At 49.1% G+C, this 57,671-nt stretch carries 44 protein-coding genes and 1 pseudogene (1 of these 45 running past the window's edge); 4 read left to right on the top strand and 41 right to left on the bottom strand.

Annotated features, from left to right (window positions below; genetic code table 11):
- The 9 genes from ACFPYJ_RS12555 to ACFPYJ_RS12515 form a co-directional block, all read right to left on the bottom strand.
- On the bottom strand, positions 1 to 2,014 hold the 5' portion of the coding sequence (locus ACFPYJ_RS12555; protein WP_379188492.1) for a DUF6259 domain-containing protein. The gene continues 218 nt to the left of window position 1, outside the view; the window shows 2,014 of its 2,232 coding nt (coding positions 1-2,014); the start codon lies at positions 2,012 to 2,014; its stop codon lies beyond the left edge, outside the window.
- A gap of 53 nt (positions 2,015 to 2,067) precedes the next feature.
- Entirely contained in the window at positions 2,068 to 2,892 is an 825-nt protein-coding gene (locus ACFPYJ_RS12550; RefSeq protein ID WP_379188491.1) for a carbohydrate ABC transporter permease, read from the bottom strand.
- A gap of 25 nt (positions 2,893 to 2,917) precedes the next feature.
- Complete coding sequence (locus ACFPYJ_RS12545; RefSeq protein ID WP_379188490.1) at positions 2,918 to 3,805, bottom strand: carbohydrate ABC transporter permease; 888 nt, start codon at positions 3,803 to 3,805, stop codon at positions 2,918 to 2,920.
- An 83-nt stretch (positions 3,806 to 3,888) separates the two neighbouring features.
- Positions 3,889 to 5,313, bottom strand: coding sequence for an ABC transporter substrate-binding protein (locus tag ACFPYJ_RS12540; protein WP_379188489.1), 1,425 nt, complete (start codon positions 5,311 to 5,313; stop codon positions 3,889 to 3,891).
- A 108-nt stretch (positions 5,314 to 5,421) separates the two neighbouring features.
- Positions 5,422 to 6,558, bottom strand: coding sequence for a DUF4185 domain-containing protein (locus ACFPYJ_RS12535; protein ID WP_379188488.1), 1,137 nt, complete (start codon positions 6,556 to 6,558; stop codon positions 5,422 to 5,424).
- Positions 6,559 to 6,861: 303 nt separating this feature from the next.
- Entirely contained in the window at positions 6,862 to 8,529 is a 1,668-nt protein-coding gene (locus ACFPYJ_RS12530; RefSeq protein WP_379188487.1) for a ribulokinase, read from the bottom strand.
- A 19-nt stretch (positions 8,530 to 8,548) separates the two neighbouring features.
- A complete protein-coding gene (locus ACFPYJ_RS12525) occupies positions 8,549 to 10,342 on the bottom strand; it encodes an L-fucose isomerase (RefSeq protein WP_379188486.1) in 1,794 nt (597 codons plus the stop codon).
- A 49-nt stretch (positions 10,343 to 10,391) separates the two neighbouring features.
- Complete coding sequence (locus ACFPYJ_RS12520) at positions 10,392 to 11,399, bottom strand: LacI family DNA-binding transcriptional regulator (protein WP_379188485.1); 1,008 nt, start codon at positions 11,397 to 11,399, stop codon at positions 10,392 to 10,394.
- A gap of 48 nt (positions 11,400 to 11,447) precedes the next feature.
- Complete coding sequence (locus tag ACFPYJ_RS12515) at positions 11,448 to 12,530, bottom strand: glycoside hydrolase family 172 protein (protein WP_379188484.1); 1,083 nt, start codon at positions 12,528 to 12,530, stop codon at positions 11,448 to 11,450.
- 222 nt (positions 12,531 to 12,752) lie between these two features.
- Here ACFPYJ_RS12515 and ACFPYJ_RS12510 point away from each other — a divergent pair, with 222 nt between their 5' ends.
- On the top strand, positions 12,753 to 13,658 hold the full coding sequence (locus ACFPYJ_RS12510; RefSeq protein ID WP_379188483.1) for a helix-turn-helix transcriptional regulator: 906 nt from the start codon (positions 12,753 to 12,755) through the stop codon (positions 13,656 to 13,658).
- Between the two features lie 233 nt (positions 13,659 to 13,891).
- Here ACFPYJ_RS12510 and ACFPYJ_RS12505 read toward each other — a convergent pair whose 3' ends face one another.
- The 14 genes and pseudogenes from ACFPYJ_RS12505 to ACFPYJ_RS12440 all read right to left on the bottom strand — a co-directional run bounded on the left by ACFPYJ_RS12505 (position 13,892) and on the right by ACFPYJ_RS12440 (position 27,241).
- Entirely contained in the window at positions 13,892 to 15,904 is a 2,013-nt protein-coding gene (locus ACFPYJ_RS12505; protein ID WP_379188482.1) for an ABC transporter ATP-binding protein, read from the bottom strand.
- 51 nt (positions 15,905 to 15,955) lie between these two features.
- On the bottom strand, positions 15,956 to 17,707 hold the full coding sequence (locus ACFPYJ_RS12500) for an ABC transporter ATP-binding protein (protein ID WP_379188481.1): 1,752 nt from the start codon (positions 17,705 to 17,707) through the stop codon (positions 15,956 to 15,958).
- Between the two features lie 71 nt (positions 17,708 to 17,778).
- Complete coding sequence (locus ACFPYJ_RS12495; protein WP_379188480.1) at positions 17,779 to 17,982, bottom strand: hypothetical protein; 204 nt, start codon at positions 17,980 to 17,982, stop codon at positions 17,779 to 17,781.
- 162 nt (positions 17,983 to 18,144) lie between these two features.
- A pseudogene (locus ACFPYJ_RS12490) lies at positions 18,145 to 18,459 on the bottom strand (DUF1905 domain-containing protein); the annotation flags it as partial.
- A gap of 347 nt (positions 18,460 to 18,806) precedes the next feature.
- Positions 18,807 to 19,595, bottom strand: a complete 789-nt coding sequence (locus ACFPYJ_RS12485) for an SDR family oxidoreductase (RefSeq protein ID WP_379188479.1) — start codon at positions 19,593 to 19,595, stop codon at positions 18,807 to 18,809.
- 14 nt (positions 19,596 to 19,609) lie between these two features.
- A complete protein-coding gene (locus ACFPYJ_RS12480) occupies positions 19,610 to 20,428 on the bottom strand; it encodes a sugar phosphate isomerase/epimerase family protein (protein WP_379188478.1) in 819 nt (272 codons plus the stop codon).
- Positions 20,412 to 21,353 carry a polysaccharide deacetylase family protein gene (locus ACFPYJ_RS12475; RefSeq protein WP_379188477.1) on the bottom strand — a complete coding sequence of 314 codons (942 nt, stop codon included), beginning with the start codon at positions 21,351 to 21,353 and terminating at the stop codon, positions 20,412 to 20,414. The genes ACFPYJ_RS12480 and ACFPYJ_RS12475 overlap by 17 nt, the downstream gene beginning before the upstream one ends.
- 22 nt (positions 21,354 to 21,375) lie before the next feature.
- On the bottom strand, positions 21,376 to 21,927 hold the full coding sequence (locus ACFPYJ_RS12470; protein ID WP_379188476.1) for a DUF5698 domain-containing protein: 552 nt from the start codon (positions 21,925 to 21,927) through the stop codon (positions 21,376 to 21,378).
- Complete coding sequence (locus ACFPYJ_RS12465; protein WP_379188475.1) at positions 21,924 to 22,820, bottom strand: ABC transporter substrate-binding protein; 897 nt, start codon at positions 22,818 to 22,820, stop codon at positions 21,924 to 21,926. The genes ACFPYJ_RS12470 and ACFPYJ_RS12465 overlap by 4 nt, the downstream gene beginning before the upstream one ends.
- A gap of 26 nt (positions 22,821 to 22,846) precedes the next feature.
- Positions 22,847 to 23,488: an ABC transporter permease gene (locus ACFPYJ_RS12460; RefSeq protein WP_379188474.1), complete on the bottom strand. Its 642-nt coding sequence runs from the start codon at positions 23,486 to 23,488 to the stop codon at positions 22,847 to 22,849.
- Complete coding sequence (locus ACFPYJ_RS12455) at positions 23,485 to 24,144, bottom strand: ABC transporter permease (RefSeq protein WP_379188472.1); 660 nt, start codon at positions 24,142 to 24,144, stop codon at positions 23,485 to 23,487. Before ACFPYJ_RS12455 ends, ACFPYJ_RS12460 begins: the two co-directional genes overlap by 4 nt.
- Before the next feature lie 18 nt (positions 24,145 to 24,162).
- A complete protein-coding gene (locus ACFPYJ_RS12450) occupies positions 24,163 to 25,125 on the bottom strand; it encodes an ABC transporter ATP-binding protein (protein ID WP_379188470.1) in 963 nt (320 codons plus the stop codon).
- On the bottom strand, positions 25,122 to 26,552 hold the full coding sequence (gene hydA / locus ACFPYJ_RS12445; RefSeq protein ID WP_379188469.1) for a dihydropyrimidinase: 1,431 nt from the start codon (positions 26,550 to 26,552) through the stop codon (positions 25,122 to 25,124). The genes ACFPYJ_RS12450 and hydA overlap by 4 nt, the downstream gene beginning before the upstream one ends.
- Before the next feature lie 20 nt (positions 26,553 to 26,572).
- Positions 26,573 to 27,241 carry a GntR family transcriptional regulator gene (locus tag ACFPYJ_RS12440; protein ID WP_379188467.1) on the bottom strand — a complete coding sequence of 223 codons (669 nt, stop codon included), beginning with the start codon at positions 27,239 to 27,241 and terminating at the stop codon, positions 26,573 to 26,575.
- Positions 27,242 to 27,728: 487 nt separating this feature from the next.
- On the opposite strand from ACFPYJ_RS12440, the gene ACFPYJ_RS12435 reads away from it, so the two are divergent.
- On the top strand, positions 27,729 to 27,932 hold the full coding sequence (locus ACFPYJ_RS12435) for an amidase family protein (protein WP_379188466.1): 204 nt from the start codon (positions 27,729 to 27,731) through the stop codon (positions 27,930 to 27,932).
- A 309-nt stretch (positions 27,933 to 28,241) separates the two neighbouring features.
- On the opposite strand, the gene ACFPYJ_RS12430 is transcribed toward ACFPYJ_RS12435, so the two are convergent.
- The 17 genes from ACFPYJ_RS12430 to ACFPYJ_RS12350 all read right to left on the bottom strand — a co-directional run bounded on the left by ACFPYJ_RS12430 (position 28,242) and on the right by ACFPYJ_RS12350 (position 53,130).
- Positions 28,242 to 29,984, bottom strand: coding sequence for a DUF5107 domain-containing protein (locus ACFPYJ_RS12430; RefSeq protein ID WP_379188464.1), 1,743 nt, complete (start codon positions 29,982 to 29,984; stop codon positions 28,242 to 28,244).
- Entirely contained in the window at positions 29,978 to 31,651 is a 1,674-nt protein-coding gene (locus ACFPYJ_RS12425) for a DUF4091 domain-containing protein (protein ID WP_379188462.1), read from the bottom strand. Before ACFPYJ_RS12425 ends, ACFPYJ_RS12430 begins: the two co-directional genes overlap by 7 nt.
- Before the next feature lie 33 nt (positions 31,652 to 31,684).
- Positions 31,685 to 33,277 carry a DUF4091 domain-containing protein gene (locus tag ACFPYJ_RS12420; protein ID WP_379188461.1) on the bottom strand — a complete coding sequence of 531 codons (1,593 nt, stop codon included), beginning with the start codon at positions 33,275 to 33,277 and terminating at the stop codon, positions 31,685 to 31,687.
- Positions 33,278 to 33,349: 72 nt separating this feature from the next.
- Positions 33,350 to 34,792 carry an ABC transporter substrate-binding protein gene (locus tag ACFPYJ_RS12415; RefSeq protein ID WP_379188460.1) on the bottom strand — a complete coding sequence of 481 codons (1,443 nt, stop codon included), beginning with the start codon at positions 34,790 to 34,792 and terminating at the stop codon, positions 33,350 to 33,352.
- 84 nt (positions 34,793 to 34,876) lie between these two features.
- The gene (locus ACFPYJ_RS12410; RefSeq protein ID WP_379188459.1) at positions 34,877 to 35,374 is read right to left on the bottom strand and encodes a hypothetical protein; all 498 of its coding nucleotides are present in this window, start codon (positions 35,372 to 35,374) and stop codon (positions 34,877 to 34,879) included.
- Between the two features lie 12 nt (positions 35,375 to 35,386).
- The gene (locus ACFPYJ_RS12405) at positions 35,387 to 36,877 is read right to left on the bottom strand and encodes a glycoside hydrolase family 2 protein (RefSeq protein ID WP_379188458.1); all 1,491 of its coding nucleotides are present in this window, start codon (positions 36,875 to 36,877) and stop codon (positions 35,387 to 35,389) included.
- 49 nt (positions 36,878 to 36,926) lie between these two features.
- Positions 36,927 to 37,730 (bottom strand): glycoside hydrolase family 16 protein, encoded by an 804-nt coding sequence (locus ACFPYJ_RS12400; RefSeq protein ID WP_379188457.1) that lies wholly within the window; start codon positions 37,728 to 37,730, stop codon positions 36,927 to 36,929.
- Between the two features lie 274 nt (positions 37,731 to 38,004).
- The gene (locus tag ACFPYJ_RS12395) at positions 38,005 to 38,985 is read right to left on the bottom strand and encodes a carbohydrate ABC transporter permease (RefSeq protein WP_379188456.1); all 981 of its coding nucleotides are present in this window, start codon (positions 38,983 to 38,985) and stop codon (positions 38,005 to 38,007) included.
- A gap of 6 nt (positions 38,986 to 38,991) precedes the next feature.
- Complete coding sequence (locus ACFPYJ_RS12390) at positions 38,992 to 39,864, bottom strand: carbohydrate ABC transporter permease (RefSeq protein ID WP_379188455.1); 873 nt, start codon at positions 39,862 to 39,864, stop codon at positions 38,992 to 38,994.
- Positions 39,864 to 42,143, bottom strand: a complete 2,280-nt coding sequence (locus ACFPYJ_RS12385) for a DUF5696 domain-containing protein (RefSeq protein ID WP_379188454.1) — start codon at positions 42,141 to 42,143, stop codon at positions 39,864 to 39,866. The genes ACFPYJ_RS12390 and ACFPYJ_RS12385 overlap by 1 nt, the downstream gene beginning before the upstream one ends.
- Entirely contained in the window at positions 42,127 to 44,172 is a 2,046-nt protein-coding gene (locus ACFPYJ_RS12380; protein ID WP_379188453.1) for a YIP1 family protein, read from the bottom strand. The genes ACFPYJ_RS12385 and ACFPYJ_RS12380 overlap by 17 nt, the downstream gene beginning before the upstream one ends.
- A 12-nt stretch (positions 44,173 to 44,184) precedes the next feature.
- Complete coding sequence (locus ACFPYJ_RS12375; protein ID WP_379188452.1) at positions 44,185 to 45,057, bottom strand: carbohydrate ABC transporter permease; 873 nt, start codon at positions 45,055 to 45,057, stop codon at positions 44,185 to 44,187.
- A gap of 16 nt (positions 45,058 to 45,073) precedes the next feature.
- The gene (locus ACFPYJ_RS12370; RefSeq protein WP_379188451.1) at positions 45,074 to 45,964 is read right to left on the bottom strand and encodes a carbohydrate ABC transporter permease; all 891 of its coding nucleotides are present in this window, start codon (positions 45,962 to 45,964) and stop codon (positions 45,074 to 45,076) included.
- Positions 45,961 to 48,927 (bottom strand): extracellular solute-binding protein, encoded by a 2,967-nt coding sequence (locus ACFPYJ_RS12365; RefSeq protein ID WP_379188449.1) that lies wholly within the window; start codon positions 48,925 to 48,927, stop codon positions 45,961 to 45,963. Before ACFPYJ_RS12365 ends, ACFPYJ_RS12370 begins: the two co-directional genes overlap by 4 nt.
- A gap of 71 nt (positions 48,928 to 48,998) precedes the next feature.
- On the bottom strand, positions 48,999 to 50,444 hold the full coding sequence (locus ACFPYJ_RS12360) for an extracellular solute-binding protein (RefSeq protein ID WP_379188448.1): 1,446 nt from the start codon (positions 50,442 to 50,444) through the stop codon (positions 48,999 to 49,001).
- Positions 50,445 to 50,644: 200 nt separating this feature from the next.
- On the bottom strand, positions 50,645 to 51,670 hold the full coding sequence (locus tag ACFPYJ_RS12355) for a LacI family DNA-binding transcriptional regulator (protein WP_379188447.1): 1,026 nt from the start codon (positions 51,668 to 51,670) through the stop codon (positions 50,645 to 50,647).
- Positions 51,671 to 52,110: 440 nt separating this feature from the next.
- Positions 52,111 to 53,130, bottom strand: coding sequence for a methyltransferase domain-containing protein (locus ACFPYJ_RS12350; protein ID WP_379188446.1), 1,020 nt, complete (start codon positions 53,128 to 53,130; stop codon positions 52,111 to 52,113).
- Positions 53,131 to 53,594: 464 nt separating this feature from the next.
- Between ACFPYJ_RS12350 and ACFPYJ_RS12345 the strand changes: the two genes are divergently transcribed.
- Together ACFPYJ_RS12345 and ACFPYJ_RS12340 are read left to right on the top strand one after the other, a co-directional pair.
- Positions 53,595 to 53,957, top strand: coding sequence for a hypothetical protein (locus ACFPYJ_RS12345; protein ID WP_379188445.1), 363 nt, complete (start codon positions 53,595 to 53,597; stop codon positions 53,955 to 53,957).
- A 161-nt stretch (positions 53,958 to 54,118) separates the two neighbouring features.
- Positions 54,119 to 55,366 (top strand): ATP-binding protein, encoded by a 1,248-nt coding sequence (locus ACFPYJ_RS12340; protein ID WP_379188444.1) that lies wholly within the window; start codon positions 54,119 to 54,121, stop codon positions 55,364 to 55,366.
- An 85-nt stretch (positions 55,367 to 55,451) separates the two neighbouring features.
- Here the strand turns inward: ACFPYJ_RS12340 and ACFPYJ_RS12335 are convergent, their stop codons facing one another.
- On the bottom strand, positions 55,452 to 57,464 hold the full coding sequence (locus tag ACFPYJ_RS12335; protein WP_379188443.1) for a glutaminase family protein: 2,013 nt from the start codon (positions 57,462 to 57,464) through the stop codon (positions 55,452 to 55,454).
- Positions 57,465 to 57,671 lie beyond the last annotated feature (207 nt).

Raw genomic sequence — 57,671 nt, 5'->3', positions numbered from 1 at the left:
TCTCATCCTTATAACGCCAGGCAGCATGAACGACCGAGTCGACGGTCAGTTCGCCGGAATCGTTATACTCCTTTGTTTCCTTGCCATGGTTATAATGAAACCAATTCATTCGGAGTTTGCCGCATTCAAAATCAAGCGGATGCAGCATTCGCCCGTAAGCCAAATATTTGCTGCCGATGCCTGTGCGCAGTTCGGCGAACATGGCCAAATAACGGGCCCGGTCCGCTGAAAACTTATAGCCGCGCGGCTCAAACGGATAATAATGCTCATCCGGCGGATTTTCGGTACCGTCATCGAGCGCTTCAAGCGGGCTGTATTCGTAATTCAATTCATAGAGGCCGCCCCATAAGTAGGTTCGCGCGACGGTGAAATAATAGAGGGTTCCGATTTCTTCGACCAGCTTGCCCCAGCCGTCCATTCTTAAAGCGCCGTATTCATGATAAACATATGTGAACATCGGGATTAATTCCGCATCTCCCGTCTTGAGAAGCCCTCGCAGCAAGTAACCTTCCAAAGGCGCGGCAGGCTGGGCGCCGGCGCGTGCCTGATAATAATCAAGAACGTCCAGATACAGCTCGTTCATCATCTCTGTGCCCATCGGCACGTACTTTCCGGCTTCCTTGATCATTGCTTCCTTGGTTCGGATGTAGTTGTCCTTATAGGCATCGGCGATTTCCCTCCCGGCACCCACGGGATGGCCGTGCGAATCATCCAGGCAAACCTTCAAAATGTTATTGGCGGAGATGTCATAATAAATAGAGTCCACCTGATCGCTCCGCTGAAGCGTCTCATCCCGCCTTATATGCAAGTCCTGCGTATAGGAATGAGCCGGGCAAATAAACGGGAAACGATAGCCGTCGATGCTCTTTTTGTGCTCGGGAAAACGCTGCGCCGCCTCTTTCCCCCGATTCCCGTCGGCACCATCGAAATGGAACAGGTAATCGAATTCGAAGGGGGCGAACTTGTCGCCGTAATCTCTCATGCAGTCGATGTTGTCCCGGTTGAACCGCGTCGGGAACCAGTCGTCAAACCCGCCGGGAACCCCTTTGTAAAAGGTTTGGGGTGCATTCGTCCAGTCCGGTCCGAGAATATGGAACATTGGCGTACGGATATATTCGTGATACTTGTGCAGCCATTTCGTACGATCGGAGCCTGCGTTGATGCCGAATGTAGCGACGCCTATTTCCTCATGAAGCCAGCGGCAGGCTTCTTCCTCAGCCCTCTCCGTCAGCTTTCCTTTGGCGCACCAGTCCTGCCGCTCCGCCCAGCTTCGATAAAGATCCGCCGCTTCGTACCAATCCTTGCCCTCAAGCGGCCGTACAATGACGGAATAGGGAATTTGCAATCCTTTGCCGGGACCAATATCTTCACAGCCATGAATGAAGGACGCCTCCAGCAGTCCGCCGCGGTTCTTGTAGAAGTTCAGCCATTTGGCATACCCTTCCCCGTCCAGCGCAGCAAAGTACAGTCCGCCCCGGCCCATGCCATAGTAGCTGAAAAACTGCATCGACGCGCCGGAGAAGCTTTCCGGATAAGGCATGAAGCGCAGCCCCGGACCTTCATGCTCAAAATTTGCCATCGGATTGCGAACCTTGAAGCCCGTCGCGAAGCTGTGCGCCACATAGTCGTCTTTACCTTCGTCCGTTATCGTCCGCAGATCCGGAATGATCGGATATTCCAGACTGATCATACCCGCCCCAGGCTCATTGTCCGCTTCACAGCTGAATTCGATTTCGTCCTTGCCCGCCGCAACGGTTATCCGGGCATTCACCTTTACACCGTTTATCGCCATCCACGTAAGTTCCGCTTCCTGTTTATCCGCCGTACTGCTCTTCTTGCAGGAAAAATTCAGAAATGCGCCGCTCGTTTCCCTGTCCGTTTCCAGTCGGAACGAATCGCCGCCGGTTCCGGCGGCGATATACTCCATCCCGCTCCTCTCGTCCCGTATGCTCCGGATCGAACCGTCGGTTTCGCTGATGCCGACCCGAATTACGCCATTTGTCAATTCAATCATGCGTCAGAGGCCTCCTCTCAATGAAAATTTCTTGTGCAAACTTTGAGCAGCTGTCACTTCAACCCCGATATTTTGATACCCTGGATGAGATACTTCTGGAAGATGAGGAACAGGAGAATCGTCGGGATGGCCGCCAGCGTAGAACCCGCCATCAGCAGCCCCATCTCCGTGGACCGTTCGGAACGGAACGTTGCCAAGTACTGCGCGATTTGAAACAGTTCCGGGTTTGTGATGGTCATCGTCGGCCATACGAAGGAGTTCCAATAGCCTAAATACGCACCGACCCCGACAATAACGAATACCGGAAAGGACATAGGCATGAAGACATGCAGGAAAATTTTGATCCGGTTCGCCCCGTCGATCAATGCGGCTTCTTCCAGGGCGATCGGAATATTCAGATAATACTGCCGGATAAAGAACATGCCGCCGGCTGATGCCACCCCTGGCAGAATGAGAACGGCCATCGTATCGAGCATGTTCAATTTCGTTACCACGATGAAAGAAGTCAGCATGATGGCCATTCCCGGAATAAACATCGTCGTGATGACATACAGCCACATGATTCGCTTGAAGCGGAATTCGAGCCTTGCGAACACATACGCAGCCATCGAGTTGACAATCAGGCTGAGAACGGTAAACACAATGGCGCCGATAAACGTAACCGCCATCGAGCGGGTGAATGTGATGTCCTTCAAAATATCCGCGTAATTCTCAACCAGCCACTTATCCGGAAAAAACTTGAACGGCGTCGAAAGCACTTCGGTCTTCCCCTTGAAGCCGGCGATCGTCATCCATAGGAGAGGAAACAACGCCGTCAGGGCCACAAGAAAACCGATTACGCTCAATACTGTTTTCATCACTTGATCTTTCGTTTTCATTGCGATATCCTCCCTTTGCTTCTTGTTAGCCGTCCACCGCTTTTTCCGAGTTTAATATTCTGAAAATAATGGCCGAAATCGTGCCAAGCACGACGAAGAGCAGCAGTGCGCCGGCGATGGAGTTTCCGACCATGACGTCATTTCGGAAATGATTGTAAAGATACAGGTTTGGCGTCGCCGTCTCATCGAGCGGACCGCCGCCCGTCATGACCAATGAAAGCTCAAACTGCGAGATGGCGCCCGTGAAACCGGTCACTAGAAGAAACAGTGAAATGTTACGCATCAGAGGGATGGTTATATATCTCATTTTGGCAGCAGTTCCTGCGCCCTCCAGCTCGGCCGCTTCATAATAGCTTTCCGGAATATCGTTCAATCCGGCCAGCATCATCAGCGTGGTAAGACCGAACCCGAGCCAAACTGCAGGTATCGCGATGCTAGGGAGCGCTGTCTTCACGTCGGCAAGCCATGCCTGCTGTTCTATGCCGAACAATCCGACGATATAATTAGCCAATCCGGCGTCATAATCGAAAATAAACACGAAAATAATAGAGGCGACAACACCCGAAATGATGGTCGGAATGTAAATAGCCGTCTTGACGAATCCGGAAAATACGGAGCCCAGCCCTTTGATCACATGCGCGAAGAGGAACGCCAGAATCAATCCGGCAGGAACAACCATCAGCGCAAATTTGATACCGACCCATACGGATTTAATAAACAGCGCATCGGTCATGACATTATAGAAGTTGCGGAACCCGACATAAGCGGAGTCCTGATAGAAGCTCCAGTCATAGAAGCTGACGCGGATTGCGTAAACAAAGGGAATGACTACGAAAATGGTCAGCAGCACCACGATCGGCGCCAGCATTGAATAGGCGGTCATGTTATCGTAGCGGTAATTTTTTTTCATCATTCGTGCGATTCACCACCGTCGATATGGAATACGGAAATCAGCTCTCCGGGAACCCGCGTCCCCGGAGGCTGAGGAGCTTCCGTCTATTGATTAATCGGATTCGTGCCTGCCAATTTATTTTTGGCGATGAAATCGTTTATCGTCTTCTCCGCCTTCTCCAGCGCTTTGTCCACGCTTTCGCCTTTCATGGCCGATTCGATCGCGGTGGAGAATGCCATACTGATATCCCATGGATAGATAGGTTCAGCCTTCGCATACGGAATTACTTTTTCTGCAATCAGCTTGCGCCATGGGTCGTTTTTCGCTGCTTCGTCCTGGTTCATCGCTTCGTCGACGGATTTGCGCGGCGAGAATTTCGAGAACTGGCTTGTTTTGAAGAAGTCGATCATAATGTTGGTGTCGCCGGCAAGCAGATAAGAGATAAAGTCGGCTGCTTCCTGCTCATGTTTGGATTTACCGTCGATGACAAGGGTCCAGCCGCCAAGCGTCGAGGTTGGCTTCGTTTGGTCGCCGTCTATGGAAGGCATCGGCGCGACGCCGATTTTATCCAGCATGCTCTTGTAATCGTTGCGGAACAAACCGATTGCCCAAGAGCCGCTGATCTCCATCGCGACTTTCCCTTTGCCAAATGGAGCGGCGTCCGCGTAAGCAGATAACCCCTGCTTCGGCATGATGCCTGATTCATAAGCGGTTTTGTAGTAGTCAAGCAGCTTCTTGTAGCCGTCGTTCATCACATCAGCCTTGGACCAGTCGTCCGCAATCGGAAGATGGCCGGCAGCATTATATTGGAGCCCCCAGCTGGACCAGCCCAAATCCGGCGCAGTCTGCGCAGTTGCCAGACCGTAAATGCCTTTTTGGGTCAGCTTTTTACCGTAGTCAATCAGCTCATCCCACGTCACCGGCGGTTTCTCAGGGTCTAATCCCGCAGCTGTGAACAAGTCTTTCCGGTAGTAAAGGACAGCGGACGGTTCGACAAGTTTCGGATAAGCATAATAAGTGCCCTTGATTGACACGAACTCTTTGACATTGTCATACAAATCGTTAAATACGCTCGGATCCATCAAATCGTTAAGCGGCTTGATTTGGCCGAGTTTCGCTGCATTAGCGATGCCGCCATAGTTCATCGTATACAGATCCGGAGCTTTACCGGCAGCTTGTGCGGCTTTCATTTTCTGCGCCCATGCGTCTCCCGGCACAATCGTCAGCTTGATTTGGATATTCTCATGGGTTTTGTTGAACTCGTCGGTCCATTTTTTAAACCAGGCATCCGTTGTCGGTTCGAATTTGTTCGCCCAGAACTCCAATGTTGATTTCTCAGCCGGTTTCGTATCTTCTTCTTTCGGCTCGTTAACCGTACCGCCGGTATTCCCCGCATTTCCGGTATTTGCTCCATTGTCCGATCCGTTCGTGGAATTGCCGCCCGAGTTGCCGCAGGCGGTGAGCGCCAGCGTAAGTACGAGCATGACTGCGAGCGCAGCTGCCAAGACCTTTCCGCGTTTCATTTTCATTGATGAATCCTCCCTTTTATTTGGTCTATCTATTTAAACGCGGGTAACGCGCCTAAACCGTGAGTAAGGATAAGACGAATCTCTAAACGTCCATCAATGTATTCGCTTTCATTTTATTAAGGAAGCTTTGAACCAGAATACGTTATAAGGATCCCAGAGCGATAATCCGAAATAAATCGTTTTCCCGTCTTCTTCCAAATACCGGGTGTTCATGAAAGGGCCGTATAAGCCCGGATAATCTGCAGCTTTAACCAGATCGATCGCTTCGTTCCATGGTCCCCAAGGCGTCAATCCTTCACGGATGACAATACCGCGTCCTTCTTTCAAGTAAGTCATCAACCATCGTTTCAAATACGGGTTCCACACGACGGAAAGCTCGCCTACGGAATCGTCTACAACCAGCCCGGCATCAGACATCTTGGTGCTCCATGCCGGCGCGTCATTTCCGTCCAGGCCCGTGAAATATTCATACTGAGCCGGATCCTCAATGGAGCTCTCTTTCACTTTCATCAGCTTCACGCCTCCGAACCGGCCGGATGGGATGCACCAGTAATAAATCTCCGCCTCTTGTCCGTCAGTTTTGATTCTGTAAGGGCTTACTTGGATAAAGTTGCTGTCGCCCGGCCATTTCAGGTTGTCCTGCAGCGTCCACGTTTTCCCTTCATCCGCCGATTTAGCGATACTTGCGTAATTAGCATCCCACTGACCGGGATCTCCCCAGTGATTGACCGACATATAATAGAGATACATCGCGCCGTTTGCGTAGAGGCCGTGAGTCGGAATTACGGTCATTTCGTCAAAATCGATTTTCTTGGAAGGCAGCAGTTCTTTCGCCAGATTCAATTCATCCTTTATCATGCCGTCGAATGTAATGCCGTCTGTGGGATCTTGATCGGTTGTATAAGCCATCGTATTGGATCGCCAGTAACCGCCTCCCGCGCCGGTCATCCCCTCCGGCCTTTCGCCGAACGAATCGCCAAAGACGAAATAGGTCTTGTCGCCTGAGTTGAACATAGAGCCCAAATCGGTGCCGTAGAGCCCATACCGATCGGTCTTATTGATGCTGTCTTTTCCCGTCAGCTGAGCCACTTGCTTCAAATCCGCGATCTCTTTGAGCAGAAACGTTTTGCCTCCCGCTTCCAGCATGTCATTCCCTGAATTTTCTCCACTTGCGCAGGCCGTCATTCCGGCAAACAGGACAGAGGCGGCCAAAGCGAGCCATTTTCTAGTTTTCAGCGTTACCACCTCCCTGTCTGCATCGTTATCCGTTACTTGAAAGCGCTGACAAGAATACATGGTACGATTGGCATCAGATTCGCGTAAAAGCAGCTGGCTTCAGCAGCTTTCTCCCTCCTACCAATACGGCTTGCCTTCCCGTGTCCGCCTTCTAGGTAGGGGGATGTTGTCGAAATGTGAGATCGATTGCACATTGTATCAAATAAAGCAGCGTGCGCCGCCACGATAACCTTGGGATGGGATGAAAATCCCCCATCCGGTCATCTATTGCCAGCTCTCTATCATCGCTTATCTCAACTTAAGCAGCCTTCTTTATTCAGTACTGCGCTTCATCGCTTTCAATGTTTTCATAACGTCATTGCCGCCCCGTCCGAAATAATCATGCAGCCTCAGGTAGGCTTGATAAAGCTCCTCGTATACCGCAGCGTGCTCCGGAATCGGATTGAATGTTTCCTCGCGAACCCGCGCCATGTTCTGCGCCGCTTCGACGATGGAATCGTAGCCGCCCGCCCCGGAACCGGCTGCTACCGAACCGAACATCGCTGCGCCGAGCGCCGCCGTTTGCGTCGAATCGGCGATTTTGATTTCCCGCCCTGTAACGTCCGCATAAATTTGCATCAAGAGCCGGTTACGCTGCGGCAGTCCTCCGCAGGCATACAATTCCTTGACCTCGACACCGTTCAGATGAAATGCTTCAATGATCCTTCTTGTTCCGAATGCAGTGGATTCGAGAAGTGCTCTATATATTTCCTCCGGCTTCGTTTGAAGCGTAAAGCCGACGAGCAAGCCCGAGAGATCCGCGTCAACAAGGACGGAACGGTTGCCGTTCCACCAGTCCAATGCCAGCAGTCCGGTTTCGCCTGGACGATATTCCGCTGCCTTGCTCTCCAGCCATTGATGAACGCTGACGCCTTCCTCCTGCGCGGAATGCTGCACATATTGCGGCACCGCCTCATCGACATACCAGGCGAAAATATCACCTACCGCCGATTGCCCTGCTTCATAGCCATAATAACCTGCTACAATTCCATCTTCTACGACGCCGCACATGCCTTCGACGTTCACTTCCTTGTCGCTGAGCAGCAGATGACAAATCGAGGTTCCCATCGCCATGACCAGCTTGCCCGGCGTCACGACGCCTGCTGCCGGGACAGCCGCATGCGCATCGACATTGCCGACCGCAACCGCGATGCCCGGCCGCAGCCCCATGGCCTCTGCCATTGCGGCGTTCAATTCACCCGCTTTGGATCCAAGCGCCGCGATATGACCGCGGAGCTTCGTTTCGGTGAGCGATTCGAGCCGAGGATCCAGAGCCGCAAAAAAATCATTCGACGGATAGCCTTGCTCCTTATGCCATACCGCTTTGTAGCCGGCTGTGCAGCTATTCCGTATTAAGCTGCCGGTCATTTGCATGACGACCCAGTCCGCAGCTTCCATAAACAAGTCCGTCTGCTCGTAAATTTCGGGCGCTTCATTTAAAATTTGCCATACTTTGGCGATCATCCATTCCGAGGAAAGCTTGCCGCCATAGCGGGGCAGGAATGTCTCTTCCCGCTCCATGGCGATTTCATTCAACCTGCTTGCTTCCACCTGAGCCGCGTGATGCTTCCACAGCTTCACCCAACTGTGCGGGTTGCCGCTCCATTCCGGGCTCAGGCAAAGCGGCTTGCCCTGCTCATCCAGAGGCATCATCGTGCAGGCCGTAAAATCAATGCCGATCCCGATCACGTCGTCAGGATTTATTCCTGCTGCGCGCAGCACCTCCGGCACCGAGCATCTGAGCACCTCCATATAATCATCCGGATGCTGCAGTGCCCAGTCGGGACCAAGCGCGGTCCCGTCCGGCAGCTTGACGTCCATCACGCCGTGCGGATAAGGCGTAACATGCGTTGCGATTTCCGTTCCATCCGCGATATCAACGAGCAAAGCTCTTCCGGATTCCGTGCCGTAGTCGATTCCGATTGCATATTTGGCGTGCATAACATGGATCTCCTTTCCGTTATCGATAGAGCGGTCCGAATGTCTGGCAGGCGCGGTAATCGGCGCCGACCGGCTCCATTTCGCCAAATGCGGCCCAAGCGCTCGGTCTAAACACTTTTTCTTCCGGCACATTATGCATGGAAACCGGAATGCGAAGCATCGATGCCAGCGTAATCAGGTCGCCGCCAATATGACCATAGCTTATAGCTCCATGATTCGAGCCCCATTTGTTCATTACCGTATATACATCCTTGAACAGCCCTTCGCCCGTCAAATTCGGAGCGAACCAGGTTGTCGGCCAGGTCTGGTTGCTTCGCTTATCCAGCTTATCGTGCACGTCGCCCGGCAATTCGACCGTATATCCCTCCGCCAGCTGAAGCACTGGGCCGAGTCCGGCGATGAGATTAATGCGGGCCATTGTAACCGGCATGCCGGCGCGGGTCGTGAAATCGGTCGAGAAGCCGCCGCCGCGGAAGAAGTCTACCGCAGGGCACCACTGCGCAGCTTCCAGGCAGCTCTTCACCTCATTCTCGGTTATTTCCCAGAAAGGCTTCATGACAGGTTCGCCATTGAGGGTTTGACGTCCCGTACCGTCAAGCGCAGCCGGTCCGGAATTGATCAAATGGATGACGCCGTTCGCTGCTCTGCCGGTCAATTCATGACCTGTCACTCGTTTGACCGCTTCAGGACTCCAATAGGTACGGACATCGGCGAATATTTGCGCCGCATTCGTAAGCAAATGGCCAAACAGCATCGTAACTCCGTTAAGTGTATCGTTCTCCGTCGCCAGCATGAACGGCTCGCGGATACCGTTCCAATCGAACGAGGATGTCAGCATCGCCTCCATGAAGTCGCCGTTAGGGAAGTAATCGGTCCATGCCCGCTGCCCTTGGAAGCCGGCCGCAATGGCATTATGTCCAAGCGCTTCCTCCCCGTATCCGATCTCGTCCAGCTTCGGATTGCCGATCATCAGATCGCGTGCGATCAGCGTCATTTTGACGACCGTTTCCCAGTCCTTCTCCTTCTGTTGGGCGGTTCGTTTCAGATGCTCCGGATTCACGTCGACCCCTTCCTTGCAATTGTCCTTCGTCCAAGCCAAAGCAAGCTCATATTCCCCGCGATCGTAAATGCCGAGCTCCATGCGTCTTACAAACTCCGTCATATCGACATATTCATTGCGGATGCCGAGATATTTCTGGAAGAAAGATTCATCCACGATACAGCCCGCGATGCCCATCGAGACCGAGCCCATAGACAGATACGATTTGCCCCGCATCGTCGCGACGGCAAGACCCGCCCGGGCAAACTGAAGCAGCTTCTCCTGCACGTCGGACGTTATCTCCCTGTCCCCGATGTCCTGTACGTCATGCCCGTAAATACTGAAGGCAGGAAGCCCTTTCTGGTTATGCGCGGACAGTGCGGCAGCAAGATAAACAGCTCCCGGCCGCTCGGTTCCGTTGAAGCCCCAAATCGCTTTCGGTCTGGCGGGATCGGTATCCATCGTTTCCGTCGGATAACACCATGACGGCGTTACCGAGATTGTGACGCCAACTCCCTCCGTCGCGAATTTTTGCTCCGCTCGGGCCGCTTCGGCTACACCGCCGATACAGGTGTCGGCGATTACACATTCCACGGGTAAGCCGCAGCTGTGCTTCAGATTTTCGGTTAAGAAGGCGGCTGCCGCCTTCGCCATGTCCATCGTTACTTCTTCGAGTGATTCGCGGATGCCGCCCCGGCGTCCGTCAATAATGGGACGAATCCCGATCTTCGGCAAATTGCCCTGCAGCCGATTTGCAGCTTGTATTGCAGACATCTGGCTCACCTCTCCAAGTCATTCGTTCGTTTTAGACTGCAGCTATAGGTTATAGGATGCATTTAATTTGATGATGGAAGATTTCCACATGAGGATCGGCGCTGCGCTTTTCCTTACTCATCCGGCTGAGCAGCAGCTCACCGGTTCTCTTCCCCATGTCATAAGGCTGTTGATCGATATAATAGAGCTTCGGATTTTTCAGCAGCTGCCCCGATTCGACCTCGCCGAAGGAAGCAATTGCCACATCGCTCGGGATATGCAAACCTCTTCGGATCAGCTCGAGCAGAACACCGAACGTCATTCGGTTGTTAAGCGATACAATTGCCGTCGGCATGCTTCCTGTCTGCCCGAATTGCCGCACTGCCCGGATGCCCCCTTCGACGGAGAAATCACCGTTGTACAGATGGGAGGGCTCGTCGATTCCCCATTCCCGTATGGCCTGAAGCACGCCTTCATAGCGTTCCCGCCCCGTACTGACGCAGGATGGACCGTTGACAACACCAAGTGCACTATGCCCATCCTGCAGCAGCCGTCTCGTTAGCATGTAAGCGCTCGCCTTATTATCCTCGGCAACCAGATCCAACTGATTCGAGCCATCCTGGCCATCCAGACTGCGGTCGATCAGCACCACCGGCAGACCGGAACGGGACATGCTCATGATCTTGTCTCCATTGCCTCCGGCAGTCGCAATTACGACTGCGGCGACCCGTTTCTCGTTCAGCAGCTGAAGAAGCCTGCCCTCTTTATCCGTATTCTCATCGGAGCTGCAGAACATGAGCTGGAATCCGCTTTGTCCAACCGTATCCTCAATTCCCTTCGATATTTCCATAAAATACGAATTCGTAATGTCAGGTACGATTATTCCGATCATGAACGTTCTATCCTGCTTCAAGCTTCTTGCGATAGCGCTGGGCTCGTAATTAAGCTTCGCGATTGCTGCGCTGACGCGCTGCCTTGCTTCTATGCTTACCTTCAAGCTGTTATTGAGGACACGGGATACCGTCGCTGTCGAAACTTCGGCTTCTGCAGCTACTTCTTTAATTGTTGCTTTAAGCAATGCCCGTTCACCTCAACACCCTTAACAAATATGGAGAGCCATCCGCGGTCAAATGACTTCCCGCTCATCGTTACCCGGTAATGGGGGATGTGCAGCGTGCGGCTCTAACTGGTACCAGAATGCGGTTGAAGCAATATCGCTTTGCTGCGGCAAATACCTTCCGCCTGATCGCCAGCCGAGATCTTGAATCGTTACATTCAAGTCGCTCTCGAAGCGGATCGGATCCATGATATGCCACCGGTACATGCCGAAGCGCTGTTGGCTGCGGTATAATCCGTCCGGCTTAATGAGCTGGTGCATCCCCAGATACGCGGTCGAATACGTGGAGTATTGTCCGATCGGCTGCTCCCAGTTCCAGGCCCCGCCAAAATAATCCTCCGTCCCTGTTCCGCAGATCGTCGGGAATTGATGATCGCCATCCATGAAGAACTTAATTTCACCCTCGCCCCACCAGCCTGTATTATTAACCTGCCATGCCAGGTAGGTTCCGATATAATGTCCTTTTCCGGTAACGCCGTCCAGTATCGTATGAACCTCACCATATGGAACGGGATTGGACCTTCTCCACTGGGCATGAAAGTATGCCATATCTGCCGGTACATCCGTCAGCGTATAGTCGACTTGATAATAAAGAACGACCTTGTCGGATTCTCTGTTCTCTACCGTTATTTTGGCATGCTTGCGGAACGGCATCAGCCAATAGCTGTTCATTCCTCCGGCAGGATTAACGGCGATCGGCTGGGAATTCACATTGCAGCGCTCCTGCCAGCCATTACAGAAGAAGTCCCCGAGCGGCACCTCCACCGATGGCAGCTCCTCATCATCCCAGTACATGCGTAGAATCATATTCCGCCAATGGGATGGAAAACATGTCAGCCATATATGTTGAATCGCTCCAGGTCCGTCTATATCAGCCATCGTGAAGGTAGCGCCCGCGGCAATTTCAACCGAAGGGGACACCTTCCAGCCCATGCCGAGATCACGCGCGCATTTAGCTCCGGTACCTTCGGTCGCCATGCCGCCCTTGCCCTTTTCCCCGTTAAAATTTTCTGCGCTTATCGAACGCGACTTCGCACTCGATACTCTCGCCAAGCTTCCGATTCCCATGTCTAATCCATTAAATAAACTCATTTGTGATTACTCCTTCAGCTTCAGTTGTAGTTTGACTAAGTGGCAGGTTCAGGTAAATAGTTGCTGCGTAGAAACTGTCATAATATAATAGATATTGCTATCCGGTATTAAACCTCAATACCGTGTTACCGATTACATTGCTTATATTATCATAGTTTTTTTTCAACTTCTTTATTGTAAATTGTGATTATTTATCCAATCTTGCTATCTTGGGGTGAATGTATGGAAGCGCTCTCCATTTCTAAAAAAACCTTGCTGCTAAAGTTATCGCCCAATGTTCGAAGAGCCTGGAATCATCGCGTGCCGGAGATGCGGTTACAATCACGCTTCATTTTCGACTACGAGCTTCTCTATCTGGAGAAAGGCGGCCTGACCATCCGGATCGATAATGAGATCCATATCATCAAACCTGGCGACATTGTCTTATTCAAGCCCGGCAAGGAGCATGAGTTCATTGAATCGAGCGGTGAATGCTGGATGCCGCATATTCATTTTGACGCTTTGAACGAAGAGAATTTCGAGGAGGTTCCCATCAACTTTAAAAACCGATCCGAATGCAGTGAACAGGAAGTGAGATGGATTCGCGAAGATGTGCTGGGGAACGTTCTGCAAATACCGGATGTCATTCAAATCGAGAATCACGGGGAAGTCCTAAAGACACTGCAGCAGCTCATTCATGCCTATGAGAGACGAGACCTTGATTTCTACATCCTGCAAAAATCATTAGTATTAAAGCTGCTCTATCTGATCGTTAAGGGGCTTGAGGCAAGCGAAAGCAATCATCTTCGGGTCCATCACAAATCGCTTGACACTGTCGCCACCCTTATCATGGATCGCTTCGACCAAACGGTTCTGCTGGAGGATTTATCTAAGACCGCGATGCTCAGCGTCTTTCATTTCTCCCGGCTGTTCAAGCAAAAGTACGGGCTCACACCGCATCAATTCCAAATGCGTTACCGCATCGAGAAGGCGAAGGATCTCATGATTTACAGTCCGCTGTCGGTCTCAGCCATTGCCGAGAAGGTCGGCTACGGCAGCGTATATGCATTCAGCAAAGCTTTCAAACAGATCGAAGGCATCTCCCCCCGTAAATTCATTCAAACCTATACCGGTGTTTTGGATAGCTAGCTGAAGCCAAGTGCAGAGCTTTACTTGTTGAGGCGCATGCCAGTTTAGGATGATGCACAGGGTAAAGAAGACATCGTTTTTGTACGCTCTCTGTTCAATGGAGCAGCCGGCAGCTGCTCCATGACAAGCGACTTGGCAAAGTGTTCAACCTTACCCTAGCTTATTAATAAGAAAGGGCTATCCCGCTCAAGTCAATATTGACCTGAGCGGAATAGCCCTTCCTCTGTTTATGCTTAAGCCACAGCACCCTGCTGCAGCTGGTACATGGCGAAGTATTTGCCGCCCTGCTGCATCAGTTCGGCGTGATTGCCGCGCTCCGTAATTTGGCCGCGGTCAAGCACGAGGATTTGATCGGCCTCTCGGATCGTCGATAGCCTATGGGCGATCACGAACGTCGTCCGACCCCTCTTCAGCACATCAAGCGCCTGCTGGATAACGGCTTCCGTCTCCGTATCAATGCTTGCCGTGGCTTCGTCCAAGATCAGGATTGCCGGATCGAATGCCAGCGCCCGCGCAAACGAGATCAGCTGCCGCTGTCCTGAGGAGAGCGTGCTTCCTTTCTCGATGACCGGCTCATCCAGTCCGCCCGGCAGCTGCATGAACATGTCATACGCGCCTACATCGCGAAGTGCCTGCTCCACTTTTTCCCGGGAAATGGACGAATCGTCCAAGCTGACGTTCGAGGCGATCGTTCCCGTGAACAGGAACGGATCCTGGAGCACGATGCCCATATGCTGACGAAGCTGCTGCTTCGGCATATCGCGTACGTCGATGCCATCCACGGCAATGACTCCCCGTTCAACGTCATAGAACCGGAACAACAGATTCAGAATCGAGCTTTTGCCCGAGCCCGTATGACCTACAAGCGCGACGGTCTCCCCTTGTTTGGCCCCGAACGTAATGTTCTTCAGCACATCCTCGCCGGGTTTGTAACCGAACGAAACTTCATGGAAGCTTACATTACCCTTGTAGCGCTGCATCCGGCTGTCCGACACTTCTATACCCGGTTCATCCAGCAGCGTGAACACCCGCTCCGCAGACACCCTTGCGACTTCCAGATTAGAAAGCTGGTTCACGATGCCGACGATTGGATGCATCATCCGGTTCATATAGTCAATGAACGCATAGAGGACGCCGACTGATACTGCTGCATTGAGAAATCCTCCCGCGAACATCCATATCACACCGATAAAGACAATATTACGCAGCACGTTGACCAAGTTATGGGATGTTATCGAATTCAAGCTGAGCAGCTTATTCTGATATTTGAAATACTCATCGTTCATTTCATGGAATTCGGCCATCATTTCCTTTTCCTTGCGGAAAGCCTGGATGATCGGCATCCCTTGGATCGATTCGTTGATCATTCCGTTAATGTCGCTCAGACGTGAACGAATCACGTGATTATATTTAGCCGCAAACTTCCGGTAAATAACGATCCACACGTACAAAATCGGAATAAACGGCAAAGCGATTAACGCAAGATTCGTATCCAGCACGAACAAGGCGCCGATAATGGCGGTTATATAGATGATTCCGGAGAAAAAGTTCGCCAATACCGCCACGTACAGTTCCCGGATGGCTTCGGTATCGTTCGTAACCCGCGCTACGACTTTACCGGCAGGCAAATTATCGAAGTACTGCACCGGAAGCCGCTGAATGTGCCGGAATACATCGTTTCGCATTTTCCTGACGATCCGGTTGGCGGATACTTGAAGCAATAATCGCTGTCCGTAAGCGAGTCCGGAACCAATTAACAGAAGTCCGACGTAGCTCGCAGCCATCAGGATCAAGCTTCGGAATTCCGGCTTATAGAAGCCGTAGGATTCGCCGGTTGTCAGCTTGGCTGCCGGAAATTGCACCGTGCTCCCGTCGTCCCTCAGAACCGTCAGCTTCCCACCCGCAAAATTTCGTTTACCGGTATTCGGAACACCCGCCGTATCGACAAAGTAGTAAGACCTGCCAGACTGCAGGATTCGGACTTCACGGCCTTTGTCTTCCCCTTCGGCCAAGTGATCCGCCCTTTTATAACGGCTCCCCTTATAGGGAACCGCGTAGCTGTCTTCCTGTTTTGTTTCATACCATGGCTTTTCGATGCCCATGATGTTCGTATCGATCATCCGCTTGGCCAGGAAAGGACCAACCAGCTCGACGCCTACCGCAAGTAACAGCAGCAGCAGCGCCAGTATAATCGGTTTTTTATAATTCAAAGCATATTGGAATAATCGTTTGCCGTTATTGCTCATTGGTTCATGTCACCTACATTTCTTATGTTACTGTTAATCTTCTAATTAATCTTATGCTCCCACGGCCGAAGCCAATTGCTGACGATCATACTGCTCCTTATACCAGCCATTGTTCTTCAAGAGCTGCTCATGCGTTCCCTCTTCGATGATCCGGCCTTCATCCAGTACGACAATCCAGTCGGCATGCTGCACCGCAGATAGCCTGTGAGTGGTAATAAGCGTTGTTTTACCTTGCCTCTCGCTGCGGATGCCCTCCAGAATTTCCATCTCCGTCTTCGCGTCCACTGCGGAAAGCGCATCATCCAAAATAAGAATCTCCGGATCGGCAATAACCGCCCTTGCAATACTGACCCGCTGCTTCTGACCACCTGATAACGCAACGCCTTTCTCTCCGACCAGCGTCTCCAAACCATCCGGGAGGAATACGACGTCTTTGCGGAACGATGCCAGCTCCAAGGCGCGATTTAACCGTTCCTCATCGAGATTTCCATCCGTGCTGCCGAACCAAATATTCTCACGGATCGTTTTGCTGAACAGGACCGGCTGCTGCGGAACATAACCAATCCAGCTTCGCAATCTGTCAAGCTCAAGCTCGGTAAGCTGAACGCCTCCTGCCTTTAAATTACCCTTGCCCATCGGATATTCGCGTAATAACTGCTTCAGCAAGGTCGTTTTGCCGCTGCCTGTTCGGCCAACGATACCGAGCGTATGACCGCGCCTGAGCGTGAATGAAATATCGACCAAATTGTCGATCGTCGAAGATGGATAACGGAATGTCACGGCATCGAATTCGATCGATTCCGGAACGTCCACCTTAATTGGGGCATCCGTTTCCAGCACATCAGGCTTTGCTCCAAGCGTCTCATTAATCCGATCCAAAGATGCGTTGCCGCGCTGCATAATATTAATCAGTTCCCCGATGGCGAACATCGGCCAGATGAGCATCCCCAGGAACATGTTAAACGACACCATCTCGCCTAACGATATTTCATTGCGGAATACGAGCACTGCACCATAACACAAACCGATTAAGTAGCTTATGCCAACTAAAATTTTGACTGTCGGCTCAAACAGCGCATCAATTTTGGCTACTGCGATGTTCTTGCCGAATACATCGTCTGTCGTTTTACTGAACCGCTCCCGATCCGCTTCTTCCTGTACGAATGCTCGAACGACCCGAACGCCGGACACCGACTCCAACACCTGATCGTTCAGCTTGCCGAAGGCATCCTGCGAACTCATGAATCGTTCATGAATCTTCTTGCCGAAATGCTGCATGAGCAGCGCCATCACCGGCAGCGGCAGCATAGCAGCGAGTGTAAGCTTCCAGCTGATCAAACCTGCCATGACGACTAAAATCGTCATCATGAACAGCGTAGAATCGATAAGAGTCAATATGCCAAAGCCGGCCGTGACCGACACTGCACCTAAATCATTCGTTGCCCTAGCCATCAAGTCACCGGTTCGGTTTCGTTCATAGAACGCAGGGCTCATCTTCAGCAGATGCCGCATGAGTCTTGAACGGAGCAACCGCTCCAGAACAAATGCTCCCCCGAATAGCTGGTATAACCAGACATACGTGAGTCCATATCCGACCACCGTCAGTGCTCCCCAGAAACCGAGCAGCTGCATCAGCTTTGTACCGGTCAGCGTCTCCTGCTGAATCCCATCGATCGCCATTCCGATGAGCTTCGGAGGAATAACATCCAGAATGCCCACGATTGTCAGCAGCACGATGGCAAGTGCGTACCGCTTCCAATGCATGCGGAAAAACCAGCTTAATTTCTTCAAAACGATAAACATATCTATATCCACACCCCTCAAAATGAAGAACAAAAAAAGGCATACCGCCGTAAGCGATACGCCTTATCGGATTATCCTACAATCCGAAACCGCACCGGTATTGGGGCTGCCACATAGGCTGCCGCAACCCGCCGGATGCGATAAAAAAGGCGCACGATTACGCTGCCGTAACCATGCGCCTTACTACGAACTGAAGAGAAATGAGAAGCATCTTTCTCTGATTCGTAATAATTAATTCGCGAGAGGGTTACGTCCATATCTGATAACAATTCCATTAATTACTCCACCAATTGGCGGAAATGCCATTAGACGGTGATATTCGCGCATGTCCGTAACCCTCCTTTCCGTTCATCAAAGTATATGTGTCACTTTACCATCGCCCCCCAAGAACTGTCAACGGGCAATTTGAAACATTAATATCCTTTTTACATGACCTCTTACTGATGGGAATAAGCGAGATTATTGAAATTTGCTATCGCTTGCGCATTTGTTCCCAGACTAGTAAGAACATCTTCCGGAACCTCTACCAAGCGCGGCTGCGTATCTCGTTCCATCACAACTTTAACTATATGGCCTGTTGTCGCCTTTGCAGCTTCCCGTAACGATTTATTGACTACCAAGTAATGCTTGCCGTCCCCATGCGGCATTAGAGACCCTTTATAGTTAATGCCGTTAATTGTTCCCATCACCTTAACTTGCGCCTTGCTTCCGAATACCTCATTCACGTTCAAGGGAACTGTTAGGTAGGTCCACGTTCCTGTCCCTTCCGGTCAGCTCCGCCTCAAATTCATGCATCATACTCGTCTCCTTTTTTATCCAATTAGTATGGCACATATGCCATCCCCCCACAAGAAAATCGTGTGGTTCCTGGAGAAGATGATAGGATAAATATAAAGCCGATTTTATGCTGATTTACGCATCGGGAAGGCAGTACGATCAACAACACCCATATCTCGGCAAGCCCGATTTATGGGTGTTGTTGTATGGCTCAACTTATAAACATACCAGAATCATAACGAATTGATACTCCCATAAGATTCACCACGATGGCAATATGCTCGATTTTCTGAATCATTTTACCCATCCTGGGTGGGTGAAGTTATATCCCCTTTACCATTCCGCCATCAATCAGCAGAGAGGATCCCGTGATGTAAGAGGCAGCTTCAGAAGCAATAAAAGCTACGGTTTTTCCGAATTCCTCCACTTCGCCGTAACGCCCGAGCGGGATCGTTTTTTTCGATTCCTCTCGAACCTGTTCGATGCTGATCCCCTGCTGCTTCGCCTTGATCGCGTCCAGCTCCTCAATTCGCTCCGTTCCGATTCTTCCCGGCGAAATGGTGTTGACCAATATATTGTAAGGGGCAAGCTCCGATGATAGTGTCTTGGCCAATCCAACAATACCGGATCTGAACGTATTGGATAATATGAGTCCGGGAATAGGCTGCTTTACGGAAGAAGAGGCCAGGTTAATGATCCTGCCGCTGCGCTGCTCCTTCATGTACGGAATCACTTCGCTTATGAATCGAACATAACTCAGCAGGTTTAATTCAAACGCCTTGTACCAGTCATCGTCGGTCAACTTTTCTATGCCGCCCGTCGGGGGACCGCCTGCATTGTTGATCAGAATATCGATCCGGCCAAAGCTTTCAAGCGTCGACTTAACGGCATTCGCAATATCCGCTTTTTGGGTTATGTCACATACCACATAGTTCACATTACCACCGCCCAAGGCTTGCAGCTCTAGTTTGGTTTTCTGAAGTTCGGTTTCGCAGCGGCCAGTCAGCATGACGTTAACGCCTTCACAGGCAAGCTCCTTTGCGCATGCTTTACCTAAGCCTCTGCTGGAAGCCGCCACGAGGGCGGCTTTCCCTTTTAATCCCAATTCCATCTGTCGGTTCCTCCTTATAGCTCCATAATTTCCCCGATATCATCGGATACATTGCGCATGTGGCGTTCAGGCGATCCGGACCGGGAAGGCGGTGTTGCTATCAAGAACCCTTCATAATTTACGCATCGCAACGCATCCATCACCGCTGCCCAATTCACATCCCCGTAGAAGAACGGAACAACCTGATGCCCTTTGCCTGCTTCCGGCCTAAAGTCCTTCATATGCACACCTGCCAATCGCGTTCCCAACAAGCGGATCCATTGCTCCGGGTACCCTGCGTTCATCGCATTCCCAACATCGAAATACGCGCGGATGGCAGGCTCGTTCAGTTCATCCAGGAATACTGCGAATTCAAGCGGGCTGAGGAGGAAGCCGTTCCAGACATTTTCAACGCCGATGGCGATGCCGGCAGAGGAGGCTTCCGGAGCAAGCAGCAGCAATGCCTCCTGAGCCGATGCATAAGCCCGATCATAAGGAATCTCGGCATCCACGTTACCCGGCACGACCAAGATCGTTTTGGCGCCAAGCGCCGAGGCGATCTCGATCATCCGTTTTCCGAGGTCTATTCCCTTCTGCCTGATTATCTTGTTGTTAGAGGTTAAAGAATACGCATTATGCAGACTGGTTGAGAGAGACGGCAATAACACTCCGCAATCCGTCGCCGCTTCGGCCAACTGCTTGAACTCGGCAAGCGACCTCTTCAGCGAGATCGGAGCATCTTCTTCATAAACGTTGAACTCAACGCCATCGAAGCCCATCCGGCTTGCCATGCGAATAATGGCTTCCCCGGAAGCCGCTTCCCTGAACGCCCAGTCGCTAATTCCTTTGAACATGTGCGAATTCCTTATGGTGCTCTATCCACCAGCTTGCTATATCGTTTCGACGCATGAACGCTACTCCCGGTATGGACTTGGCATAGGTAATAAAATCTTTCAACGCCGAAGTTCTCGCTGCTTGTCCCATCGTTCTCGCATGCAGGCCTATCGACATCATCTTGGGGGCGTACTCGCTTTCCTCCACATAGTAGTCCAGCGCTTTCTTGCAGGTCAGGACGAAATCATCCGGACTTCCGAATCCTTGGGCAATAATGAACCGGGTATCGTTGTAGGTCTTGGTATAGGGCAGAACGAGATGCGACTTGCCCTTAACGGACGTAAAATACGGGATATCGTCGTTATAGGCATCGGAGTCATAGAGGAATCCCCCCTCCTCCACCAGCAGCTCGCGAGTGTTTATGCTGGGTCCATAGCGGCTATTCCAGCCGACTGGGCGTGTACCCGTCAGCCGTTTTATTCCTTCCACCGCTTTGCGGATTTCTTCCCGTTCTTCATCTCTGGATAATAGCCAAAGCTCCGACCAACGCCAGCCGTGCGCCATCGTCTCATGCCCGCTTTGCTTAATCCATTCGGCAATCTCAGGATGCAATTCCAGTGCGGCGGCGCATGCTGACACGGTAACCGGAATTCGCTGCTGCTTGAACAGTCGCGCTAATCTCCATACTCCGGCCCGGCTTCCGTATTCGTAAACGGATTCCGCTGCCAAGTCCCTATAACGGGGATTCATCGCGGGGTAATCGTATTCCGTGAAGCCCTCCTGCCGATCGTCTCCTGCAGGCAAGGAGAATTCTGCGCCTTCCTCGTAGTTTAACACCAAATTAATAATAACCTTGGCTTCATTCGGCCATCTAACCTTTGGCGCAAACCGTCCGTAACCAATTAAATCCCGTCGTCCGCCTGGAAGGTCTGCCTTAAGCTCCATCCGTCCCACTCCCTTGATCCATTCATTTCGCGCTTCCAGAATCTTCAATGGCTACGCGGCTTGTCGTTTTTATCGCTTTCCTTAGAAATCCGCCCTTTAGCATCTGAGGCTCTGACGTTACGGTAAAAGCTTCACGATCTGTTTCTTTTATCAGCTTGAGAATTTGCGCGGTTAATCGACGGCGAATAACGATGTATAACATATTCCGGCCGCTTCCTCCGCCATCCGCTTTCCATGTCGTAACCCCGATTCCCGATGTTCTTAGCACTTCGGCTAAATTCGAGCCTGGTGACGTGACAACATGGAACATCGTGTAACCAAAAGCTAGTTTCTCTTCCGCCCAGCTTCCTGCTATGGAACCAACCGCGTACCCCAGCCCAAATGCGACAACCCTAGCCGGGCTGTCTAAATTCGAAACGACCAGTCCCAGCGCCATCACGTTAAGCATTTGCTCGAAAAAACTGGCGGAAGCCGCCAAGTAGCGGCTTCCTTTGACCAGAATTATCCAACGGCATGTCATGACTGTGACGAACGCAGCTTCCAATATAAAGATGAGGGCTAGTTGTCCGATCATTTTAGAAGACCTTTGCTTGTCAGGAAATCCTTAGCGACCTTCTCTTCCGTCTCTTTCTTATCATCAACCAAATAGTTCAGCTCCTGCATATCGGCATCCGTAAGAAGTCCTGCCAATTGATTGAGAACGCCCTCCAGCTCCGGATATTTCTCCAGCGTTTCCATTCTAACGATCGGTGCGGCGTTATATGGAGGAAAGAAATTCAGATCATCCTTTAACACGGTCATATTGAATGTTTTCAGTTGACCGTCGGTAGCAAACGCATTCGTGACCTGCATCTCATTGGCTTGGATGGACTTATAACGGAGTCCGCTATCCAGCGTAATTTCTTTCTTGAAGTTGAAGCCGTATTTTTCTTTAAGGCTATTCCAGCCATCCGGCTCGCGGTTCATGAATTCAGGATCAGCGCCGAAGACGAATTGATCCGACACCTTGGCCAAGTCGCTGTAAGTCACGAGATTATTCGCTTTAGCTATCTCGCTCGGCATAGCGATTGTGAATGTATTGTTGAATCCAAGCGGCTTCGTCAGCTTCAATTTCATTTCCTTCTGCAGCTTCTCGTTCACCATATCGAATACCGCCGGCGGATCCGTCACGGGATCCTGTATTTTTAAATAGCTGCTGTACACGGTCCCGTCATACTCCAAATACATATCAATGTCGCCTGATGTTATGGCTTTAAGCGTAATATCTGTGGCTCCTAGATTAGGCTTACGTTCAACCTTCAGATCCGTTTGGTTTTCAATCAGCTGCGCCACCATTTCCCCCAAAACAATATTCTCGGTGAAATTCTTCGATCCGACGACGATTGTGTTTTGCTTGCTCGAACAGCCCGCGAGCACCATGACTAGCGCCAGCGTAAATGCAAGTGCCGATAATGATGTCTTTTTCATGAGCATGATTCCTCCTAGTAGGTTGTCTATCTATTTTGAAGTCCCGGCGAGGACATACGCCCTTGAAGAAGCTGAAGCAGTCTGTCGACAACGAAAGCCAGCAATGCCGCCAATAACGATCCCGCGATGATCATGGAGTTATTAAGCCTGTTAATGCCGGTAAAGATTTCATAGCCTAAGCCGCCGGCACCGACCAATGACATGAGTGTCGCCGTGCTGATCGCTACTACTGCGGATATACGAATGCCCACAAAGATGACTTGAAGAGCCAGCGGAAGCTCGATTCTCCAGAAGATCTGGCTATCGCTCATTCCCATTCCCGACGCCGTCTCGATCAGCTTCGGATCGATAGAGACGAGACCCTTATAGGTGGATTGGACAATGGGCAATAAGGTATAGACGAATAGACCGAAAACGGCAGTCGTCTTGCCTAATCCGAATACGATCATGAGAAATCCAGCCAAGGCAAGCACCGGAATGGTCTGCAAAGCATTAACGACCCAAAGCACGGGTTTCACCCATTTCACCGATTTACTGATCCAAATGCCAAGCGGAACCGCAACCGCCACTCCCAAAAGCACCGCGAGCAATGCCATTGTCAGCTGCTCCACGCTGAGCATAATTAGATGATCGGCATGCGTCGATATATATTCGATGAGGTCGATCATGACGGAATCCCCCCCCTTTGCGATGGCACGGTCCATCTTTTTTCGAACATTCCCAGCAGGGTATCAGCTAACAAAGCGAGCAGAGTAACGGGTATGGCACCCGCTATAATGTAGCCGTTCGTCAAGGTCGCGAATCCCGCCATGATCAAATCTCCTAAGCCTCCGGCTCCGATATACGCGCCCAGGGTTGCCCATCCGATGATCATAACGGTCGAGATTCGAATTCCGTTCATCATGATGGGCAGGCTAAGCGGGATTTGCACCTTTAGCAAAAGCTGCATGGATGTCATTCCCATTCCTTTTCCGGATTCGATAAGTACCGGGTCGACGGACCGAATGCCCGTATAGGTGCTTCGCAGAATTGGCAATATTGCGTAGAGAAAGAGTGCGGCTAGCGTGGGAGTGGTTCCGATGCCCATTATCGGAATCATGAAGGCAAGTAAAGCCAGGCTTGGAATCGTCTGCAGCATGCCGACCACGTTCATGAGCCATTCCGCGACCCTTTTCGTCCGGCTGAGCAGAATGCCGGCGGGTACTGCGAAACCGATCGCTAATGCCATGGAAATCAGCGACAAGTATAGATGCTGCCATGTTTTTTCGACGATTTTCTGGATTACGTCCGGCTTGCTGAGCACCTCAAAAATGTCCATCCACATTTCTCTCACTCCTTCTAATTAAACAGCCGAATTGCCCTTAAGAAATTCAGCAACGGAATCCACGTTTAAACAGCCGACAGGCTTGCCCTCAATATCGACTACCCAATACTGATCTTCCTTGGTTACGAACATATGCTGAAAGGCTTGATGTACGGATGTGTCTGCCTTGATCGTGATATCAGGAGTCATGGCCGGCATCTGTCTTCCGTTAATTGCAGTCATGACTTTCTCAACCTTCGTCATATCCAACACGCTGAGGCGCTGACTTCCCATGAATTCTTCGACAAACGCGCTCGCCGGACGATAGAGCAAGTCATCAGGTGTTCCGTTCTGAATGATTTCCCCGTCCTTCATGAGAACGATGCGGTCGGCCAGCTTCAGCGCCTCATCCATATCGTGAGTAACGAATACGATCGTTTTGGACATCTTCGACTGCAGGCGTTTCAGTTCGTCCTGCAGTGACTCTCTGATTAGCGGATCAAGTGCCCCGAAAGGCTCGTCCATCAGCACAAGATCGGGCTCCGCAGCCAATGCGCGAAGCACGCCTACACGCTGCTGCTGTCCGCCGGATAGCTGCGCCGGATAACGGTTGCCATAAGATTCCGGATCAAGTCCCACCATTTGGAGCAGCTCCTTGCACCGCAGCTTTCGTTTCTCCTCCGGCCAGCCGAGCAGCTTGGGAACGACTGAGATATTTTCCTGGATCGTCATATGGGGAAAAAGTCCGATTTGCTGGACCACATAACCGATCCCGCGTCTGAGCTGCACGGGATCCTGCGATTTAATATTCTGACCGTTTACGAGGATGTTGCCCGACGTTGACTCCTGCAGACGATTAATCATCTTGAGCGTGCTTGTTTTGCCGCAGCCGCTTGGACCGATCAAACAAACGAACTCGCCTTGCTTCACATGAAAATTAAGATTAGAAACGGCTTTGCCGCCATTCGGATACGTTTTGGTCACATTCTCGAATTTGATCATCTCCATACCGCCTCCTTAGTCAGATTCGCTTGCTGCCTGCTGTCGAGCTTCCTTGCGACAAACCTTCCCGTGCCCGCCCTTCCGACGAAAGCCCCGTTAAGCGCGATGGTTTCGCCGCGGACGATCGTCCGCATAGGCGCCCCCTCTACCTCAACTCCCTCATAAATGCTGTAATCCACATTCATAGCATGCGATGCCGAAGAAATCGTTCTTTTCCGTTTTGGATCCCATATCACCAAATCCGCATCGCTGCCTTCTGCAATGACACCCTTCAGCGGATATAAACCGAAAATTTTCGCTGCATTCGTCGAGGTCATGTTCACGAATTGGCTGATTCCGATTTTGCCTTTAGCCACCCCAAAGTGATAAAGCATGGACATTCGATCTTCTATGGAAGGACCTCCGTTAGGAATCTTGGTGAAGTCCTCGAGCCCCAGCTCCTTCTGGCCTTTGAAATCATAAGAACTATGATCGGAACCGATGGTTAGCAGATCCCCGGAATTCAAGCCTTCCCATAAATGGGCCTGATGCCATTTCTCTCTAGGGGGCGGAGACCAGACATACTTGGCCCCTTCAAAATCCGGTTTATTCAGAAACCCGATATCTACGAACAAATATTGGGGACATGTTTCACCGAATACTTTCAATCCCTTCTGTCTGGCAGTCTGAATGGCCTGGAGGGATTGCAGGCAGCTCACATGGGGAATGTATAAGGCGGCGTCCGCGATCTCTGCAAAAGTAATCACTCTCCCCGTCGCTTCGCCTTCCAGCTCCGGAGGACGAGTCAAGGCATGGGCGATCGGCGCCAAATGTCCTTTCGCTACGCTTTGCTCGATCAACACTTCGATAACGTCGCCATTCTCGCAGTGCACCATCGCCAGCGCCTCTAATTCATGTATCCGCTGCAAGGCTCTGAATAGATCGCCGTCATTAATTTGCAAAGAATCTTTATAGGCCATGAACAGCTTGAAGGAGGGTATGCCTTCTTCCATGATTTCTTTCATCTCATTCAAGCTATTCTCATTCACCTCTCGAATAACCAAGTGAAAACCATAGTCAATGACGGCATGCTTATCAGCCCTGCGCTTCCACTCCCGCAGTCCCGTCATCATCGTGCTGTTGCTGTCCGGCCTGCAGAAATCAAGGATCGTCGTGGTGCCTCCTACCGCTGCGGCAACCGTTCCCGTATACCAATCGTCTGATGTCTCCAATCCTTCCCATTTGGATTGCAGGTGAGTATGAGGATCGATGCCCCCAGGGATAATATAGCTGCCCTCAGCTTCGATAATTTCCCAGCCGCTTTCCGGACTTATCGTGTTTGCTAATCGAGTTATCTTCTCCCCTTCAATAAGAATATCTAGTTTTGCAACCGATGTTTCGGTAACCACCATACCGCCGGTGATAAGGGTTGGATTGCGATGCATCATGTTGAATACCCCTTTCGTTTCTATTCGAATGCCGTCGTTTCTTGGAAATAAAGTTGGATGATTTGTTTCATGTTTTCTTTGTTCGAACGAATATGCTTCTCAATCAGCATTTCGGCTTGATCCACGTTCTTGTCCATAATCTGCTTCATGATTTCCACATGGTCTGTTACGATGCTGCTTGCCCAATCCTTCTGGTTATAATCGATTCGCCGGATAATGTGAATTCTTTCATTAATTTTCTTAATATGGGAAAATAGTTCCCCGTTTCCGCTCGCAAGAGCAATTTGCTCATGGAATTCTTCATCGTCCGTTATCATCTGCAAGCCGATCGTTTCTTCCCAGCTCACCGGCTTATTCACCCAAACTTCGTTCAGTACGGCAAGCTTTTCGTCATTCCCCTGCTCAATCGCCAGCCGAACCGCCATTTTCTCCAAGGTAATGAGCACCTCGTACAAATCCTCAACCTCTTTCGAGGTGTAGCTTCTGATGTAATAGCCTTGATGAGGGATCATCGTTACCCATCCCTCTTGCTCCAGCTTTCGAAGAGCCTCTCTGACAGGGGTTCGGCTGCAGCCGAACTCTTGCGATAGCTTGATCTCCGTTAATCTCTGATGAGGCCGATAGTTTAAATGAACGATTCTATGCTTAACTGTGTCGAAAATATGATTTTGATGAATATCGGTAGCCATATTGCATTCCTCCATTATCTTTTGTTATGTATTTCAACCACTTGCATACCTGATTGTATACAATAATATATGCAATGAAATTTGATGTCAATATATCTAACATTAATTGTTTGAAATTGCGAGAATATAAGAAATAAATCTATGTGCGTCATTTTATATAACACATTAAATTCTTGAAGAATTCTTCCTCGTTATTGACTTCTAAGGTATTTCATTAATCGGACTAATGCTTTCTAGTCATCGGCAAATACAAAATACATTTGAATATAAAAGGTTGTATTTCAGGGGGATTTAGAGGGGTTCATTCCGTTTTCTTTAAAACGAAGCTGCGTTAATCTTTTAGGGTTATTGGGAGATAATCTTCTAGATCGTGGCTTGCGGCTTTATCACTGATCTTGGGCAAACAGCCCTAATAAGATGAAATTTGAAGGTAAATAAATGTCAGATTAGCTGACGCAAATCTTATGGAAGATTAGGATACAGCTCTTTGGGCGGATTAACGATCAATCCCTATAATTTGAATCGGGACGCATCCGGTTCCAGCCGCGGAACAGCTGCTGCGGTGGCTTCTAATTTCGCAGTATTCGGTCTTGGTACCGCAATCGCTTTGAGCATCATGGCAGGTTCAAGGGCACAAATCCGAAGTGAAGGTTGTCCGCAGCATATTCCAACTATTCAATCAAATTTCTGACGTTAAATTTCGCAGGAAAAAGGCCATATGCAGCGGCAATATGACCTTTACAAATACAACTAGTTTATTATTTTGATTTTTTCTTTGCGGCGGATCTTCCTTGTTTTTTCGGATCGCTCGAAGGTTTCTCGGCATGCTGCGACCCGTTAGGTTTGATATGGTCGTCTCCCAAGTTTATGACTCCTTTCCTTTGGCTTCTTAATAAAGTATTTGCCAAGAAAGGTGAATTTATGTAAAATTGTTCGGCTGATAAATGCTAGATTCTGAATTTTAGCTCAGGCTTCCGAGCCTCTCAAATAAATCATCATCTCAGCTCTTCTTGGCCAATACTCTGTATGCGCCGTACGCCGCCAAATCATCCTCACCCAAATGACCGGGAATCGGAGCTTCCGCACAGTCAAGCGACTCCGTGATTTGATTCCACAAACGGGAGCGTTCATATCTCTGATGCACATTCTCGAAGTGATGATGATCCAATATTGTTTTGGCTTCATGAATGGCTCCTTTGTCAAACAAGAAGCTGGCTTTCCGTTCAACAAGCCCATCCTCTTGAAGTGATTCCACACGTTCAAACCACTGCTCCCGCTCGTCATAAGCAGCGGATCCATAATGCGCTAAGGTGATATCTCGCTCAATAAACACTTGGGGATGAAGGCTCCACGCCGTCGACGAGATCCTGTTGAAGGCTTCCCTTGATGCCTCAAAGTCCTGTTTGATCACACGCAGCAATCTTCCCAGCAGCGCATAACTGCCATCCAAGCCCGCTGTCTGTAAAATAGGGATTGACTCGTCAAATCGGCCTTTCCCCGCCAGCCAAACCCCCAGATAGTAGGACCACAGCGGTTTGTTCTTGTCCCCATGCTGCTCCGCCGCCCATTGCAGCGCCTCTCCCAATAATTCGATGCCTGATGGCGGCCAGCAGCAGTCTTCGGCATCCGGCGGAATCGGAACCCGATCTAACGTCCCTCGTTGAAATGCATCAACCAGCTGGATCCAAGATGCGCTATTGCTTCGCGGCACCCAATCAAACATTGGGATGAGTTCGATATCCACCAATTGCGGGTTAGGAAGCCCCAGCTCCCGAATGTTCAGCGGCTCTGTGCTAGGCAGCCAAAACTCCGTATGCACGTGGCGTGCTCCGGGCTGCAGCTTCTTATTATCCGCCTGCTCAAGCAAAGGCCCCGCCTGAATTTCCACGTAGCTCTCCTTTTGAGCAGCCGTCAGATGCGCCCACTTTTCATGCTCCCCGATACCGTATAACCACAGCTTAATTCCAGGGGTTTCTGCCTGATCCGCGATATGGTATAGGCCGCTGCCAAGGCTTGGCGTGAACATGCCAAAAGCATTGCAATCGGCTGACTTCCAGAAAAATCCCTGCATCCGGTCGAATTCCGACAGCCGATAATCGCGGTCCTCCCAATCGATTTCTTCGAGAACATCCGCATGCCTGAGTACATGACCCGCCGGAAAATGAAACTCTGAATCCGGGCGCGCCGGGAGTGCCGCATTGGACCAGGACATCCATGCATGAGCCTCTGAGGTGGGGTTGACGAAGGTCGTTCTTTGCGTCAAATACCGGTCATCATGCCCAAGGGAATACTCAACCGTCCAATGCATTCCGTAGCGGACCTCCCGCTCTCCGCACCAGATATAGAGACGATCTTCGACTTGCGAAGTAAGAGCATGTACGGACTCTATTTGGACTGGTGTATGCGCAATCGGAAAGCTGACTTCAATTCCGCCGCTGATAAAAGCCATTCGGGGCAATATGCGTACAGGGCGCACCGAACCCGAATGGAATAGAATTTCCCTGCCGCTTGCTTTATCAAGAATCGAATGAACTTTGCCTCCGAGATCCGGACAGACTGTGGCCTTGAGCCACTCGTTCTCAATTGCGATCATCCGAAAGTTTCTGAGATTCGGCCGCTTTGCCGTTTCGCAGAAGCTCTCGTACGGATAAATGCCTTCTTCATCGCAGACGGTAGGCAGCGGACCGCATGGCTGCACGGCGTGATAGAGCATCGTCTCCTGCCATTCCGATGTCTTTAGCATGGAGCTTCACGCTGCACTCGTTCTTTAATCTGCCGGTTGATACGTTCCCGCATTTCAAGAATCCAGGTGCTTCCCTTCTCGTACTGCCTGAACGTAATCGGCTGATCCATCCCTGCTTCCAACAGCGCTAGCGTTTCCTGCTTGCCCATCAAGCTTTCCAGTAACTGGAGCGCTCTTACATCCTGCATCGCTTCGCGCAGTACGGCCAGACGAATGGAGCTGATCGGACCTTCCTTGCCCGGATACACCAGGAAAGCGTCTCCTGAAGGGAAGCTGTGATCGGCGTCCGTCACTTGATAAGGATCGATTTCTTTCCGCGACCGCTGCGAATACCAGTGATTGTAGCCCCAATGCAGGAAGCCTTGAATATCGTATTTGTACAATTGAGCGCCGATAATGCGATTTCGCGCCGAAGGCATGTTGAAGAAGCGGTTTGATTCGTAATGCTTGTATTCGCAGCAGCAATAATAAGCCCACAAATGTTCGGCGTTGTTGGCAATATACGTATGAATATGTTCCGTAGAAACGACTGGATGCGTCAGCAGACCCGTTGCATAGAATTCATATTCCGACAACGCGTCAATAATCGGGAAAGCGTCGTTTAACAGCATTCGAACAAGGGTGCTTGCGCTCGTATACGACTCCAGGTCGTGCAAAGTGGGTTCGTCTGACAGATGAAAATAACAACGTTTCTCTAGCTGATGCGAAGAGATAAATTGAAGCAGCTCCGGAATAAACTGCGTGAGAAAATGACGATACTCTTCTCCGGCGGCATCGGTATCCCAGCCAAAAATTTTCTCTTCCTTGCCGTCCGCCTCGGCGATAATTTTCGGAGCATGCTTCGCCCCCCACTGCGTGAACAAATGGGAAAATTCAAAGTATTGAATTCCCTTCCTCAGGCACAGTTCAACCCATCTCTCAAGAAGTGAGAAATCAAACACATAGCGGCTGCCGGATCGTTTAACCCCAATAAACTGCACCGTCGGACGTTCTTTCCCAACATCCAATTCGAGCGGAGGAGAGAACAAAGGCGTTAGAATCATATTCATGCCATATTCGACATAATGGGCGACATACGTTTCGATGAGGGTCCAGTGGGCTTCCGAGAATACCTCCACCTTGTACCAGGAAGCAAGGCAATCCAGGTAAAACCATTCCGTATGAACAAGCTGCTGTTCAGGAAGCGCAGCCGCAACCACTTCTAATTCGAAGGATTCCGAGCCTAACTGCCCGCCGGCTTCATCCATGAACCGAATATCGATCAAATGGACGCCTGGTTCGATATTGCCAGTGAGATCCACAGTAATCCATATCGACCGCCATTGATTCGGAAGCGTCCGAACCGTACCTGCTTCAAGCGGATACAGCGGGTCCGGATATAAGCCCGGCGTCGTTCGAAGCAAATAATCGTCAGGATCGTTGTAATTCGTCAGCTCGGAAGGCACCAAGCCTACGCTTCGGATTGTAACAGTATCAGCCAAATCAGACTCGACGGCTGCACGGATCTGTTTCATCGGCAATGGTGAACGATAAGCGACCTGAAAAGAATAGTATTCGCCGATAAGCGCGGACCCTTGCTGATAAGCGTCCTCCAGAAGTTCTTCATCGGCAAATACTTTCACAAGCGAATGGATGCATCTCGTTTTGAAATTCGCATTTTGAGTCATGTTTAAAACCTCCTATAAGGCGATACATTAAGATTAGGCAATCACAAGCTCGGATACGGCTTGAAGCAGCTTGCGGTGTACGTGTTCAAAATGGACCGGATCTTCATTCGCCTTGTTAAAGCTGATCAAGCAGGAATCTGTGAGCTCATCGGCCAAAGCCTTGTCCTTCTTCGCCAGAAGCTTCAGCAGCTCATAATCTTCGATTCCGGCTCTCATCGATTCCAGGCGCATGCTGCCCCACGGACCGTCCGGCCCTGGGAAGGTGATATGGGTATCCCCCGGCGGGAAGAAGAGATCGGTTTGCTCGAACGGGTCTTTATCATCGTCGCAATGATTGAGACCCCAATGCAGAAATCCTTCAAGATCGTATTTGTAGTTGCCCCAATGCAAATATCGGGTTCGCAGCAGTGGCATATCCCATAACCTGTTCATCGAATATCCGCCCGGGAAGCAGCATGTATAGAACCACAGCTTGTCACCAAGCGATCTTAATTTCTCAAATTGTTCGCGGTGTTCCAAATAATAGACGTTTTTGGGAACCAATATATCAACCGAACCCGCCAAATCATAGGTTTCGACCGCTTCAAGCAGAGGCACGCCGGGCATAAACTTTCGGACGATGCCTGACAATATGCGGTACTCCTCCACGCTTTGTCCAATCGGTTCGTCGGCAACGTGCTGCACGAGGATGTTCAGCCAGCCGTTTTGCTCAAGAAACGTTCTCCAAGCCGGCAGGTATTGCGAAAGATAGGCATATCCTTCCGTAGAAAGCGCTTTGAGAGCTTCCCCGTTATTCCAGGTATTCCAAATGAAAAATTCCGAACCCCAGAAATCTTTCCGTCCTGCCACCAATCCGCCTTCAATATGGGTGAATCCGAGCTCCAGATAAAGCTTGATGAGACGCTCAGCTCTTTCAAAATTAAACTGGTACATGCCTTCGCTGATTTCCTGTATAACCACCGCGTCCATGGGCACCCAGAAGTGGGTTTGCCGCGCTCTGCGCATCAGCTTGCCGTACTTTAGAATCATCCCCCAGTGCTCTTCGGACCACAGCTCCACGTTATACCGCTTCGCCATATTCGGAAGACTGAACCAGTTGGTGACCGCAAGCGTTTCTTGCTCAGGAACAACCGCTTGGAACACCTCGATTTCAACCGGAATGCGGCACGTCTCTTCGCCCATCGTTACGTGTAATTCACCGGTAAACTTGCCAGGGGCAGTATCCGCAGGAATTTCCCAGCATACATATATGGCTTCCGTTGCAGCACGGGTTACAACGTCAGCGCTCAGCGGTTTCAGCGCTTCATATACGCGGAACGGCGCAAGCCGCGTCGTATAGCCTTCCGCCGATTCACCATCACCTGCGCAATGGTTAATAGGCCCTGTATTTTTTTCTACGAAAATATCGATTAATTGATAGATTTCTGGACCTCGCAAGCCGCTATTCGTCGACTCATTCTTATATTCACATACAATCTGCGATTCCGGTGCGATGGAATTGAATAGGATCTGACAAGCAGCATAGCTTCCTCTTGCAGCCGATAACTCGATGCGCCTCACTCCGCTCTCCTTTACAACGCTATCCGGGTAAATCCATTCATTCATACTGAATACTTGATAGTTCATAAGAGCATTCTCCTCCTGCTGCTGAATTCGTCTAATAGATTGGTGCAGCGCCCTACGCACTCATTCTTGTCGTTATTGGCTTAATTCTGCTTTAGCTTTGGCTATGAATTCGTTCGCTTTATCTTCGAGTTCCTTGGCCTTGTCGGCCGGCGTGAATTCACCCGCTTTGAACTTCTCAGGGAATTTATTATCTGCGAACCACTTCTCATATTCCGCCAAACCCAACAGCGTCTTGTTATAGCTCGGCACCGCGTCTTTCAAAAGCTTCATGACTGCTTTCTGTCCCGGCAGACGCAGCAGCGGTTCAATCTTCTCCCACACTTCCGGATAGTCTGCAATCGGGAATTGCACGAAGTCATTGTTATTTTGACCGTATAGTTCCAGACGCTTCAGCCAACCATCTCTGCCCCACGACATCCATTTCATCAGCGCATACGCCGCTTCCGGATGCTTGGTTGTGGAGGATACGCCGATATAGTCAAGCAAAGCCGGCATTTTTTGACCTGTTTTACCAGCAGGATATGGGTAGAAGTCAAGATCCCCGGCACCGGTTTTTTTCATTTCCGCCGGCAGCCAGCTGATCGTCCACGAGCCTTCGGTCGCCATAGCTACATGGCCTTCCTGGAAAGCCCATGCATCCTTATTTCCGAATTCTTTTCCTCTTTCCTCGGGGGTCATTGCATCTTCCGTTTTTACCCTTTGGAGCTCAAGCTTTTTGTTAAAGGCATCGATCCATTCTTGATTCGTAAAATGGAACTTCTCCCCATCAAACGTGTTGTAACCTAGCGAAGGGTCGTTTGCCATCGGCCAATACTCTTCAAAATGAAGATCATAACCGGCCCCGCTGATTCCATAGTAATGCTTATCCGGATTAGACAGCTTCTTCGCCAGCTCTAACATCTCATCAATCGTCCAGTCATATGAAGGAAGTGCGACGTTATTTTTCTCAAACAATGTCTTGTTCAGGTATACGCCGTAAAGAACCTGCCATCCTGCGGCAGCGAATCTTTTCCCGTTATACTTGGCTTGCGCCGCAATATTCGGATACACCGCCTCCGTCTCCGGGTCATCATTCCAATATGGCGATAAGTCGAGCAGCCAATCATTCTCTACGCCGACACTCACGGTATCGAGCCAAAATACATCCGGCATATCGTTTGCGCTCGCTGCAGTCGCTAAAGACTCATTCCACGGCCAGTTTATTTTCTCATCCCTCACGACTGTAATGTTCGGGTATTTCTCCATAAAGCCCTTTATCATACCGTCCATTATTTTTGCATCTTCATACCCGGCGAACTTCAACGTGATTTTTTCATTTTGCCATGAAGGCTTCTCTTCCGGCTTGTCCGCATCCTGCTCGCCTTTCGCATTCCCATTGGCATTCGCTCCGGTATCAGGCGGCGTATTCGCTGCTTCACTGCCCGGATCATTCGCCGCATTGTTCGAACACCCTGTAAACACCGTAATGAATAAGGCCATAACCAGCAATAATGCCATCGACTTGCTGTGCTTCATTTCCATACCCTCCATATCATCTATTTTGATACCAAAGTCATGTATCCTGGAACTAAAGCTGCATGCTGCCGCCCGGATGTTCATTCAGATGTTCGGCTTCTTGACGAATCCACCTTCGTAAGCAGTGAATTTCCGATAATCTTCACGAATCATTTCGCCTACAGGCTTGATCGTTTTGCGGTCCATGTGATAAATGCCGAACGTATCGATCCAATTGTTGTGGTTCACGTACCAATCGTACATAATCCAGTAATCGATGCCGGCTAAAAATCCATGTTCATTGTAACTTCCGTCTGCATGAATGACGGCCCGCTCCATTAAGGACTTCAACGTTTCTGTGTACGTCATCACCTGAGCCTCGGATTCTACCTCATTCTCACCGGACCAGTGCCCGAATTCCGTGTTCACGATCGGTTTATCCGGCCAAAGCCTATGGGCATTCTCCAAAAACTGACGAGTTCCCTCGTAATAGGTGCTTCCGTGAAAAATGCCGAAGTACATGGTCCAGCTCGCTACATCCAGCGGTTCCATCGAGGGGTCATGCGCGCCCGGTTGATCCGCCGCCGCGCTTTGCGTCGTCAAACGCCCGTCAGGCTAACGGGTCTTCAAGTCTTCCACAAGCCGCTTGTTATATACGGTCCGCAGCTCTACTTCGACCGACTCGTTCTGCGTGCTCCACATAAGCACGGAAGGACGATTATATTGGGAGAAAATCATTTCCCGCCACATCTGATCGCTCAGCCGCTTCTCTTCTTGAACTTCAAATTGCTCCCGCACAAACTGCCATAACGGAATTTCGCTGGCTGCAGCAAGGCCAAGCCGGTCGAGCAGCACAGCGGTGAACACATGGTTCGGATAATGCGCCGTCCGTACATAATTCACATGCAGGTCATCCCGCATTTGCAGCAAATCATCGCGAATTTTGTCCCAAGAGGCAGTCCGGCCTGAATCCGGCCATTCTTCATGACGCGCAATACCGGCGAGAAATATAGGACGGCCGTTAAGCAGTAGATTCGTTCCTTCCGTCTCGATCGTACGAATACCGAATTGGGTATGAAAGGTGTCGCTCGCGCCTTCTCCGCCAGCATGAAGCGAGAATTCCGCAACGTACAAATTCGGCTGCCAAAATGCCCAAAGATGGGGATTTTCGACGCAAATGTTGAAAACGGCAGCTTTTGTCTCACCCGCCCCAAGTGTGAGCTCTGCGGACAATTCTCCATTCCATGACGCCTGCTCCCCCTTGATTTGGGAAGCATAAGGCGAACCGAGAAAAGCGTCGGAATTTTGATCCGCCTCGTATATCGATCCGTGAAGCCCCGCCTGAACAGCTGAACCGGAGCGGTTCTCAACAATCGCCGTCACACGAAGGTTGCCCCTCAAATCCACAGGCACAATGTCGACACGTGACAGATGACAAGGTGCGCTGCCGCTTATGTATAGATCATGAATGATGCCCGTATAGTTAAAAAAGTCCGTTCCAGCCGCTGCCGGAATGATGTCATTCCGGCTGCCCCATGGCGGGTTATCTACACGAATCGCGATCGTGTTTGAATCATCGATGCGAATATGCGGCGTAAGATCCAATGCAAATGGCGTAAAACCTCCTTCGTGATAGCCGATCCACTTCCCGTTGATCCATACATCTGCGACATAGCTGATCGATAGCGCATGCAGTGTGACGGCTTTGCCGGACCATTCCATTCCGAGTTCAAAATGACGGCGATACCAGACACCATCTTCATACGTTTCTGAAGAACCAGCCGCCTCTTTGCCTTGAATCTGATTCTCCGGAAAAGGCAGCTGTATCGTCTCCCATCCGGAATCGTCGAATCCGATTTCAGTACGTCCTTCTGCTTCCGCCACCGCCTGCACGAACCAATGCTCGTCACGCTCCGATAAAGAGAAGTCATGATCCGCCTTAAACCGCTGCTTGCGCCAAGCTCCGCCCAAATCCAGCTTTAATCGGTCCTGGCAATCAAAGGACGGAACGGGAATACCGTTTTGAAACGGAATATGAACCCCGTCAGCCTGCTGCAATGAAAATGTAGTTCGTATCCTCGTGAACGCCTGGATTTGCTCCGTCATGGTTGCGGCCCCCTCTTCTTCGTGTAAGCTGCCTTCGCAATCTTTCGAGCTATTCTGCTGCCCCATATTGACCGTCTTCCGGCTGATAAACCCGTATATAATCGACTTCCAATGTCTGCGGAAATACAGTTGTCTCGTCTGGATAGCCCGGCCAATTGCCGCCGACCGCCAGATTGAGCATCAAATAGAAGGGCTTATTGAAAGGAGCGGGATACGGCCGATTGCCCGATGCTCCACTCTCGCGCGTATACCATTCACTGCTCTTATAGTAGAGCTCGCCGTCTATATACCAGCGCATTTGCGTCGGCGTCCAATCCAGCTTGAAATTATGGAAATCGTCAGCGAATACGCCGGATCCAAGAATATAGCAATCGCCTTTGTAATGATGCGGATTGCCCATATGGAGTGTGCCGTGCACTTTATTCGGCTCATGGCCGCACATCTCCATAATGTCGATTTCGCCCGAGCTCGGCCAGTCGCCGTGCACTTCCAGATCCGTCGACATCATCCAGAAGGCAGGCCAAATCCCTTGACCTTGCGGCAGCTTCGCGCGGATCTCAAACCGGCCGTACGTCCAGTCCACTTTGTTCCGTGTAACCAGCTTGGCCGACGTATACGGGCTTCCCTCGAACTCTTCTTTAATCGCTTTAATAATCAGCTTCGAGTCTTCGATATACGCGTTTTTCTTATCCCTCGTGTAGTACTGAAGCTCGTTATTCCCCCAGCCGTGACCGTCGATATCATAGTCCCATCTCGACAGATCGATTTCCGGGCCGTCGAATTCTTCGTTCCAAACGAGCTTCCATCCGTTGTCCGCTACTTGGATATTGTTATATTGTTCTTGTCGTGTCATCTTCCTAGCACACCTCATCTTTTTTTTAATAGTTACCGCGAGCAAGGAGCAAAGCGAGCGGAACCTTGCTTCAAAACACGCCGTGAATATAGAGCCGAAGAGCAGGGCGGAATCATTGTGGAGAAGCGTCAGCGTTCGCCTTTGTCCCCTGGAATTCAACCGCTAAGCGGTATAAATTCAAGAAATCCGGGGGACAACAGCGATCGGAACAATGATCCGCACGCGCAGCGGCCTGTATTCATCAGTTGCTCTCTCTATGCACAAGTTGCTCCCTCTATTCGCCGGTAATACCGGAGCGGTCAATTCCTTCGACAAACCATCGCTGCAGCAAGAAATAGACGACGAGCAATGGCCCTATCGTAAGCAGCGTTCCCGCCAGCTTAATCGCCTCATTAATTTGGCTGCCCGGGCTGCCAGGCGGGAACATCCTGCTGTAGCTGTCCGCAAACTGCTGCAGCTCAAGCGGCAGTATCGTAAGCGAATTGCCAAAATACATACCGGCTAAATACGTTTCATTCCAATACCAGACGAAGGAAAACAGGAATACGATAATGATCGCCGGACCGGCCATCGGAATGGCCAGCCGGTAAAAGATTTTTAAGGAGCCTGCGCCATCCAATTCAGCAGCTTCCTCAAGCGCAACCGGCATTTTACGGAAAAATTGATAATAAATCAGAATAAACAGCGTACTTTTCAACCCTTGACCTACAATCGCCGGATAAATGAAGGTTTGCAGAGAGCCGATCAAATTATAATGCTTGAATAACAAGTAAGTCGGCATCATCGTAATCTGCGGCGGAATGACGAACGTCGCCAGCATGAGCACAAACAGAATCTTCTTGCATGGAAAATCGAACCGGGCAAACCCGTAGCCGACGATCGCGCAGGAAACGGTTTGCAGCAATGCCGGAGTTCCGGCCGCGAGAACGGTCTTCATCAATGTGCTGCGGTAATCCAGCACACGGATCGCCTTCTCGTAGTTTTCGGTATAGATGGAGGTCGGGATCCATTTCACCATCGAGTTTACGAGGTCATCCAAGCTCATGAAGCTGTTAACGAGCATAAACAGCACCGGATAGAGATAGATGAATCCGATTCCGATCAGCAGCAAGTAGATGACGAGCTTGAATACGAACCCGTCGTTCTCGCCCATGCCAAGCAGAAATTTGCGGATTTTTCCGCCGATCAGCTGAAGCCATAGCTTCCCTTTCCATTTCTTCCAAACCATTTGATCCTGCCCTGCTTGTTTTTCCATTGGTAACTACCTCCCTCCTGAACCTCTTCTCAGGTTGAGCAAGCCTACCCAGATCGCCAGCATGATGAAAATGATCACAAAGTAGATCCAAGCGACCGCATTCGCATAACCGAAGCCGGTCAGGGTGCTGAACATATTCTCTTTGATCAACACAATGATTTCATTGAGCGCGAAAGTGGAGATATAAACAATCGAGTAAATGACATTGACGAGAACGAGCGGCATCATGACCGGCAGGGTTACTTTCCAGAACGATTCCCAGGGCGATGCGCCGTCGATGCGGGCTGCTTCGTACAAGGACGTATCGACCTTTTGCAAGCCTGCAAGGAAGATCAGAATTTGCACCCCCGAGAACCAAAGAACCATAATGATCTGTTTGAACAAATACGTGACCGGTTCCGCGAACGCCGGACTAAGCATATTCTCGATCAATGAAATGACGCCGTATTTCTCAATGCCCGGAATGGTCGTCGCTCCCTGGGAGAGCAGCTCGTTGATGACCGGCCCGCTTGTAATGACGACCGGCAGGAAGAAGATTGTCCGGAATAGGCCTTTAAACTTGATGTTCTGATTGATCAGCAAAGCGATGATCATGGAGAAGACGACGATGATCGGTACGTTGAGAACCATCGTTTTCAAGTAGGCAAACAGTTTTTCTACAAACACCGGATCAGACAAAAACGCATTTTTGTAGTTTTGCATGCTGACATAGGTTGTCTTGATGCCGAGCGGTGTAATTTTCACCTTTTGAAAGCTTAAATAGAGAGAGTAAATCATCGGCCAGCAGGTGAAGATGCCAAAGCCGACAATCCATAAGGATACAAACGACAGCCCGGTTAATGATTTCCTTCTGCGATTCGTCATCTTGAGCTTGATCATTACCGTTTCACCTCGATTACTTTAAACCCTTTGGCAGGAACGGAACCTTCATCATCGCTGTAATCGGAACCCGTATAATTGACGATAATTTCCTTGCCGTTTGAATACATTATTTTGACGATGCCCTTAGCCGGAACAATCCTGTCTTCGATCGTTGCATTCCGAACCGAACTCAGCACCTCATCCAACGTTTGATAGGAAGCTGCCATCTCTTCTTTCCAATCTTGATAAGCGGAAGTATATACATCATCGGAATTTGTAAACTTCAGCTTATAAGAGGATTCGTAGGTCAGGTAGTATGACGGATAGGCTCCATACTCGATCATTCGCAGCAGCTCATCCTTTGAATTGGCCAAAAAGTTGGTGTACGGCGCGAAATAATCTTTATAGCCTTTAAGCAGCATTTGCACAAAAGGAACGGTTTCGCTCGTATAAATGTACTGGGATGAATGCATCGGCACATCCAGAACTTTATCCGCATATTTCAGCATGTAATCATTCGGTGAATAAAGGACGACGGAGTCCGTTTGTTCAGATAGGCGCCGCATCATATCCATATAGGAGTTGGCCGTGTTCACCCGGAACTTGATCCTGCTGTCATCCCACTCAGAGAAAAGGATGCTCCCCGTATTGCCGACTGCAAGGTTTCCGATTCCTTGTTTCGCATATTTGCTAATATTCTGATCCACGATGCTGGCGGATTTGTCTGCGGACATATAATAATAGCTCTCATAGACATCTTTGAACGTAGGAATTTCCAACACGGTTTTGTCGACTTTCTTCGCTGCTTCGGTACGGGCAGAGAATCGCGAGGCATCCCCATAAGCTGTCGTAAAGTCGTCATAGAAGTACAAAGGAGTACCTTGCTGCTTGAATTCCGCGATAAGTTGTTTAAAAGCGGCGGCGGAACCGAGCTTCTTCTCAATTTTCACATCCGACGGACTCGTCCCCGATAATCCCCCTTTATTCCACCCCTTATAGACAATGGTCGGATTGCCGATTCCGTTTGACTTCATATCCGCCACAATGGCCTTTAATTGCTCCACCGTCGTCATCTCGACCATTTGTTTGAAAAACAATCCATTCTTCGATTCCGCGCCGAGAATGTCCAGCTGGATTGGAATGCGGCTGTTCAGCCCGGTTTGACGAACGAGATCGCCTCGTTTTTGCAAGTAATTCTGATAGGTTTTGGCCATGCCGATATAATCGGCTTCTTTGCCATTCAGGAAAAAATAGCGGGTTTGAATATCTTCCGGGTTCCGGTCTTTCTCGTGAACGATAATGCCGCCCATTGCCCGGCTGGTCGGCTGCAGATAGGATTCCCGGGCCGAATATTGCGCCGTAACCCAGTTATATTGCGTGTTTACGCCGTTCGGGTAAGCAACAATTTTCGCATTGAATTGACCGTTCTCCACGACACCGAACATGCCGTGCTCCCGGACTCCATGGACGATTCCGAATACCGGAAATTGAACCGAATAAGGTTGATTTCTCAATAGGTCCCGGTGAACCGCGTCAATTCCGTCGTTTGCGCCGTATATTTCGGCTTCAAAGGGCAGTTTGAACTTTCCCTTATTATCGTTCAGATTAATAAGCGCCCCAGACCCGTCGGGAACGAACATATAGCCTGGAATTTCACCCCGTTTCGTTGCGCCGAGGAAAGGGTACGCGTATACGGAGGCAAGTTCAAAGTCCGGCGTTTCCCGAATGCTTTTATTCGGAATGTTAACGAGCAGTTCGCCGTCACCCAGCTTCACGTCCAGCTCTAAACCGATTTTCAAATCGTTAAAATCGATTTTCGCGGAGAATCCGTCCTTCGTCTTCGTAACGGCAATCGTCTTGTTCGTTTCACTTAGCAGATCCGTTTGGCTCGGTTCCGGAATATCTTTCTTGAAATAATCGATGGACAAGCCCGACGCCATGAAGTTTTTCCAAGCCTCATTGTCTTGTGAATCTTTATCTTCAATGACTGAATTCCACACATAGCCCGATTGCTTCTCTATGAGCCGAATGGCGAGATTAGCTTCTTTCAAATAGAGGATCAGGCGGTCATTCTCCGCAACTTTAACGTATTCTTCCGACAAAGGGCCGGCCTGTACAGAAGCTGCGGTATCCTGGGCGGCGTTCTCCTGCTTCGTATCTGCATGATCGACCGCGGCTTCGGGACTGTTCGGAGTCGAGTCATTCCCTCTGCCGCTCCACACGGAAATTGCTAGGATAGATACGGCGAGCAGGACGCTTAAGATGCCGATAACTTTGATTCTATTTATATTCCGCACGGACGGCAGCCTCCTTGATGACAGAGTAAACGAAGTCGTACACTTGATCTAACAAGACATAGATAATGAAGAGGACAAGACCCATAATAATCATGCCGAAAATGGTTATCAAAATATTGATGATTGTGCCGCCAACCGTATAATCATGTATTTCTTTCACCATCATGAACAGCAGCACCGCGCACCAAGCCATGATGATTGTATTGGCAAAGCTGAACAGAAAAGCATCATTAATGGTAAGCGCGTTGGAAGCGATGACGATGATCGGCTTAAAGATCAAATAAGGCATCAGCGAGTAGATCGTCGCTTTGAAGACATGCAGAAACTTACCTTCCCCGTCGCTGATCGTGCTGACCAAATAGTTGGAGACGATCCACAGCGCAATCGGAACGAATACGATCGCGACTTCTCTGGAAAGCTGCAAATCGGAAAAATCCAAATTATTAAAAATAAAACCGGTATAAAAGAGCGAAAACAAATATTCAGCAAAGAACAAAAGATACAAAATCACAGCAGCGAGGGCAGAGACCTTATTCTCGTCTTTAATGCCATAAAAGCCTTCGATCGGTCGTTTAATGAAACAGAACAAGAATGTAAGCTGCTTCATTATCGATATATTCGTAATGAACGACTTCCATCGAATGATCGCCCGGAAAGCGCCGGTCTTTCGATGCAGCAGCTTCAATAGCCGCCACAGCACGTAGACAATGACGATAATAGAAAAGACATCGAGCAAATGGTTCTGCAGCCAGAGGTTGCGGATTTCCCAGAAGGAGTTGGAATATCCCTCTTTATCGCCCGCGATCACATATTCCTCTTCCGCTTGCTCATACAATTGCTGCTTATAATAAGCATCCGCCAGTCCTTTATGCGCCAGATCGAACAGGCTATTCCGCTTAAGCACCTCATTCCAAGGGCCTTGGCTTTTGACATAGAAACCTTCTTTGTACAGCTCCAATGCGTGATGCACCTGCAAAGTAAACTCCGTAGGAGCGAATATTTGAATGTTGTTCCGCTCTTTGTCGACGACATAGACCTGCTCGTTGGAATCGACAGCGATGCCGGCCGCATTCAAGAACAAGCCGATTCTCGATTTGCCATCATCGGGAGCGCCGAAGGAGAACAGCAGATGTCCCTCCGTATCGAATTCGAACACAATCCCCATCTGGCTGACTGCATAAATATTGCCGCTTGCCGCGATGAACAAATCGGAATAGATCGGATCGAACATCATATTTTCAGGGAGCAAATTGTAGCCTGAAATATTAAACTTCTTGATCGATCTTCCCTCTGCCCCTTGGGTGACGGTATAGATGAGACCCTTTTTATCAATGGACAGGTTGGTCGGCGAGGGCGGCGTATTCTTGAATAGCTTCGCTCGCTGTTCCTTCGTAAAGAACATGTGCTGCAGCATGATTTTGAGGTTGGCTTCCGAATCATTGCTGCCGAAATAGCCAAGAAAATCACCATACGGACTTAGCTGAACGACACCGTTAGTTGTTCCTTCACTGACGATATACAGATTTCCCCGTTTGTCCACTGTCACTTTAACCGGCTTGAACGGAGCGTTTTTCCCGAACAGCGGCGAATCCGGACGGCCGAATTTCTTCAAGAGCTTGCCTTGTTCATCGTATTGATACACAAGCTTTGAACCGCTGTCCGCAACATAAATCGAGCCATTCTTATCGACAAAAACCCCAGTCGGTTCGCTTAATTGGTCTTGACCGATGATGCGAAGCAGGCTGCCGCCCGGCTGCAGCACAACAATCCGCTTATTGCCCGTATCCGCAATATACAGCCGGTCGCTTTCATCGACGTAGAGATCGGATGGTGAACTAAACGCCGTATTCCCAATTTGTTCTATCGATCCGACAGGCGTATACGCATCCTGCGTTCGTACAAATTCACGGTGATGATCTTCCGTAAATGTTTTATAAGGCACATCGGCGTAAACGGATGGAGACAAGCATCCCAGCCAAAAACAGGCGGCGAGCAGGCTTATTGCCATTTTGTTAGCTGCTTTACTCATAGTGTCCTCCTGTTATTTCAGTCCGGAATGCGCCATCGTATTCATCACTTTGCTTTGCAGAAGAACGAAGATAAACAGATTCGGCAAAAACATGATGAGCGTGGCTGCAGCGGACATCCCTTGACCTGCCACTGAATTTCCTTGAACCGAAACAATCGTGCTCATAAAAAATGGAATGGTCTTCAAGCTGTCATCGTCCACAAACAGAGAAGACGTCTCAACGTTATTCCAAACGGCTTGAAAAGATAGAATGGCAACCGTCGCAAGTGCCGGTTTAATGACGGGAACGATTACTTTTCTGAAAATCGTGAACTCCCCTGCGCCATCCATAACCGCCGCTTCCTTCAGCTCCTCTGGCACCTGGTCAATAAATTGCTTCAATAGAAACAGTCCTATAGGCATCGCGAGCAGCGGCAAAATATGCGCCCAGTAAGTATCGATCATTCCTGCTTCTTCAATGACCAAATATCTCGGAATGGTCACAGCGATCGGAACAAACATCAATGCGAGCGTATTGACCTCAAACAGAGCCCCTCTTAGTTTGAATTTCATCTTGGATAATGAATAGCCCGCCAATGCGCTCATAAAGACGGAGAGAAACATGACGGACGTTGTAACGATTACACTGTTAAACAAATACCGGCTGAGCGGAATGCCCGAAGACGACGTTTGCTGAAACAGCTGCACGAAGTTTTTCATCGTCGGCTTCTGCACGAAGAAACGCGGCGGATAGGCAAACAGTTCGTCAAGCGGTTTGAAGGCGTGAAAGATGATGAATATAATCGGCAAGCCCATAAAAACAGCAAGCGGGATTAAAATGGCGTAAAATTTAAATTGGCTCGTGTGAAACCGCGTCGGATTTATTTTTGTACCTTGGTATGACATTGCAAAGAACCTCCGTCTATTCTTTTTCACCAAACATCTTCCAAGAAAATTTGGAGAGCACATAAATACCAACCAGCAGCAGGACGGACAACGCTGCGGCATATCCCATCTCATAACGAATGAAACCGTAATCCGCAATGTGGTTGACAATTAATTGGCCCGCATTTTGCGGCGTCGGATTTGCACCGGACAGCTGTACGCCAATATCTCCGGCTTGAAAGGTGGAAACGACAGCTATAACGGCTCCGAACAGCATTTGAGGCTTCATGCAAGGAATCGTAATATAGAAAATCTCTTGAAAACGGTTTTTGATCCCGTCAATATAAGCCGCTTCATACATGGACTGATCGATATTGAGTACACCGGCAAGCATTGCCAGGAACCCGACCCCCATGCTGCTCCACAAGGAAACGATGATCATGATCGTCATCAAATACTGCGGTGATTGCAGCCACTGTACCGGAGCATGGATCAAGCCCATATTCATCAGAAAGCTGTTTAAATAGCCGGACTGGTCCCCGCTGAATATAATTGTCCATACGACGGACATTGCAACACCAAAGGTCATGGACGGTGAATAAATGATCAGCGCCAGAACCGTTCTCGGCTTGGACGGGATTTGCGCCAGCATCCATGCCAGCAGGAAAGAGATGATATAGCCGCCGGGACCGACGATTAAGGCAAATTTGATTGTGTTCGGCAGCACGTTCTGCATAAAAACATCATCGTGTGTAAACAAATCAATATAGTTTTTAAATCCGATCCACTTCGGCTTCTCTACCGTATTGAAATACGTGAACGACAGATAGATGGCGACCGCTACCGGAATGACTATAAACGTAATAAACATGAGCAAATACGGGGTTAAAAACAAATACGCTTCGTTCCATTTTCGTTTTCTCATCATCGCTCTACCCACTTATTTATTGTCGATATTGTAGGAACCGGATAAGGCTTCACGACCTGTCCGTCTTTGAAATAACCGAATTCCTCCATCTTCTTCTTGATTTCCCTGTCGGTTCGAATGACAGAGTCATCAATGGTCGTACGCGGGTTTTTCCCGTTAAATACAACCTTGTTCCATACGTTGCTGATTTCCCTCTCAACCATGTAAGCACCCGGGACGCGAGACGGCTCTCTGACCCACTTAAATTGCTCCAGAATCACTTTCTTATCTTCCTCCGGCCAAGGCAGCTGTTCGAAAGCAGACAGATTAGCCGTATTCCACATGTACGTTTCGCCGTAAGCCGTCTGCAGCGAATTGGCATATTCCAGCTGAACATCTGCGGACATCCACCATTTCAAGAATGACCACGATTCCTGCGGATGCCCGGTATCTTTGAAGATCATGCCGGATTGACCGCCGGCCGGGGCCCAGCGTACGACATGGCCGTCCTTTTCCACGCCGGGATGAAGCGTAATCTTCCACCAGTTCGCTATTTCCGGAGCCGCTGTACGCAGCTGAATGTACGTTGAAAAATCTGAAATCCCGATCGGCAGCGTGCCATAGCGGAAATGATTATAGAAATTCGGAACGTCCTCCGGCACGTTGTAGATCGTATACAAATCCGTCATGAATTTGATGCCTTCCAGCGCCTTTTCACTATCAATCGCGGTAGACATGCCGTCCTTGTCGAACAGCTCACCGCCAAATTGGTAAATGAAAGGCGTTGTTGTCGTGAAAGGCTTGAAGCCGCGGTACAGCGCATTCGGTTCATAGTAGTTCATGCCGAGTCTTTGCAATTCAGGCAATATGTTCACGACGTCGTCCCATGTACTCGGAATGGGCAGCTTGAGCGAATCCATAATGTCTTTCCTGTAAAACTGCACCCAGAAATTTTGCGTTTCGGGGAGGGCGTACACGCCATCTTCGAAAGCGAACGGAATGATCGCTCCCTCTGAAAACTGCTTCATCACTTCGCTGTAGTCGCCAAATTTCCGCAAATCCATGACGGCTCCCCGTATCGCGAGCTCGTATGGCAAGTAGTTGCTTACGCCAAGGGCCACATCAGGCTGTTTGCCGGAAGCATTGGCCAGAATCAGCTTGTTCTCGTCCGGCATGATCGACAGCTTAACGTTGATGCCCGTTTCTGGCGTATACTGCTCGTCGATCATTTTCTGCAGCAATTCAACGTACTGGCGCGGACGGTTCACCCAAACCTCCAGCTCGCCATTGCTGTCTTTCGCCGTGGAGTATTGTTTCTTGCCGAAGGACATGAAGAAGCTCTTAAAGCTCTCCTTCATTCTTTTGAACAATCCGGCTGTCGGAGCAGGCAGTTCATTATTTTGATAGGTATAAATCTTGTCGATGGACAGCGGCGACTCCGTAATGCGCTGCAGCAGATCTCCCATATATTGAGAAGCAGAACTGGAGCCTTGGGAAAGCAGATCCAAATGGTTCGGCAGCGCATCCGGATCCTTCGCCAGCTTTCTCAGCTGTTTGGCTGCCAGCTTCAGATTAATCAATTCTTCGATCTCAGCAGTATCCCGATTATAAAGGTCGACCTGCTTATACCGCTGATCCAGCCGATCCGCCCAGCCATTCAGCGTCTTGTCCAAATTCGGAATATATTCCGAGAGCGCCCAATCCCGGTAAACATCTGATTTATTGCCGGTCAGCTTTTGAATTTTCAGTGTAAGCGCGTTTATTTCGTTCATCATCGCTGTCATGTCCTCGGCAAGGGGACGCAGATTCGATAAATTCACAGTTAGGCGAAGCGCATGATCTCCTTGCTCCAAATAGAACAAATAGGGCTTCTCCCCGTTTCCAAGCGTTTCATTCTGCCATCTGTCCCCGTAAGGAAATGGATAGTTTTCCAGCTCGCGAAACGGAACTTGACCGTCGATTTCAATTTTCCGGAATGCGGGCAGGTCATATTTAATCGATTGCTTGTACTTAAAAGCCAGATGGTAATATCCGCTCTTCGGAACGTTAAGTTTCCACGTAACTGATTGACCGCCCTTCAGCCATGATGTTCCGTCAATGATGTTCAAGAGCCGCTTTTCTGAATCGTAAGGAGTCAGCGCGCTGTTCTTCTCCGAGCTTGCGCGAATGGAAGAATCGTTTTTATACGTGTAATTCTCACCTTCGGTAATGACGATATTCTCATCTTCCGGCTCGGCCGCTTTCACTTTTTGAAGTTCCAAATATTGCTCATATGTATCTTGCTGTAACGGGGACTGGACAATGACGTCTCCCAGCAGCATATCCCCTCTTGTATTCACGATTGTAATTTGATTGTTACCCTCACTGAGCTTGAACTTCAACGGCTCCATATGGAAGTAACTGGAATCATAAGCGTATGTGGTTTGCCAGCCCTCCGCCTTCGCTGGTCTTGGAAGCAGTTGATTGCCGTAGCGGTCCGTTTTCAGGTTTTGCGTATTGTTTTCCCATAGATTCTGAAAAATAATGCGCCGCGCTTCATAATATGGATACTGTCCGTTAATTTTGACGTACCCTTCTGTCGGTAAAATACTTGTATCCATGATGTAATAATCGAATGCGATTTGATAAAGTCCGGATTGTTTCACATTCACTTCGAACGTCATCTCGGCGTTGTTATTAAAGCGGATCGTATCCGAAGGATAACCGAAGCTGTCTGCCTTCGAAGTGATCCTGCTTGGATCAGCAGCACTTGTATTCGGCTTCGCAACAACCCGGAATGGGGATACAGGCGGAATGTTTTTCCACGTTTCCAACAGATCGGAATAGTTTTGCTCCAGAATACCGGCATCAGTCTTGGCTGGAGCCTTTACGTCGGCCTCGGCTGTCTTATTGCCTTCCAAATAAGCAATCTGCCCATTCCAATTGCTGCAGGACAGCGATACGAACACGAGGAATGAAATCAGAGCTTTTACTGTTTTTTTCATGGTTTCTCCCTGCCTTGTAAAGTGATAAGTGCGAAAGGCCTGAGCAAACCTTTCGCACTTAGGACCTTCCCTTATTCCCCTAAAGCTTGTTTGGCTTTCGTTACAAATTCATTGAGCTTATCTTCTATTTCTTGCGCTTTATCGGCTGGTGTAAATTCACCTTTGTCGATTTTTTCGGCAATTTTTTGTTCTGCAAACCATTGGTCATATTCAGGAAGACCAGGGAGCGATTTGCCATTGTCAGGCACACCGGTATCAAGCATGTCCATCATGGCTTTAACACCCGGTATCGTCGTTTTGCTTTTCAGCTTATCCCATATTTCTTTATCGCTGCTGACTGGGAACAAATCCGAAATATTCTTGCCGAGCGTTTCGTAAATTTCAATCCGTTTCAGCAAGCCTTCTTTGCTCCAATACATCCATTTCAACAATTCGAAAGAAGCTTCCGGATTTTTAGTCGTGGATGAAATACCGGCGAAATCAAGAATAATCGGTAAACGCTGACCCGCTTTGCCTCCAGGGTAAGGGTAGAAATCCAGCTCACCGGCACCGGCTTTCTGCAGCTCACCCGGAAGCCAGCCGATGTTCCAAGAGCCGTCAATTCCCATGGCTACATTGCCTTTTTGGAATACCCAGGCGTTCTCGTCACCGAATACCTTCTTCTTCTCATCAACAGTCATATTCTCTTCGACTTTCAAGCGGCGAAGCTCCACTTTGGTGTTATAGCCGTTCATCCAGTCCTGATTATGTCCCATATTGAATTTCTCGCCGTCAAAGGTGCCCCAACCAAGAGAAGCGTCATTCTGCATCGGCCAATAAGATTCGAACGACAGATCTCCCCAAGGACCGTCGATACCGAAAATATGATCTTTCGTATTGGTCAGTTTTTTCGCCAAATCAACCATTTCATCGATCGTCCAGTTGTACTTCGGCAGTGGAACGTTAGCCTTTTCGAACAACTTTTTATTCACAAACACGCCCATAATCGATTGCCAAGTAGGAGCAGCCAAACGTTTGCCTCCATATACGCCGTACTTTGCGATATTGGGGTAAACAGTTGCCGATTCCGAATCGTTGTCCCATAATTGGCTAATGTCGTACAGCCAATCGTTTTGCACACCCGGTGTTACGCTCTCAAGGCTGAATACATCCGGCAAATTGCCCGCGCTTGCCGCCGTTGTTAGGGCTGCGGTCCACGGCCAGTTGATCGACTGGTCTTTTTCGACCGTTATGTTTGGATATTTCGCCATAAAAGCATCCAGCATGGGCTTAACAACCTTTTCATCTTCCCAACTGGCAAACTTCAACGAAATTTTTTCCTTTTGCCATGCCGGCTCTTCTTCAGGCGTTGGCGTCGGCTCCGCTGACGGATCGGCAGACGGATCGGGAGTCTGTTCATTGGCTTTGTTATTCACTGCGCTTTCCTTGGAATCATTCGATTGACTGGAGCATCCTGCCAGCATCGCCAATACAAAAGTGACAATCATGAACACGGTAACAATCTTGTTGGTTTTCATTCATAGTCCCCCATTTCAAATTTATATTGATACACATGGTGTAATGTATCCGAGGTAGAATCAGAAGGCTATGCTGCCGGTTCTTTTCCAGCGAGAGTGATAGAATGGTTAATGGTATCGTTTACATTTTGGGATTGAAAGAAAAACAATACAAGGATGCGATTGCCTCATTTTTTTCGAAATCGATTTCATTTTTACTGTTATTCGCTTGAGCTAATCCCTTTTCTTGGATAATCGGACGATCGGCGAATGAGCAGCCGGGATTCCAAAATAGTCAGTCGCGGCTGCTTGAAATCTCCATTCATGTACCGAATCAGCTTATCAGCCAGCATAAAACCCATTTCATATTTGGGTTGGTCGATCGTGCTCAGGGATGGGCTCAAATACTTGGATACCCTATCATTATCAACACCGATAATAGCGAGTTCCTCGGGAATCGTTCTCCCCATTTCATGGCAAATTTCGTACACGCCCAGCGCCATTTCATCATTGGCGGAAAAGACGGCTGTAAACAGGGCTCCTTTGAAGGTGAGGCGTTTAATCGCTTCATAGCCTCCGGATTTATTGAAGTTCCCATTCTCCACAAGTTCAGGACGGAAAGGGATATCGTGAGCGCTTAAAGCTTTAATATAACCTTCCAAACGATCGAAACTGTCCTTGGCATTTGGGTATCCGCTCAAAAATACGATTTCGCGGTGGCCTTGTGCAATCAAATGCTCTACCGCTTCTTTTGCAGCCTTTACGTTATCGGTATGAACATTCAACACCTTGTCATGCTCTATGCTGCGTCCGATGATGCCAACGGCATAGCCTCGATCTGCAATCCCCGTAATCTCTTGTTCCGTCAGCATTGTGGCGATCAAGATCAGGCCATCCACACTCCGGTCCATCAGCAAGCGCAGATATTCACGTTCAATCTCCATATCGTTTTGGGTATCGCAAATAACGATTTTATATTTTTCTGAGTAAGCCTTATTTTGGATGCCCTTGACGATATCCGCGTTGTAGGAAACTTTGATATCCGATACAATGATGCCGATGGTCATCGTTTTCTGCAGCCTTAAGTTTTTAGCTGCAGCATGAGGCACATAGTTAAGTTCCTCGATCACCTTGAGCACCGAATCTCTTGTTCTCTGTTTCACTAATGGACTGTTGTTCAGCACTCTGGATACCGTGGTTGGAGATACCTTAGCGGTTCTCGCGACATCAATTATCTTAATGTCCATTCGCATTCGCCTTTTCTATTTCGATTATGTATGCGCTTTCCATTTAGCTTGAACTTAAGATGAAATCGATTACAACTTCGCCTTTCGTCTTTACGCCGCTCCTCCTTGAATGGGTTATTTGCTGCTTGTACCTGTTCATTATAGATCACATTCCATTTAACGTATTGTATAATCGCTGCGTCATTTGTAAAATTGTAAGGGAAAATGAGGGATTAGATGGACAGAAGCTATCCGGCGCGTTTCTTTTCTCCCATCCCAGTTCGGATTCGGAATAGAAGCAGCATGACCTCAGGGTCCTTTTTCCATATGCCGAGGCTGCCTTCGGATCATCCGCCTCGGCAGCCTCTTATTATTGAACTCATTTTATTCGTTAATTGAATGGCTTGAGCTGTGGCTGCTGTACTTTCCGTGACGGCAGGTTGTCCCGATGTCCGATTGAATTATTGCTTTTTGAGCGCATATAGTGTCGGATGCAGCCCTTTTAAGCTGATAGTCATCTCCTTCGAGTAGGTGACCTGAACCCGCTCGGCAGCTATTTGCAATGCAGCATCCGCATCCGTTAAACAAAGAATATTCCCATTTTTGTTCAACACCCGCTTCATTTCCTTGAAGATATCGTAATACAGTCCGGGAAGATTTTCGTCTGCTGCGATTTGCCGGCCAAAGGGCAGATTGGTAACCATTTTATCGATATAACCGGCATCCAATGGCAGCTGACGGGCATCCCATCGATGAATCCTTACTTGATTATGATTGCCGGTATTTTCTGTAGAAGCTTCCACAGCTTCTATTGACAGATCCCCTCCTTCTATTTGGAAGTAAGGATAAGTGATCCGCTCGGACAGTATCGAGCCTGAACCGCAGCATGGGTCAACAAAAATATCCGTCTCTTCAGGATTCGATAACCAGACAAGCGCATGAGCTACGGTAGGCCTCAAAGCTGCTTGTGTGAACCTTCTCTCCTCCTTCCTATAACGAAATGAGGCATCAGTCAGCCTCAAAGCGAAGACCGCGTCAACCTCGTTAATATCAAGCCGAAACTCCATTTCATGCATTCCAGCACTAGCTTGACAACGAGAATTGCCCTTCGCAATTCCTTGCGCAGCCGCTTCTGCCGCCTCAAAACGGGAGTATGTGTGTTTTCCAATTCGGCTGGCATTGACCTTATAGCTGATGATTCCGGATCGTTTCCAATACGCCCAAGACAGGTCGAATTGGGATATTTCTTGTTTAATAGCAGCTAAATGAATCTTATGGGGGCCGACCTTAAACCTATGAATCAGTTTAAAAAGATTGTCGGCAGTCCGAAGAATCATTAATGCCTCTGCCGGCAGTTTGGATTTAAAATAAACTTTGCCCCGCTCTAAGCTTTGAATCGTTGCATCAGCAATCTTAACTTGAATCTCATTCTTCAGAACGAATTCCAGTCCCGGCAATACGGTTGCAAAATAATGCGCCATTTCCTTATTTCCCCTTCGTATTTGATTTTTTGGGCACAAAAAAACGCAAATGAACAAAAGTCCATTCGCGTCTCTCATGTACACAAACAAGGCACCCTCTAGAAGGGTATGCCTGTTGACAAGAGCGTGTTTGAATATTCCGTTCCTAGACAGCCGAATGCATGTAGAAAACCATGGAAAACAGAACCCCGAACTATAGGTTGTGGGCTTCTCTCATGCCATTCGCGTTATTCAGTTGGTTAACTGATAACAACTGTCAAGAATACGGCCATCATCAAAACACTAATCCCTCCATCAATACGATTGCGTTTATTATATACCGCGTTATGATTATTCTCAATCTTTAAGATTCAACTCGATTTGAAGCATAATCATATTTATTCGCTAATCTTAATTCCAATAAAAATAAGGATAACCCCTTCCCGCATATTAATGATGTAACCAATTAATAAAGGGAGTGGCGTATGATTTTTTTCAAGATATTCCTATCCCGATTTTTAATGCTCCTTTTTACTTCTCTTTTTATTTGCCCAGCCATTATTTTCTCCGTACTAGTCTTAGGGTTAACATCATCTTGGAAGTCAGGGGCATTTATGCTGGGTACAGCTCTCCTTCTTCAATTGACAGTAAAGCTTTATTCGATCAACCTTCTTATTCATAGAAACAAAGAACGGGAGCGAAGATTCACCCTTGAAAGTTTGGGTAATAATGAAGTGCCGCCCCCGCTTAGTGAAATTTATCTTGAATTGCTCTCTCAGCAGCGGGAACAGGAGCTGATAGTCGGAAAAATTGTCGATCAAGGAACGGATACTTCTCCCAAACAATAGTCATCCTGCTGAAATTAATTTCTAAAAAAGGACATATTTTCATTCAAACATCCTATTAAATAATTCAAATATAATGTACAATTTCGATGACTAATAGTGAGCATTCTGAATGACAAGCTGTGTATCCAATGGAAAAATAATACTTGAAAAGGTGACCGTGCTTGAGTATACTCAAAGATTTGCTGCTGCAATTATCATTAATCATTGTGCCTGTCGGTATTTTTCAAGCCTATTTGTTAGGCCATATTCGAATCAAAAAACACACGAATCTGTTTCTGGCCGTCCTATGGGGGAGTTCGGTATTGCTTTGTATGTCATTTCCAGTAAGCTACGGGAACGGGATGTATCTTGACTTCAGAATCGTCCCCTTGCTGATCGGAACTTTGTATTGCGGTCAGAGGACCGGCATATTCTTAGCCTTTTTGGTCGGTCTTTATCGTTTATACTTAGGCATGAATCCAGGCTTTTATAACTCTTTGCTGGCTATTATCTGCGGATTTTCTGTCATCCTTTATTTCCAGAAAACATTCGCAGCTGCATCAAAATCCAAGCGAATGAAATTAGCCGTCATCCTATCATCGTATTACTGCATCGTTGGTGCATCTTTGGCCGGCATACTAAGGGGGGTCACAACCCAGAGCATAACAATCCAAATCATCCACTTCGGATGCGCCGCTGGTCTTACCTGGTTGATAACCGCATTAAATGAGAATATGGCAGAGATACATACGATGCGTACAGAACTTCAAAATGCAGAAAGGTTACGCATCATTGGTAACTTAACCGGCGTGTTTGCCCATGAAATCCGTAATCCGCTGCAGGTAACCCGAGGCTTTCTTCAATTGCTTAATAAGACCGACTTGCCGGATAAGGAGAAGCGGTATATTAAGCTTTCCATTGAAGAATTGGATCATGCTAATCATATCATTCACGATTTTTTGAATATGGGAAAACCAACTTTGGATTGTAGTGAAGACATCGATGTGGGAAATCAACTAGGACGAGCTGTGAATCTAATTCAAAACTATGCCCTTAGCAAAAATGTCATCATCCAAACCAGCATTGACGGCGGCTGTTCGATCTATGGGAATGCCCAAAAAATGGAACAGTTCTTGATCAATATTATGAAGAATGCGATTGAATCCATGCCGAGCGGCGGAATGATGTGGGTTACATGCAGTTCTGTAGACGATTCAAAGGTGGAAATCCGCGTCAAAGATCAGGGAAATGGGATGTCAAAGCAGGAAGTGGAGCAGCTCGGCTCTCCCTATTATTCCTTGAAAGAAAGCGGGACAGGCTTAGGCATGATGGTAAGCTTCCAAATTATCAGATCATTCGGAGGGAAGCTGCATGTGATCAGCGAACAAAATGTTGGGACTGAAATCATAGCGAGGATTCCGAAGTCATAATGAGATAGTCTAGTCCATAATCAAGCCGAGACAACAAATGCCCCCTGCGGTCTTTAGACCGCTGGAGGCAATAAGAAGTCAAACTTTAAACTCGCTTTATTCCCTTGTCCTTCAGCAGCTTAATGTAAAAACCGCCGACTACGCTGCGATGCTGGAAATTGAGCTGACGGGCAGTAATCGTGTCTGTCCAATCGGAGAAAGGTACGCGATCAGGTGTGTCGTTCAGCATCTTCCATAACGGTTCCACCAGCTTTATGAAATCGTTACGTTCTTCTGCCAATGCAGCCGACCAGATGAGCCAATCGGCTTTCGTATAGGTGGCCCGGCTATCCAGCGGAGTACCATATTCATTTTGGCGTTCCAAATACCAGGCAACCTCCCTGCTTAATACCTCTTCCCCGAACAATCCAGTGCCGAATATCAAATCCCAAATCAAATTGTATTTCAAGCTCCAGGTTCCCTCTTGACCGAACGCAAGCTTAGAATGATCCCCATCATCTGCCATCGTTTTCCATTTACTGGCCATTTCTTTTGCCACGCTCAAATAATGAAGCGATTCCTCCTCATTACCTATGACCGACTTCAGAATAGAATAGCTCGCCACGCCCATAATGGCCTTCACGGACAAGTTTGCATTCCTCTTCAAGTGGCCTGCAAAATCATCGGTGCATAGTTGATTGTCTGGATCAAGGCCAAATTCCATCAGATAATGAGTCCACTCCTTGAGAAGTTCCATTTCTGAAAGAGCAAATTCCGCTTGTCCTCCAGCAAGGCATGCAGCGGCAGCAATGATCAGCATATTTCCGCACTCTTCGACAGGCATTTGCCCTTCCCTTGCGTTATCGCTGTACACCTGCCCATTGCCGACCGGATATTGTCCAATATCGTGAGGGGCGAATTCGAATGGCCACGCATCACTTTTGGCATATTTGAAGATCGGCCGGATCATCGCTTCCACAAGCGCTGGATTATAGAGAAGGAACAGGGGAATGGAAGGATAACTCACATCTACGGTTGCCATACAGCCGTTGCTGTAGCATTCCTTGGATAAGAACAGGAGCTCCCCTTCTGTGTCCGTTACTAATTTATGCGCAGCGATGGCCTGTCGGTAGGATAATGCGAGAATATCCGCGTATTTGGCTCCTCCCGATTCCTTTGCATCAGCCAGTACCTGCCGGTCGAATGCTTCGCAGCGCTCCTTAAGGGTTTCATATTCTGAATACGCCTCCGAAAGCATCTCCGAAGTGAGCTTGCCGTTTCGTTTCCAATAAGCCTGCAATGGACTGCCGAAATACTCCACGGCATAAACATCGTCATAAGCAAGCACAACGAGGTTGTCGACTGCATCTTTGCCGAGATTGCTCAACTCGAAAACAACCGCCATAACCGGCTGGTCTTCACCGACCTTAAGCGGTGACTCAGGGGCAACTCCACCCGCAATCCCCTCGTTCCTCACGAACAATTTGCGCAGGTTTGCCGAACCGGCATACGTCTTAACTTGCTCTGATTTTCCCGCACATAAATAAAAATGCCCCCAGTCGATCCTTAGATCGTCACCCGTCCTGTTTAGATAAGCTTGTTCTTCATGGCTCATTCGCTGCCAGATTAACCCTTCGGCTTCGCCCTGTTCCCTTACGACGGCTTGCCCTGGATGATCCACGCACCATTCTCCCGTGACATCGTAATAGATCGACACGTCATGTGATCTGCCGTCAATCGAGCGTGCCTCAAGCGAAATATAAGAAGCAGGCCTTGACAACACATCTAAATCATCCAATAAAAGCGGTGTGCTGAAACGAACATCAAGCGCCACGCCAGAAGCTTCAAACGAGTAAACGGTGCTAAGCGGAGTAACTTTCAATTGAGTCTGCTCCATGGCCGGAGGCTCCGAATAGTATCTCTCGGCACGGGGTTCTACCCGCCCCGCAAAACGCCATGTCTTCCCATCGATTCGAATTAATCCCGTCATTGCCTGCCTTTGTCCCGTCCAGTGGCGGGTGAAATCATCCGTCAGACGATCGGCGGATGACCAGACGCTAAAATAAGGATCTACCGTTACAAGCGGAACAGAAGGAGGTCGGAACGAACTTTGAGTCATGATCTAACAACCTTTCTCTATATATATTATATTATTTCTATACTATATGAACATAATAAATATGTTCATATACAATTGTCAATAATTATTATTTATACAGAGAAGAGGATCTAATAGTCCAAATGATGAAGTGGTTCTCAATCGAGTAGGAGGGGGCGGCTAGCCCCCGTCCTCTCACACCACCGTACATGCGGGTCCGCATACGGC

This window comes from Paenibacillus solisilvae (assembly GCF_042656405.1).
GTDB lineage: Bacteria > Bacillota > Bacilli > Paenibacillales > Paenibacillaceae > Paenibacillus_Z > Paenibacillus_Z solisilvae.
Note: the sequence above shows the minus strand (reverse complement) of the source record. Positions and strands in the feature narration are given on the sequence as shown.

What these genes read in the sequence shown, in the direction of transcription:
- ACFPYJ_RS12470 (WP_379188476.1), bottom strand. Translation starts at nt 21,927, where the DNA reads ATGATCGGACAACTAGCCCTCATCTTTATATTGGAAGCTGCGTTCGTC.
- ACFPYJ_RS12550 (WP_379188491.1), bottom strand. Translation starts at nt 2,892, where the DNA reads ATGAAAACGAAAGATCAAGTGATGAAAACAGTATTGAGCGTAATCGGT.
- ACFPYJ_RS12345 (WP_379188445.1), top strand. Translation starts at nt 53,595, where the DNA reads ATGATTTTTTTCAAGATATTCCTATCCCGATTTTTAATGCTCCTTTTT.
- ACFPYJ_RS12405 (WP_379188458.1), bottom strand. Translation starts at nt 36,877, where the DNA reads ATGACGGAGCAAATCCAGGCGTTCACGAGGATACGAACTACATTTTCA.
- ACFPYJ_RS12350 (WP_379188446.1), bottom strand. Translation starts at nt 53,130, where the DNA reads ATGGCGCATTATTTTGCAACCGTATTGCCGGGACTGGAATTCGTTCTG.
- ACFPYJ_RS12355 (WP_379188447.1), bottom strand. Translation starts at nt 51,670, where the DNA reads ATGGACATTAAGATAATTGATGTCGCGAGAACCGCTAAGGTATCTCCA.
- ACFPYJ_RS12530 (WP_379188487.1), bottom strand. Translation starts at nt 8,529, where the DNA reads ATGCACGCCAAATATGCAATCGGAATCGACTACGGCACGGAATCCGGA.
- ACFPYJ_RS12525 (WP_379188486.1), bottom strand. Translation starts at nt 10,342, where the DNA reads ATGTCTGCAATACAAGCTGCAAATCGGCTGCAGGGCAATTTGCCGAAG.
- ACFPYJ_RS12365 (WP_379188449.1), bottom strand. Translation starts at nt 48,927, where the DNA reads ATGAAAAAAACAGTAAAAGCTCTGATTTCATTCCTCGTGTTCGTATCG.
- ACFPYJ_RS12420 (WP_379188461.1), bottom strand. Translation starts at nt 33,277, where the DNA reads ATGAACTATCAAGTATTCAGTATGAATGAATGGATTTACCCGGATAGC.
- ACFPYJ_RS12430 (WP_379188464.1), bottom strand. Translation starts at nt 29,984, where the DNA reads ATGCTAAAGACATCGGAATGGCAGGAGACGATGCTCTATCACGCCGTG.
- ACFPYJ_RS12455 (WP_379188472.1), bottom strand. Translation starts at nt 24,144, where the DNA reads ATGTGGATGGACATTTTTGAGGTGCTCAGCAAGCCGGACGTAATCCAG.
- ACFPYJ_RS12400 (WP_379188457.1), bottom strand. Translation starts at nt 37,730, where the DNA reads ATGACACGACAAGAACAATATAACAATATCCAAGTAGCGGACAACGGA.
- ACFPYJ_RS12425 (WP_379188462.1), bottom strand. Translation starts at nt 31,651, where the DNA reads ATGACTCAAAATGCGAATTTCAAAACGAGATGCATCCATTCGCTTGTG.
- ACFPYJ_RS12450 (WP_379188470.1), bottom strand. Translation starts at nt 25,125, where the DNA reads ATGATCAAATTCGAGAATGTGACCAAAACGTATCCGAATGGCGGCAAA.
- ACFPYJ_RS12485 (WP_379188479.1), bottom strand. Translation starts at nt 19,595, where the DNA reads ATGGAATTGGGATTAAAAGGGAAAGCCGCCCTCGTGGCGGCTTCCAGC.
- ACFPYJ_RS12335 (WP_379188443.1), bottom strand. Translation starts at nt 57,464, where the DNA reads ATGACTCAAAGTTCGTTCCGACCTCCTTCTGTTCCGCTTGTAACGGTA.
- ACFPYJ_RS12510 (WP_379188483.1), top strand. Translation starts at nt 12,753, where the DNA reads ATGGAAGCGCTCTCCATTTCTAAAAAAACCTTGCTGCTAAAGTTATCG.
- ACFPYJ_RS12480 (WP_379188478.1), bottom strand. Translation starts at nt 20,428, where the DNA reads ATGTTCAAAGGAATTAGCGACTGGGCGTTCAGGGAAGCGGCTTCCGGG.
- ACFPYJ_RS12475 (WP_379188477.1), bottom strand. Translation starts at nt 21,353, where the DNA reads ATGGAGCTTAAGGCAGACCTTCCAGGCGGACGACGGGATTTAATTGGT.
- ACFPYJ_RS12375 (WP_379188452.1), bottom strand. Translation starts at nt 45,057, where the DNA reads ATGTCATACCAAGGTACAAAAATAAATCCGACGCGGTTTCACACGAGC.
- ACFPYJ_RS12380 (WP_379188453.1), bottom strand. Translation starts at nt 44,172, where the DNA reads ATGAGTAAAGCAGCTAACAAAATGGCAATAAGCCTGCTCGCCGCCTGT.
- ACFPYJ_RS12440 (WP_379188467.1), bottom strand. Translation starts at nt 27,241, where the DNA reads ATGGCTACCGATATTCATCAAAATCATATTTTCGACACAGTTAAGCAT.
- ACFPYJ_RS12540 (WP_379188489.1), bottom strand. Translation starts at nt 5,313, where the DNA reads ATGAAAATGAAACGCGGAAAGGTCTTGGCAGCTGCGCTCGCAGTCATG.
- ACFPYJ_RS12360 (WP_379188448.1), bottom strand. Translation starts at nt 50,444, where the DNA reads ATGAAAACCAACAAGATTGTTACCGTGTTCATGATTGTCACTTTTGTA.
- ACFPYJ_RS12415 (WP_379188460.1), bottom strand. Translation starts at nt 34,792, where the DNA reads ATGAAGCACAGCAAGTCGATGGCATTATTGCTGGTTATGGCCTTATTC.
- ACFPYJ_RS12370 (WP_379188451.1), bottom strand. Translation starts at nt 45,964, where the DNA reads ATGATGAGAAAACGAAAATGGAACGAAGCGTATTTGTTTTTAACCCCG.
- ACFPYJ_RS12505 (WP_379188482.1), bottom strand. Translation starts at nt 15,904, where the DNA reads ATGAGCAATAACGGCAAACGATTATTCCAATATGCTTTGAATTATAAA.
- hydA (WP_379188469.1), bottom strand. Translation starts at nt 26,552, where the DNA reads ATGATGCATCGCAATCCAACCCTTATCACCGGCGGTATGGTGGTTACC.
- ACFPYJ_RS12495 (WP_379188480.1), bottom strand. Translation starts at nt 17,982, where the DNA reads ATGGAATTGTTATCAGATATGGACGTAACCCTCTCGCGAATTAATTAT.
- ACFPYJ_RS12515 (WP_379188484.1), bottom strand. Translation starts at nt 12,530, where the DNA reads ATGAGTTTATTTAATGGATTAGACATGGGAATCGGAAGCTTGGCGAGA.
- ACFPYJ_RS12395 (WP_379188456.1), bottom strand. Translation starts at nt 38,985, where the DNA reads ATGGAAAAACAAGCAGGGCAGGATCAAATGGTTTGGAAGAAATGGAAA.
- ACFPYJ_RS12390 (WP_379188455.1), bottom strand. Translation starts at nt 39,864, where the DNA reads ATGATCAAGCTCAAGATGACGAATCGCAGAAGGAAATCATTAACCGGG.
- ACFPYJ_RS12465 (WP_379188475.1), bottom strand. Translation starts at nt 22,820, where the DNA reads ATGAAAAAGACATCATTATCGGCACTTGCATTTACGCTGGCGCTAGTC.
- ACFPYJ_RS12460 (WP_379188474.1), bottom strand. Translation starts at nt 23,488, where the DNA reads ATGATCGACCTCATCGAATATATATCGACGCATGCCGATCATCTAATT.
- ACFPYJ_RS12500 (WP_379188481.1), bottom strand. Translation starts at nt 17,707, where the DNA reads ATGTTTATCGTTTTGAAGAAATTAAGCTGGTTTTTCCGCATGCATTGG.
- ACFPYJ_RS12545 (WP_379188490.1), bottom strand. Translation starts at nt 3,805, where the DNA reads ATGATGAAAAAAAATTACCGCTACGATAACATGACCGCCTATTCAATG.